General features: G+C 65.6%; 45 protein-coding genes (2 of these 45 cut by a window edge). 34 read left to right on the forward strand and 11 right to left on the reverse strand.

The features are described 5' to 3' along the window. The 3 genes from HH302_RS01040 to HH302_RS01050 all read left to right on the forward strand — a co-directional run. Positions 1-431 carry the 3' portion of a hypothetical protein gene (locus HH302_RS01040; protein WP_172196918.1) on the forward strand. It extends 313 nt beyond the left edge of the window, so only the last 431 of its 744 coding nucleotides appear in the window; the start codon falls outside the window, past its left edge; the stop codon is at positions 429-431. A gap of 92 nt (positions 432-523) precedes the next feature. Further along, entirely contained in the window at positions 524-2,806 is a 2,283-nt protein-coding gene (locus HH302_RS01045) for an ATP-binding protein (RefSeq protein ID WP_172196920.1), read from the forward strand. Between the two features lie 16 nt (positions 2,807-2,822). Continuing rightward, on the forward strand, positions 2,823-3,755 hold the full coding sequence (locus tag HH302_RS01050) for a substrate-binding domain-containing protein (protein ID WP_172196922.1): 933 nt from the start codon (positions 2,823-2,825) through the stop codon (positions 3,753-3,755). Between the two features lie 27 nt (positions 3,756-3,782). Here the strand turns inward: HH302_RS01050 and yegQ are convergent, their stop codons facing one another. Further along, positions 3,783-5,096 (reverse strand): tRNA 5-hydroxyuridine modification protein YegQ, encoded by a 1,314-nt coding sequence (yegQ, locus tag HH302_RS01055; RefSeq protein ID WP_172196924.1) that lies wholly within the window; start codon positions 5,094-5,096, stop codon positions 3,783-3,785. 264 nt (positions 5,097-5,360) lie between these two features. On the opposite strand from yegQ, the gene pta reads away from it, so the two are divergent. The 11 genes from pta to HH302_RS01110 all read left to right on the forward strand — a co-directional run bounded on the left by pta (position 5,361) and on the right by HH302_RS01110 (position 21,222). Further along, positions 5,361-7,412: a phosphate acetyltransferase gene (pta, locus tag HH302_RS01060; protein WP_172196926.1), complete on the forward strand. Its 2,052-nt coding sequence runs from the start codon at positions 5,361-5,363 to the stop codon at positions 7,410-7,412. A gap of 123 nt (positions 7,413-7,535) precedes the next feature. Next, a complete protein-coding gene (locus HH302_RS01065) occupies positions 7,536-8,072 on the forward strand; it encodes a superoxide dismutase family protein (protein WP_172196928.1) in 537 nt (178 codons plus the stop codon). A gap of 286 nt (positions 8,073-8,358) precedes the next feature. After that, a complete protein-coding gene (locus HH302_RS01070) occupies positions 8,359-8,979 on the forward strand; it encodes a DUF642 domain-containing protein (protein WP_172196930.1) in 621 nt (206 codons plus the stop codon). 266 nt (positions 8,980-9,245) lie between these two features. Continuing rightward, complete coding sequence (locus HH302_RS01075) at positions 9,246-9,884, forward strand: DUF642 domain-containing protein (RefSeq protein WP_172196932.1); 639 nt, start codon at positions 9,246-9,248, stop codon at positions 9,882-9,884. Positions 9,885-10,062: 178 nt separating this feature from the next. Continuing rightward, the gene (locus HH302_RS01080; RefSeq protein ID WP_172196934.1) at positions 10,063-11,808 is read left to right on the forward strand and encodes an ABC transporter ATP-binding protein; all 1,746 of its coding nucleotides are present in this window, start codon (positions 10,063-10,065) and stop codon (positions 11,806-11,808) included. After that, on the forward strand, positions 11,798-13,552 hold the full coding sequence (locus HH302_RS01085) for an ABC transporter ATP-binding protein (protein ID WP_172196936.1): 1,755 nt from the start codon (positions 11,798-11,800) through the stop codon (positions 13,550-13,552). The genes HH302_RS01080 and HH302_RS01085 overlap by 11 nt, the downstream gene beginning before the upstream one ends. A gap of 14 nt (positions 13,553-13,566) precedes the next feature. After that, entirely contained in the window at positions 13,567-14,616 is a 1,050-nt protein-coding gene (locus HH302_RS01090; protein WP_172196938.1) for an NADP(H)-dependent aldo-keto reductase, read from the forward strand. Between the two features lie 133 nt (positions 14,617-14,749). Further along, the gene (locus HH302_RS01095) at positions 14,750-17,545 is read left to right on the forward strand and encodes a type VI secretion system Vgr family protein (RefSeq protein WP_172196940.1); all 2,796 of its coding nucleotides are present in this window, start codon (positions 14,750-14,752) and stop codon (positions 17,543-17,545) included. Between the two features lie 39 nt (positions 17,546-17,584). Continuing rightward, complete coding sequence (locus tag HH302_RS01100; protein WP_172196942.1) at positions 17,585-19,186, forward strand: hypothetical protein; 1,602 nt, start codon at positions 17,585-17,587, stop codon at positions 19,184-19,186. Between the two features lie 5 nt (positions 19,187-19,191). Next, complete coding sequence (locus HH302_RS01105) at positions 19,192-20,166, forward strand: hypothetical protein (RefSeq protein ID WP_172196944.1); 975 nt, start codon at positions 19,192-19,194, stop codon at positions 20,164-20,166. 90 nt (positions 20,167-20,256) lie between these two features. Then, a complete protein-coding gene (locus HH302_RS01110) occupies positions 20,257-21,222 on the forward strand; it encodes a hypothetical protein (protein WP_172196946.1) in 966 nt (321 codons plus the stop codon). 625 nt (positions 21,223-21,847) lie between these two features. Here the strand turns inward: HH302_RS01110 and HH302_RS01115 are convergent. Then, positions 21,848-23,323 (reverse strand): aminoacyl-histidine dipeptidase, encoded by a 1,476-nt coding sequence (locus tag HH302_RS01115; RefSeq protein WP_172196948.1) that lies wholly within the window; start codon positions 23,321-23,323, stop codon positions 21,848-21,850. A gap of 219 nt (positions 23,324-23,542) precedes the next feature. On the opposite strand from HH302_RS01115, the gene HH302_RS01120 reads away from it, so the two are divergent. The 12 genes from HH302_RS01120 to HH302_RS01175 all read left to right on the forward strand — a co-directional run bounded on the left by HH302_RS01120 (position 23,543) and on the right by HH302_RS01175 (position 39,605). Then, the gene (locus tag HH302_RS01120) at positions 23,543-24,496 is read left to right on the forward strand and encodes an MBL fold metallo-hydrolase (protein WP_172196950.1); all 954 of its coding nucleotides are present in this window, start codon (positions 23,543-23,545) and stop codon (positions 24,494-24,496) included. Next, complete coding sequence (gene tcdA / locus HH302_RS01125; protein ID WP_206253848.1) at positions 24,493-25,287, forward strand: tRNA cyclic N6-threonylcarbamoyladenosine(37) synthase TcdA; 795 nt, start codon at positions 24,493-24,495, stop codon at positions 25,285-25,287. Before HH302_RS01120 ends, tcdA begins: the two co-directional genes overlap by 4 nt. 22 nt (positions 25,288-25,309) lie before the next feature. Continuing rightward, a complete protein-coding gene (locus tag HH302_RS01130) occupies positions 25,310-25,678 on the forward strand; it encodes a sirohydrochlorin chelatase (protein ID WP_172196954.1) in 369 nt (122 codons plus the stop codon). Positions 25,679-25,771: 93 nt separating this feature from the next. Then, positions 25,772-29,980, forward strand: a complete 4,209-nt coding sequence (locus HH302_RS01135; protein WP_172196956.1) for a PAS domain S-box protein — start codon at positions 25,772-25,774, stop codon at positions 29,978-29,980. Positions 29,981-29,982: 2 nt separating this feature from the next. After that, complete coding sequence (locus HH302_RS01140) at positions 29,983-30,891, forward strand: response regulator (RefSeq protein WP_172196958.1); 909 nt, start codon at positions 29,983-29,985, stop codon at positions 30,889-30,891. Continuing rightward, positions 30,888-32,423 carry a SpoIIE family protein phosphatase gene (locus HH302_RS01145; protein ID WP_172196960.1) on the forward strand — a complete coding sequence of 512 codons (1,536 nt, stop codon included), beginning with the start codon at positions 30,888-30,890 and terminating at the stop codon, positions 32,421-32,423. Before HH302_RS01140 ends, HH302_RS01145 begins: the two co-directional genes overlap by 4 nt. A gap of 88 nt (positions 32,424-32,511) precedes the next feature. Continuing rightward, the gene (locus tag HH302_RS01150; protein ID WP_172196962.1) at positions 32,512-34,932 is read left to right on the forward strand and encodes an ATP-binding protein; all 2,421 of its coding nucleotides are present in this window, start codon (positions 32,512-32,514) and stop codon (positions 34,930-34,932) included. 59 nt (positions 34,933-34,991) lie between these two features. After that, complete coding sequence (locus HH302_RS01155) at positions 34,992-35,570, forward strand: ANTAR domain-containing response regulator (RefSeq protein WP_172196964.1); 579 nt, start codon at positions 34,992-34,994, stop codon at positions 35,568-35,570. Positions 35,571-36,031: 461 nt separating this feature from the next. Continuing rightward, entirely contained in the window at positions 36,032-37,291 is a 1,260-nt protein-coding gene (locus HH302_RS01160) for a CmpA/NrtA family ABC transporter substrate-binding protein (RefSeq protein ID WP_206253843.1), read from the forward strand. A gap of 88 nt (positions 37,292-37,379) precedes the next feature. Continuing rightward, positions 37,380-38,315, forward strand: coding sequence for a nitrate ABC transporter permease (gene ntrB / locus HH302_RS01165; protein ID WP_253945975.1), 936 nt, complete (start codon positions 37,380-37,382; stop codon positions 38,313-38,315). A 19-nt stretch (positions 38,316-38,334) separates the two neighbouring features. After that, positions 38,335-39,129, forward strand: a complete 795-nt coding sequence (locus HH302_RS01170) for an ABC transporter ATP-binding protein (protein ID WP_172196968.1) — start codon at positions 38,335-38,337, stop codon at positions 39,127-39,129. Positions 39,130-39,287: 158 nt separating this feature from the next. Beyond that, positions 39,288-39,605 carry a PilZ domain-containing protein gene (locus HH302_RS01175; protein ID WP_172196970.1) on the forward strand — a complete coding sequence of 106 codons (318 nt, stop codon included), beginning with the start codon at positions 39,288-39,290 and terminating at the stop codon, positions 39,603-39,605. A 27-nt stretch (positions 39,606-39,632) separates the two neighbouring features. Here the strand turns inward: HH302_RS01175 and HH302_RS01180 are convergent, their stop codons facing one another. From HH302_RS01180 to HH302_RS01195, 4 genes are all read right to left on the reverse strand, one after another. Then, entirely contained in the window at positions 39,633-40,073 is a 441-nt protein-coding gene (locus HH302_RS01180; protein WP_172196972.1) for a hypothetical protein, read from the reverse strand. Then, the gene (locus tag HH302_RS01185; protein ID WP_172196974.1) at positions 40,073-41,269 is read right to left on the reverse strand and encodes a hypothetical protein; all 1,197 of its coding nucleotides are present in this window, start codon (positions 41,267-41,269) and stop codon (positions 40,073-40,075) included. Before HH302_RS01185 ends, HH302_RS01180 begins: the two co-directional genes overlap by 1 nt. A gap of 118 nt (positions 41,270-41,387) precedes the next feature. Continuing rightward, entirely contained in the window at positions 41,388-43,031 is a 1,644-nt protein-coding gene (locus HH302_RS01190; protein ID WP_172196976.1) for an alpha-glucosidase, read from the reverse strand. Between the two features lie 3 nt (positions 43,032-43,034). Then, positions 43,035-43,529, reverse strand: coding sequence for an SRPBCC family protein (locus tag HH302_RS01195; protein WP_172196978.1), 495 nt, complete (start codon positions 43,527-43,529; stop codon positions 43,035-43,037). 145 nt (positions 43,530-43,674) lie between these two features. On the opposite strand from HH302_RS01195, the gene HH302_RS01200 reads away from it, so the two are divergent. Continuing rightward, on the forward strand, positions 43,675-44,496 hold the full coding sequence (locus tag HH302_RS01200; protein ID WP_172196980.1) for a transporter substrate-binding domain-containing protein: 822 nt from the start codon (positions 43,675-43,677) through the stop codon (positions 44,494-44,496). A gap of 843 nt (positions 44,497-45,339) precedes the next feature. Here HH302_RS01200 and HH302_RS01205 read toward each other — a convergent pair. After that, on the reverse strand, positions 45,340-46,131 hold the full coding sequence (locus HH302_RS01205; protein WP_172196982.1) for a hypothetical protein: 792 nt from the start codon (positions 46,129-46,131) through the stop codon (positions 45,340-45,342). Between the two features lie 367 nt (positions 46,132-46,498). Continuing rightward, the gene (locus tag HH302_RS01210) at positions 46,499-46,945 is read right to left on the reverse strand and encodes a hypothetical protein (protein WP_172196984.1); all 447 of its coding nucleotides are present in this window, start codon (positions 46,943-46,945) and stop codon (positions 46,499-46,501) included. Between the two features lie 185 nt (positions 46,946-47,130). On the opposite strand from HH302_RS01210, the gene ahpC reads away from it, so the two are divergent. The 7 genes from ahpC to HH302_RS01245 all read left to right on the forward strand — a co-directional run bounded on the left by ahpC (position 47,131) and on the right by HH302_RS01245 (position 54,360). Further along, positions 47,131-47,700, forward strand: coding sequence for an alkyl hydroperoxide reductase subunit C (ahpC, locus tag HH302_RS01215; RefSeq protein WP_172196986.1), 570 nt, complete (start codon positions 47,131-47,133; stop codon positions 47,698-47,700). Between the two features lie 242 nt (positions 47,701-47,942). Beyond that, entirely contained in the window at positions 47,943-49,508 is a 1,566-nt protein-coding gene (ahpF, locus tag HH302_RS01220; RefSeq protein ID WP_172196988.1) for an alkyl hydroperoxide reductase subunit F, read from the forward strand. A gap of 851 nt (positions 49,509-50,359) precedes the next feature. Beyond that, positions 50,360-50,974, forward strand: coding sequence for an acetate uptake transporter (locus tag HH302_RS01225; protein WP_172196990.1), 615 nt, complete (start codon positions 50,360-50,362; stop codon positions 50,972-50,974). A 118-nt stretch (positions 50,975-51,092) separates the two neighbouring features. Beyond that, complete coding sequence (locus HH302_RS01230) at positions 51,093-51,584, forward strand: RNA methyltransferase (protein WP_172196992.1); 492 nt, start codon at positions 51,093-51,095, stop codon at positions 51,582-51,584. A gap of 80 nt (positions 51,585-51,664) precedes the next feature. Continuing rightward, positions 51,665-52,771: an MBL fold metallo-hydrolase gene (locus tag HH302_RS01235; RefSeq protein WP_172196994.1), complete on the forward strand. Its 1,107-nt coding sequence runs from the start codon at positions 51,665-51,667 to the stop codon at positions 52,769-52,771. 91 nt (positions 52,772-52,862) lie between these two features. Then, positions 52,863-53,531: a signal peptidase I gene (gene lepB, locus HH302_RS01240; RefSeq protein ID WP_172196996.1), complete on the forward strand. Its 669-nt coding sequence runs from the start codon at positions 52,863-52,865 to the stop codon at positions 53,529-53,531. Between the two features lie 190 nt (positions 53,532-53,721). Continuing rightward, a complete protein-coding gene (locus tag HH302_RS01245) occupies positions 53,722-54,360 on the forward strand; it encodes an alternative oxidase (RefSeq protein WP_172196998.1) in 639 nt (212 codons plus the stop codon). A 109-nt stretch (positions 54,361-54,469) separates the two neighbouring features. Here HH302_RS01245 and HH302_RS01250 read toward each other — a convergent pair whose 3' ends face one another. The 3 genes from HH302_RS01250 to HH302_RS01260 form a co-directional block, all read right to left on the reverse strand. Next, on the reverse strand, positions 54,470-54,754 hold the full coding sequence (locus HH302_RS01250; RefSeq protein ID WP_172197000.1) for a hypothetical protein: 285 nt from the start codon (positions 54,752-54,754) through the stop codon (positions 54,470-54,472). 181 nt (positions 54,755-54,935) lie between these two features. After that, positions 54,936-56,618: a bifunctional protein-serine/threonine kinase/phosphatase gene (locus HH302_RS01255; protein ID WP_172197002.1), complete on the reverse strand. Its 1,683-nt coding sequence runs from the start codon at positions 56,616-56,618 to the stop codon at positions 54,936-54,938. Between the two features lie 97 nt (positions 56,619-56,715). Further along, positions 56,716-57,671: the 3' portion of a NarK/NasA family nitrate transporter gene (locus tag HH302_RS01260; RefSeq protein WP_172197004.1), read on the reverse strand. It continues 259 nt past the right edge of the window; 956 of the gene's 1,215 nt are visible here — the last part of the coding sequence; the start codon falls outside the window, past its right edge; it ends in the stop codon at positions 56,716-56,718.

Below are 57,671 nucleotides of genomic sequence, written 5' to 3' on the forward strand. Positions count from 1 at the left end.
ACACGATGGATGTGGCCCAGGAAGGGCGCTGCCAAGCGTGGTTCGCGCGCCTCAACGATGAAGAGGGCTGCGGCTTTGCCTTCAAGGTCGAACTGCGGCGCGGCATCCACCTCGCGCTGTGGCACGCAATGATTGCTTCGGGCGAGCGCGAAGAAGCCTTCGCCGTCCTGCGTACGCTCGGTGGCCTGATGGTGGCCCTCACGCGGCAGATGCCGGCCGACGGCTGGCGTCTGGTGTCCGACGCGCTCGCGCATATCCAGCTGCGATGCCTGTCGCACGGCTTGGCGACCGAGGGCATCGCGCAGGAGACCACGCAGGCTTTGTTCGCGGCACTCTCGCAGGAACTGCCGAAGGATCTGCGCGACCGCATCATGGCGCACGCCACTCAGGCCGTGATTGCCTGGCAGCGCGCAGCCCGCAATCCGCAATAAGGCTGTACCGATAGCCTGCCGCCCGGCCGGCACCTACGGAAAACCTGCGCGCTGCCGTAATTGCCAGAAGCGGCAAGCATCGGACACAGCGCATGCGGGAAACCTGGCATCGACTATTCGGGGGGGATTCGACTGGGCCGGCGTTCGGCTTGGGTGACCAGCTCGTGCCGGTGCTACGCGATCTGCTGGTGGTCGTTGGCTTGCTGGTCTTTACCTTCGCGGCCTTCATGCTGCTGACTGGCTGGCATTCGAGCCCGGTCGCGATGTATTCCCTGCTCGGCGCGCTGCTTTTCTGGCCACTGTTCTTCGTGCTGATCCGGCGTCGCGTGGTGCGGCCGGTGGTCGTGATCCTGATGCTGCTGTGCTGCGCGATTGCGGTGTCGATCGCGCTGCGGCTGGGCACGATCCGGACCCTGCAGATGTCTGGCGTGTTCGTGGCGGTGGTGGTGGGCACCCTGGTACTCGGGCGCCGCACCGGGGGCATCGCGCTGCTGCTGGTGCTCGCATTGGTCTGGAGTGGTGGCCTTTTGCAGCTCGCGCACGGCAGCGCGAGCGATTCACGTGCGCTGGTGTTCAACCAGGCGGCCACCTTCAGTTTCTTCGCGATCATGCTCTACGCAATCCTCGTGATCGTGCGGCAGCACTACATCGAGGCGCTGAGCGAGCGCGACCGCAGTGCGGCGGACCGGCTGCTCGCGAGCGAGGCGCTGGCCGAGTCGGAAGACAAATTCGCGACGCTGTTCCGCGAAGGGCCGCTTGCGGCGCTGATCCTGTCGCCCGACAACGGCCGGGTGCGTGAGGCGAACCAGGCGTTCCTGCGCCTGGCCGGCATGTCGGCCGCCGAGGTTCAGGACATGCCCTTCGATGGGCTAGGGCTGATGCTCCCCGGCGAATCCTTGTTGGCAGAGTGGTCCGCGCTGGCGGCCGGCGCGCTGCCGATCGAGGGCCGCGCGATCACGCTCGCGGCACGCGATCAGCGGCGGGTGGTCTGTGAGCTGAGCGCGCGGGCGGTGAGCGTGCGCGGCCGGCCATTCGTGATCGCACAGTTTGTCGATGTGACGGCACGGCACGAGGCGGAGCAGCGGGTGCGCGAGAGTGAAGGGCGCATCGCCGCCGCCTTCGAGGTGTCGCCCGATGCTTGGACGCTCAACGATCTGGCGAGCGGGCGCTATCTCGCCGTTAACCGGATCTGGGAGATCTGGTCCGGCTATGCGCGTTCCGAGGCGATCGGCCGTACCGCGCTTGAGTTGGGCATCGTACGCAGCCAGCAGGACATGGCGCAGATACGCGATGCGCTGCAGGCCGGCGGCGGCGCAATCAACCAGCTCGATATCGTGCTGCAGCGACGTAACGGTGAGACGCGGCGCTGCGCCATGTCGGCGCGGATCTTCGCGGTTGGCGATACCCGTTACGTCATCACCAGCTCGCGCGACACGACGGATGAGTGGGCGACACGCGAAGCGCTCGCCGAGCTCAACCACGGGCTGGAGGAAAAGGTTGCCGAGCGCACGGCCGAGCTGGAGCAGGTGAACCGCGAGCTGATCCGTACCGTCGCCGAGTTGGGTAGCGCGCAGGACGAGCTGGTGCGGCAGGAGAAGCTCGCCTCGCTGGGGGCAATGGTGGCCGGGGTGGCGCACGAACTGAATACGCCGATCGGCAACAGCGTGACGCTGGCGACCACGGTGTCGCATGAGGCGGGGCTGATTCTGCGCGCTGCGCAGGGCGGCGGCTTGCGCCGCAGCGAGCTGCTCAACGCGCTGCGCACCTGCGACGAAGCGGCGAAGTTGCTGACGCGCAACCTCGCCTCGGCGCATGAGCTGATCTCCAGTTTCAAGCAAGTGGCGGTGGACCAGACCAGTGAAGCGCGGCGCGTTTTCGGCTTCGCGCACTCGCTCGAAGAAATCGTCGCAACCCTGCGGCCCTCGCTTCGAGCCACGGCCATCGCGCTGGAGCTCGAACTCGACGGCGATCTGAGGCTCGATTCCTTTCCGGGGGCGCTGGCCCGGGTGGTGACGAATCTTGTGGACAACGCGCGCATCCATGCTTTCTCGCCGGGGGCTGGCGGGCATATCACGGTGAGCGGCCGCGTCATCAACGATGATGCGGTGGAGCTGGTCGTTGCTGACAATGGATGCGGTATCCCGCCGGAGAACCAGCGTAAGGTCTTCGACCCGTTTTTCACCACGCGCCTGGGCCAGGGCGGCAGCGGGCTTGGCCTGCATATCGTGTTCACGCTGGTGACGCGCGTGCTGGGTGGGCGGATCGCACTTGAGAGCGCGGGGGCTGAGGGTACCCGGGTCCGCATCAGCCTGCCACGGGTTGCGCCGGCAGGCGGTGAGTCGGTGGAACAGCCGTTTCATGGGGTCGTGCAATGATCGAGAGGCAGCTTTGATGAAGAAGACCGTGCTGATGCTTGCGGCGCTGGTTTCATGCGCCACCGTTCATGCGGGCGATAGCCCGCGGAAACTCGACGTGGTGGGGGTCTCGGTTTCATCGCTGGCGAATCCGTACTTCAGCGCGCTGGCGCGGGGGGCGCAGGCGCGGGCGGAAGAGATCAACCCGCGTGTGCGCGTCATCGTTACCTCCGCCGAGTACGACGTGCCGGCGCAGGTCCGCGAGATCGAGCGCTTCGTCAGCGAGCGCGCAGATCTGATTCTGATCGCAGCATCCCACTCCACGGCGCTGGCGTCCGCGTTGCGTCGCGCGCGCGACGCGGGGATTCCCGTCGTTGCGGTCGACGTGGATACCGAGGGTGCGGAAGTGATGATCCAGTCCGACAATCGGAGCGCGGGTGAGTCCGTCTGCCGCTACCTGGCCGGACGCCTCAACGGCAAAGGCAATTTCATCATCCAGAATGGGCCGCAGGTCTCATCGGTCACCGATCGGGTCGCCGGCTGCAGGGCGGCCTTGAAGGATTTCCCCAACATCCGCTTGCTGACGGATACCGGCGATGGCTTGGCCTCACCCTGGGGCGGCAGCCATCTGATGGAAGAGCATGTGCAGCGCTTCCCGCAGATCGACGCGATCTTCGCGATCAACGATCGTCAGGCCCTTGGCGCGGAAACCGTCGCAGTCCGGCGCGGGATGCGCAAGCTGCTGATTGGCGGCGTCGATGGCTCGCCCGAGGTGGAAGATGCGCTGAAGCGCCCGGGCCTGATCGTCGTCAGCGCAGCGCAATCGCCCGAAGAGATCGGGCGCCGCGGTGTGGATAGCGGCCTTGCGCTGCGCGACGGGCGTGGCGCCGAGCGCGGGCGGATTCTGCTGCAGACAAACTTGGTAACGCGCGACAACGTCGCGAAGTATCAAGGCTGGAACGCGCGTTGATTGCGGCGCGGGCTCGCTCGCCCGGCGTCAGATAAAGCGGGCCAGGAAGGCGCCTTCGCAGCCGGCAGGCAGCTTCACGCGAACGTGGTGGCCACTGCCCGGCGCAACCGTGGTCGGCGTGCCGTCGGCCTTGAACATGGCTTCGATCGCGACTTCGCGGTTGCCGGCTGGGTGAATCACTTCGACGCGGTCGCCGACCGAGAACTTGTTCTTCACGACAACTTCCGCCAGCCCGTCGATGCCGTAACCGGTGAGATCGCCCACGTACTGGCTGCGGTCCGATTCGGAATGCCCGCGCAGGTAGTTCTGGTACTCCTGCGTGTGGTGGCGCTCGTAGAAGCCGTCGGTGTAGCCACGGCTGGCAAGGCCATCTAGCTCCGACAGCAGGCGCATGTCCAGCGGGCGGCCGGCAATCGCGTCCTCAATCGCTTGGCTGTAGGCCTGGCACGTGCGGGCGACGTAGTAGGGCGACTTGGTGCGGCCCTCGATCTTCAGCGAATGCACGCCGATCTCGACCAGCTTGGCCACGTGCTCGATGGCGCGCAGATCCTTCGAGTTCATCACATAGGTGCCGTGCTCGTCTTCCTCGATCGGCATCAACTGGCCGGGGCGGGTCTCTTCCTCGATCAGGTAGACCTTCGAGGCCGGGTTCTCGGCGCTGGGTGCTGGCGTGTTGCAGCAGGCGTTGCCGCTGGTGGCGTCGCCGGTGGCGTCGATCTCGGCCGGTTTCACGTCGTACTTCCAGCGGCATGAGTTCGTGCAGGTGCCCTGGTTGGGGTCGCGGTGGTTGAAGTAGCCCGAGAGCAGGCAGCGTCCGGAGTAAGCGATGCAGAGCGCGCCATGAACGAAGACCTCGATCTCCATTTCTGGGCAGGCTTCGCGGATCTCGCGGATCTCGTCGAGCGACAGCTCGCGCGACAGGATGATCCGGCGCACGCCCATCTTTCCCCAGAAGCGCACGGTGGCGTAATTGACCGTGTTGGCCTGCACCGACAGATGCACCGGCATCTCCGGCCAGGCCTCGCGCACCATGTCGATCAGGCCCGGGTCGGCCATGATCAGTGCGTCGGGCTTCAGGGCCACCACCGGCGCCATGTCGGCGAGGTAGGTGCGCACCTTGGCGTTGTGCGGGAAGACATTGCTCACCAGGTAGAACTGCTTGCCGAGCGCATGCGCGCGGTCGATACCCAGCTGCAGGTTCTCCAGGCTGCCGAACTCGTTGTTGCGCGCGCGCAGGCTGTAGCGCGGCTGGCCGGCATACACCGCGTCGGCGCCAAAGGCGAAGGCGGTGTCGAGCATGGCCAGCGAACCGGCAGGGGCGAGGAGTTCTGGGCGTTGCATGGGGACCACCTGGGTGCAGCGTGTTGCGAAGGGCGCAGATGGTACCGCAGTGCACGCGCGCGGACGGGCGCTGTGCGACGTACAGGCCGCGAGGTGCCGATCCGGCAGCGAAGCGGCCTCGGCGACCCTATGATGGTTAAAGTGTAAAAACTGCGAACAATCCCTGTCTCGTCAACAAAATAGTTAAGGCGGCCGACTATCATGCACCGCACAATTTCCCCCCGGCCTACCGGAGGGGCTGCTGACCACAAGCGGAGCTCCCCCATGCGTACGTATTTCGTTGCGCCGACGCGACCCAATGTCGGCCTTACCTCGGTTTCACTGGGCCTCGTGCGGGCCTTGCAGCGTCGCGGCCTGAAGGTTGCGTTCGTCAAACCGGTCACCAAACGCACGCCGGATACCGAGCCGTCGGTGTTGTTCGCCCGCAGCATTTGCCACGTCGAGCGTACGCCGGACCCGCTGCCGATGAGCCTGGTCACCCAGCGCATCACCAGCGGCAAGACTGACGATCTGCTCGAAGACATTGTCAGCCTGTCGATGTCCGCCACCGAAGGCGCCGACGTGCTGGTCGTCGAAGGCATCCATGCCGACCCCAGCCGTGCCTTCATCCCGCGCCTGTCGGGCGACATCGCGCGCAGCTTGCAGGCGGATGTGGTGCTGGTGGCGAGCGCTGCCGACGCCGAAGGCATCGCAGAAACCAACTATCTGATCGCACAGGTGCGCAACGCAGGACGCCGTGTGGTCGGGGTGATCTTCAACCGCGCGGTGGAGGGCTTCGATGAAGCGGCTGCCGCAGCGCAACTCGGTGGCGTGCCGGTGTGGGGCGTGATCAAGACCGATCCGGCGCTGTCGGCGCCGCGCACGATCGATGTGGCGCGCCATCTCGGCGCCGAGATCATGATCGAGGGCGACATCGGCTCGCGCCGTGTCCTCGAGACTGTGGTGGCCGCGCGTTCGGTGTCGGAAGTGATCCCGCGCCTCAAACCGGGCGCCCTGGTTGTCAGCGCGGGTGACCGCGACGACGTGATGCTGGCGACTGCGCTGGCGGCCAGCAACGGCATCCAGCTCGCCGGTCTGCTGCTGACCCACCATAGCTTCATCAGCCCGCGGATCGAGAAATTCGGCACGCTGGCCTTCCACGGTGGCCTGCCGGTGCTGCGTACCGATGGCGACAGCTATGAGACTGCAGCACGTATCAGCCGGCTGCCCAACGCGGTGCCGCAGGACGATTCGGACCGCATGAACACCGTGATCGAAAGCGTCGCCGAGCAGATCGACGGCGAGGCGATCTGCGCCGGGCTGGAGCTAGCCGTGTCCACCCGCATGTCGCCGCCGGCCTTCCGCTATCAGCTGATCCAGAAGGCGCGTGCCGCGAACAAGCGCATCGTGCTGCCGGAGGGCGACGAGCCACGTACCGTGCGGGCCGCCGTGATCTGCACCGAGAAGGGCATTGCGCGCTGCGTGTTGCTGGGCAAGCGGGCATCGATCCAGGCTGTCGCGGATGCGCAGGGCCTCGTCCTGCCGCCTGAGCTTGAAATCCTGGAGCCGGATGCGATCGCCGAACGTTACGTCGCGCCGATGGTCGAGTTGCGCAAGAGCAAGGGTCTGACGCCGGGTCAGGCGCGTGCCGGGCTGGAAGACACCGTTGTGCTCGGCACGATGATGCTGGCCGTCGACGAAGTCGATGGCCTCGTCAGCGGCGCGGTGCATACGACCGCCAACACCGTGCGCCCCGCGCTGCAGCTGATCAAGACCGCGCCGGGGTCGTCGATCGTGTCGTCCTGCTTCTTCATGCTGATGCCGGAGCAGGTACTGGTCTACGCGGACTGCGCGATCAACCCGGACCCGACCGCCGAAGAACTGGCCGATATCGCCAAGCAGAGTGCCGACAGCGCTGCCGCCTTCGGCATCGACCCGAAGGTTGCGATGATCAGCTACAGCACCGGCGCCTCGGGCAGCGGTGACGACGTCGAGAAGGTGCGCAAGGCCACCGAACTCGCCAAGACGCGTTTCCCGGAACTGGTTCTGGACGGTCCGATGCAGTACGACGCGGCCACCGTGAAGGACGTTGCGGCCCAGAAGGCACCGGGCAGCCCGGTTGCCGGCCAAGCCACGGTCTTCGTATTCCCCGACCTGAACACCGGCAACACCACCTACAAGGCGGTGCAGCGCTCGGCCAACGTGGTCTCGGTGGGCCCGATGCTGCAAGGCCTGCGCAAGCCGGTGAATGACCTCTCGCGTGGCGCCCTGGTGGACGACATCGTGTTCACGATCGCGCTGACGGCAATCCAGGCTGACGCTAAGCCCGCCGCCTGATCCCGCCCGGTTCTCCGCGCAACGGCACACCTTGGGTGTGCCGTTTTCATTTGTGGCGGCGGGCGGCGGCTGATCTACGATGCAGAAAGCGGGTCTTGCCCGCCCCAACCCCGGAGATCATCGATGCCTACAAGAAACATCGCCCTGCTAGCCACTGCCACCCTGCTTGCCGCTTGCGCCAGCACGCCACCTGCACCCCTTCGCGCCGTCGCGCAGATCCGCCCGACCGCGTCGGCAGAAGCCGCCGGCCTGAGCCCGACCGGCGCGGTGTCCTTTGTCGAACTGCCGAATGGCAAAGTACATGTCGACGCGCGGGTGTCGGGTCTCAAGCCCAATGCCGAACATGGTTTCCATGTGCACGACGTCGCGGATTGCTCGGGTGACGGCACCAAGACGGCCGGCCACCTGAACCCGGATCAACATCCGCACGGGCATCCGGGCACCCCGGCGCGCCACGCCGGTGCGATGTTCAACCTGAAAACCGACGCGAGTGGCGTCGGAGTGCTGTCGCAGGATGTCGATACGATCACCCTGACGCCGGGCAAGTACGGCATTGTCGGCAAGCCGCTGATCATTCACCGCGATGCCGACGATTACACCTCGCAGCCGCTTGGCAATGCGGGGCCGCGTGTGGGCTGCGGCATCATCACGGCAGGCTGAAGCACTTCGGAGCGGGGCGCAGCGCTGGCGGCGGCCCCCGCCAAGCTGTGGCCCTTCGATGAGGGCGCGGGCCCTGGCTACCCGGGCGCTGCGACGCTTTTGCGAGCGTCGTCGTAACGGTAATCCTGCCGAAAGGCGTGATTAATTGCGCGCCGCAACAAGAATCAACAAATACGACATCTCTATTGGAAATATCATTCGGGTGTCGATGGCCTGCATATGAGGGCGCATAACTGCCTCGCGCAGCCGCCGTCATTCGACCCGAACATTTCCCCTGGGAGCACACATGACGAAATCCCCCCTGCGTCTCGCGCTAGCTGGTCTGGCCGCTTGCGCATCGATCGGCTCCGCAAGTGCGGCGACCAACCTGATCACCAACGGCAGCTTTGAGAGTGTCAGCCAGCAGGCCGGTACATGGACGATCTACAACAAGCTCTCGGGTTGGCAGGTCGATACCAACGGGGTCGAGGTGCGCAACAACGTCTATGGCAAGGCCTACGATGGCGCCAACTTCGTTGAGCTGGATACGAAGAAGAACTCATCGATCTCGCAATCCTTCGCCACTGTCGTTGGCCAGCAATACAGCGTCTCGTTCTACTACTCGCCACGCATGCAGGTGCCGCTGAACTCGAACGACATCATCGTGTCGCTCAACGGCGTGACGAAGCTGACGGCGACTGGCAGCGGCCAGCACCAGACCGGGAACGTCTGGAAGGAATATGGCTTTGACTTCGTCGCCACCGGCACGTCGTCCACGCTGACGTTCGCCGCTGGCGGCGTCAGCAACAGCTACGGTGGTTCGCTCGACAAGGTCAGCGTGAGCGCGGTGCCCGAGCCCGCCTCGTGGGCGACCATGCTGGTCGGCTTGGTCGGCCTCGGCGCGATCACCCGCCGCCGCCTGCGCTGAAGCCCTTAGGCGCACACCAACGGAAGCGCTCCTGCGGGGGGCGCTTTTCTTTTGTGGGGCGCCCCGCGCGAGGTGCGACGTGCGCTGAGGTTCAGCGCCATCACCGTCACCGTGCGTGACGGATTGCGCGGTGCAGCGAGAATCGACAAATACGGATTGTTCGAAGGAAATATCATTTCCTTGCCTTTGATCTGTAAAAGACGGCGTGAGGCTGCCGCAGCAGATTTCTGGCAATCCGACCCCAACCAAAACCCCTGGGAGCACTCATGACGCTAACCCCCAAGCAAGTTGTCCGCGCCGCGCTCGTCGGTGTGGCGACCTTTGCACTGATCGGTTCGGCCGCTGCTGCGCCGATCAACCTGATCGAAAACGGCAGTTTCGAAGATGTCAAACAAGCCAACGGGACTTGGAGCATCTACACGAAGAACTTCGCCGGCTGGCAGGTCAACCGGACCTACGGCGTTGAGCTGCGCAACAACGTTGCCGGCACTGCGTTCGACGGCGTGAACTTCGTTGAACTGGATACCACCGCGAATTCCTGGATTTCGCAAACCTTCGATACCACCGTTGGCCAAACCTACAAGGTGTCGTTCTACTTCTCGCCGCGTACTGGTGTGGCAGCAGATTCGAATGACATCACCGCGCTGATCAACGGTGCTTCGGCACTGACCGCGTCGGGTAGCGGCGTTGGCGCCTCCGGTAACGTGTGGAAGCAATACAGCTTCAATTTCGTCGCAGCCGGCGACCTGTCCACGCTGGGTTTCAAGGCGGGCGGGATCAGCAACAGCTACGGTGGTTCGCTCGACAATGTCAGCGTGACCGCCGTGCCGGAACCTGCCTCGTGGGCAACCATGCTGGTCGGTCTCGTCGGCCTGGGCGCGATCACGCGCCGCCGCCTGAGCTGAATGAATCAGCTGCACGCAAAGGGCGCTCCGCGAGGGGCGCCCTTTTTCTTTGTGCGCTGGATTTGTGCAGGCGCTGCGCCGGCAGACACGAACCGGATACGTGAGGACCTTAGAATGATGCCCTTGGCCGCCGCGCTCACACGGCGCGACTGGCCCCTTCCTGCCCCCGGACACCCCGATGAGTCTCGCTGCCCTCGTAGCCGCCTTCGTGCGCCGCCACTGGCGCGCCTATTCCGCTTCTGCCGTGATGCTGGCCGGCATCGCGATCCTGACCGTGTGGGTGCCACGCCGCGTCGCGGCGATCATCGACCGGCTGGTGCATGGCCAGGTCACGCCGGGCGCGCTGCTGGGCGAATTCGCGATCCTCGTCGCGATGGGGCTGACGATCTACGTGCTGCGGGTGGGTTGGCGGCTGGCGCTGTTCTCGGCCGCCTACCAGCTTGGCGTCGAACTTCGCACCAAGCTCTACCGGCAGTTCACGCTGCAGGGCGCGCGCTTCTTCCAGGGCAGCCGCACCGGCGATCTGATGGCGCGGGCGACAAACGACATCGACGCGGTGGAACTTACCGTTGGTGAAGCGCTGCTCGCGGGCTTCGACGGCACGATGACGCTGATCCTGGTGGTCGCGATGATGACGCTGGGCATCGACTGGCGGCTCGGCCTTGCTGCCTTGTTGCCGTTCCCCTTCATGGCCTTCGCGTTCTGGCGCATCTCGCGCCATGTGCACCATGCATGGCGCGATTCGCTCGCCCGTTTCGGCAAACTCAACGATCACGTTCAGGAAACGCTGGCCGGGGTGCGCACGGTGCGCGCGCTGGGTCTGGAGGCGCGCAGCAGCGCGCATTTCGCCGAACTCACAGCGGCTGCTGCAAAGGCCGGCGACACCGCGCAGCGCTGGGAGGCGGCCTACGAACCGGCGGTTGGCCTCGCCTTGTCAGCCGCCAGCGCGCTGACGCTGTCGCTGGGCGGCTGGCTGGTGTGGCAGGGCGAGCTGACGATCGGCCTGCTGACCGGTTTTTCGATGTATCTCGGGCAACTGATCTGGCCGATGTTCGCGGCGGGCCATGTGCTGTCGCTGATCGAGCGGGGCCGTGCCGCCTGGGAGCGCCTGCAGCCGGTGCTCGAAGCGGCGCCGGAGATGCCGGATCACGGCACGCTGGCAGCGCCCGCCGGTGATGCGGCGCTGGAATTGGCCGAGGTGACCTACCGCTTCCCGGGGCAGACGGCTCCGGCGCTCGACGCCGTCAATCTGAGGCTTGAAGCCGGCCATACCCTCGGTCTCGTAGGCGCCACCGGCGCCGGCAAATCAACGCTGATCCGCTTGCTGCTGCGTCAGGACGTGGCCGAATCGGGTGCGTTGCGCTGGGGCGGCCGGCCGCTCGCCGACTATTCGCTCGATGCGCTGCGTGCCGCGATGGCCTGGGTGCCACAGGAGGCCTTCCTGTTCTCGGCGTCGATTGCTGACAACATCGCACTCGCCAAACCGAATGCGAGTCGCACCGAGATCGAGCGGGCCGCGCGGCTGGCGGCGATCCACGACGATATCCTGCGCCTGCCCAAGGGCTACGAAACACCGGTCGGCGAGCGTGGCGTGTCGCTCTCCGGCGGGCAGCGCCAGCGGGTGGCGATTGCGCGCGCGCTGCTGTCGGACGCGCCGATCCTGCTGCTCGATGACGCGCTTTCGGCGGTCGACACCGAAACCGAGACGCGCATCCTGAGCCACCTGCGCGACGCGCGCCGCGGCCGCACGGTGATCATCGTCAGCCACCGGCTCTCGGCGGTGATGGATGCCGAGCGCACGCTGGTGCTGCGCCATGGGCGCGTCATCGAAGCCGGCACGCATGCCGAACTGCTCGAACGCAACGGCTGGTACGCCAGCCAGTGGCGCTACCAGCAACTGGAGGCGAGCCTCGATGCAGCCTGAACACAACAACACTAGCGGCGACCTCGCCCGCGCTGCGGCGCTGCTGGCACAGGCTGCGCGACCCGAATCGCGGCGGCTGCTGATCGCACTGCTCGGGCTTGCCTGCGCGGCCGGGCTCGAAGTGCTGGGGCCGATGCTGGGCAAGGCCTTCATCGACGGTTACCTGATCCCGCGCCGCGCCGATATCGGCGGCATCGCGCTGCTGATCGGCGGCAGCCTGCTCGCCGTGTGGTGCGCCAACGGCCTGCGCTACCTGCAGCTATTGAGCTTATCCGGCGTCGCGGCCCGTTCGGTGCAGCGCTTGCGCGAGCGGGTGTACGGCCATGTGCTGCGCTTGCCGGTCGCCTACTTCGACCGTGCGATCACCGGCCAGCTTGTCAGCCGGGTGACGAACGACACCGAGGCGGTGAAGGCACTGTACGTGCAGGTGCTATTCGTGATGCTCGACAGCGTGATCGTGCTGTGCGGATCGCTCGCCGCGATGGCCTGGCTGGATCTGCGCCTGATGGGCGTGGTGACGCTGCTGATCCCGGCCGTGATCGGGATCGTCTGGTTCTACAAGCGGCTTTCCGCGCCGGCCGTGGCCCGTGCGCGTGAGCTGCGCAGCGAGATCAACGCGCAGATTGCCGAGTCGATCGCCGGCATGCCGGTGCTGCAGGCGACCGGCGCTGCCGGGCGCTTTGCCGCACGCTTCGAGCAGGCCAACCGCGCGCACTACGAAGCCCGCCGCGCTGAGTTGCGCGCCAACGCGTGGCTACTGCGCCCCGCACTCGATCTGCTCAATGTGCTGTTGCTGGTCGGTGTGCTGGCGAGTTTCGCCGGGCGCGGCAGCGTGGCCGAGGTGGGTGTGTTGTACGCCTTCGTAGGCCTGATGGCGCGCGTGATCGAGCCGCTGATCCAGATTACGCTGCAGTTCTCGCAACTGCAGCAATCGCTGATCGCCGCATCGCGCGTCGGTACCTTGCTCGCCGAACCGCTGGCCGTGCCGGCGGGCGAAAGCGGCCGCATCGGCGCCGGGGAAGTTGCGCTGCGTGAGCTCGCGTTCGGCTACGACCCGACCCATCCGGTGATCCATGATCTGTCGCTGACGATCGCCGCCGGCAGCTTCCACGGCATCGTTGGCCATACCGGCAGCGGCAAGAGCACGCTGCTCGCGCTGCTGCTGCGTTTCTACGCACCGCAGAGCGGAGCGATCGAGATCGACGGCACGCCGATCAGCGAACTGGGTGACGCCACCTTCCGCAGCGCCGTCGGCTTGGTGCCGCAAGAGCCCTTCCTGCTCGCCGCCAATGCACGCGAGAACATTGACATGGGGCGCGGGCTTAGCGATGGCGAGATCGAATCCGCAGCCCGCGCTGCCCGTGCGCACGACTTCATCCTCGCGCTGCCCGAGGGCTACGCCACGCCGCTGGGCGAGGGGGGCGCGCGCCTGTCGGTGGGGCAGAAACAGCTGATCGCGATCGCGCGTGCGCTGGCAGGGCAACCGAAGATCCTGCTGCTCGACGAAGCCACGTCGCACATCGACAGCGAAACCGAACAGGTGGTGCAAGCCGCGCTGGCGGAACTTCGCGGCCGGGTGACGATCATTGCCATCGCGCACCGGCTGTCGACGATCCGCGATGCCGACGCGATCATCGTACTCAACCACGGCCGCATCGCCGAGCGCGGCCACCATGACGATCTGATGGCGATCGACGGCGGCATCTATCGCCGCCTCTACGAGTTGCAGCAGATCGAAGACTAGTCGAAGGAGTCCCGATGGAATACCGCGAACTCGGCCGAACCGGCCTAAAGGTGAGTGCCATCTGCCTTGGCACCATGACCTGGGGCGAGCAGAACAGCGAATCCGACGCGCATGCGCAGATTGACTGCGCGCTCGATGCCGGCGTGAACTTCATCGATACCGCGGAGATGTACCCGGTGCCGCCGCGCGCCGAAACGCAGGGCCTGACCGAGACCTACATCGGCACCTGGCTGGCGAAGAGCGGCCGGCGCAAGGATGTGGTGCTCGCGACCAAGGCCGCTGGCCCGGTGCGCAAACCGCACAACCCGCGTCATATCCGCGGCGGCACCACCTTCTTCGACCGCGCCAACCTCGAAGCAGCCTTGCACGACAGCCTGCGCCGGCTGCAGACGGACTACGTCGACCTCTACCAGCTGCATTGGCCCGACCGCAGCGTGAATTGCTTCGGGCAGCTGGGCTACCAGCACATCGCCGACGAAGTCACGACGCCGATCGTCGAGACGCTTGGCGTGCTGGCGGACTTCGTCAAGGCCGGCAAGGTTCGCCATGTCGGTGTGTCGAACGAGACCCCCTGGGGCCTGATGCGATTCCTCACGCTGGCTGATGTCGCCGGGCTGCCGCGCGTGGCAAGCATCCAGAACCCTTACAGCCTGGTGAATCGCACCTTCGAGATCGGTCTGTCCGAGATCGCCATCCGCGAGCAGGCGGGGCTTCTGGCCTACTCGCCGCTCGCTTTCGGCGTGCTGAGCGGCAAGTACCTCGACGGCGCCAAGCCGGCGGGCGCGCGGCTTACGTTGTTTGAGCGTTTCCAGCGCTACACCAACCCCAACACCGCGCGTGCCGCCGCGGCTTATGTGGCGCTCGCGCGGGAGCATGGCCTTGATCCGGCCCAGATGGCGCTGGCCTTCGTCACCTCACGTGACTTCGTGACCAGCAATATCATCGGCGCGACCACGCTGGAGCAACTGCACAGCAACCTTGAAAGTGCAGCACTGAGCTTGTCGCCAGAAGTGCTGGCAGGCATCGAGGCGATCCACCAGCAGATTCCCAACCCGGCGCCCTGAGCGGGGCGCCCGCGGCGCGGTTGACCGGGCAGCGTGACAAGCTTCCCGGGTGGCTTGGTGTGTTCGGTGAAAATGCCAAGTGCGTATGCAAAACTGCTAACTTTGCGCACCCCGCAAGCCTGCAGGACTCCGCATGCTCTCGCTCGACACGCTCATTGCCGCTCTGCCCGGGCTGGACGCCTTCTACCGCGCGCTGTCGCAGCACGCCCGTCTGCTCGAACTCAAGACACCGCTTGCTGCCGATACGCTGTTGCCGGAGCGCTTCGCAGGTCGCGAAGCGCTGTCGGAGACGTTCTGTTTCGATCTGGATTGCCTGTCCCCCTCCGCGCACCTTGATCTGAAGCCGCTGATCGGCGAGTGCGTCACGCTGAGTTTGCGGCAAGCGGATGGCAGCCTGCGCCGCTGGCATGCTCATGTCACCCACGCAGCGCAGTTGGGCGCAGACGGTGGACTGGCGCGCTACCGCCTGGTGCTCGAACCCTGGCTCGCATTCCTGCGCCACCGCCGCACCAGCCGCATCTTTCAGGATCAAAGTGCGCTGGACGTCGTGCAGGCTGTATTGGGTGATTACCCGATCGCCCGCTTCGATGTGCGGGTCGCAAACGCCGGCGCCATCATGCCGCGCCCGCTGATCACCCAGTACCGCGAAACCGATTTCGATTTTGTCCAGCGACTGCTCGCGGAAGAAGGGCTGTCGTACTGGTTTGAACATGCGGAGAGTGGTGACGAACACCGCTTGGTCATCGCCGACGCCGCGGCTGATTGGCCCGCCTGCCCGCAGGCGAGCGTGCGCTTCACCCGCCTCTCCGCCACCGACAGCGCCGACGCGATCCATAGCTTTGGCGCCTGGCGCGAAGTGCGCAGCACACAGGTCACCCTTTCCGCCTGGGACGACACTGCGCTGGTCGCCACCGCCGCACAACAAACCAGCGCCTGGCCGGCTGGCGAGTTGCCGGCCCTCGAACAGTATTTCGGCGAGGGCGAGCGCCGCTACGCCGATTCTGCGGCTGCCGAACGCATGGCCGGCTTGCGCATGCAGGCGCACGAACGCGCGGTGAAGACCTGGGCAGGGGAATCGTCCGTGCGGGTGTTTGCGCCGGCGCAACGCTTCACGCTGGTCGATCACGATGCCTTTGGTGGCCTGTCGGGACGCGACCCGAAACTCACGGTGCTGTGGGTGGAACACGAAGCGGCCAACAACCTCGATTCCGACGCACGCGAATTGCTGACAGCGGTGGGCGTTGAACGCGGCACCTACCGTAACCGCTTCGCAGCCTTGCCGGCCGCCGTACCGATCGTGCCGGACATGCCCGCCCGTCCGCGCGCACCCGGCAGTCACAGCGCACGCGTCGTCGGTGTCGAGGGCGAAACCGTCAGCACCACGCGCGACCACCGCGTCAAGATCCAGTTTCCGTGGCAGCGCGGGGCCGCGCCGACGCCGGGCGGCCTCTCGCACGAAACCGAACGCGCGCCCGGCAACGAATCCTCGGGCATCTGGGTGCGCATTGCCGAATGGGCTGCTGGCCCCAACTGGGGTAGCCAGTTCACCCCGCCGATCGGCAGCGAAGTGCTGGTCGGTTTCATCGATGAAGATCCCGATTGCCCGCAAGTCATCGGCGGCACCTTCAACGGCAGCCACACCCCGCCGTTCGATGGCGGCGTGGATGCTGCCAGTGGCCAGCCGGGCGTGGTCAGCGGCATCCATCAGCCCACGCTAGACGGTGGCGGCCACGCGCAATGGCTGATCGACGATACGCCCGGCCAGCAACGTGCACGGCTCGCGACGAACCTCGCCGCCGCGCGGCTGGAGCTCGGCTGGATCACCGCGCAGCGCGGCGCAAGTGGCGCCCGCGGCAACTGGCGTGGCGAAGGCTTCGAACTCGCCACCGACGCGTGGACCACCGTGCGTGCTGGCGAGGGGCTGCTCTTCACCACGCAGGCGCGGCCGCAGGGCACATCGACCCAACTCGACGCCGCCGAGGCCCTCGCGCGCGTGAAGGGCGCCAAACAGCTCAACGAGACCCTCGCGCAACACGCCAGCACCCACACCGCCGGCACCCTGCAGGCCGCGCAAGACAAACAGCCGCTACCCGAACTGATCAAGACGTTCGAAGCGCGTCATGGCGGCCCGCAGGGCGGCCAGAGCGAAAAGATCCACGCTCCCGGTAGTCGCTCCGAGACCGAATCCGCACACAAGCTCGGGCAGCCGATCATCGCCTTCGACAGCGCCGCGAGCCTCATCGCGACCACGCCAGCCAGCCTCACCTGGATGAGCGGCGAGAGCGCCAGTCTCACTGCCCACGGCGACAGCCACCTCGCCGCAGGCCATAGTGCAAGCCTCACCGCCGCGCGCGAAGTCAGCCTCTTCACCGCCACAGAGGACCTGGCCGCCGTCGCCGCAGCCGGCCCCCTATCGCTGCGTGCCCACACCGACACCCTCGAACTCGCCGCCGACAAATCCGTAACCGTCACCAGCAGCGGCGAAGGCATCGACATCCTCGCCCAGCAGAAAATCGTGCTCAGCGCCGGCCAAAGCCAGATCGAACTCAACGGCGCCAACATCACCTTCAAATGCCCCGGCAAATTCGAGGTGAAGGGCGCGAGCCATGCGTTCGAGGGTGGGGGGAGTGCGGCAGCGCGGCTCAATGATTTGCCCGCAGGCGCTATGGGTCCGATGCAGAACTGGCTGGATCTGGAGCTTCGCGGCTGGGAAGCCGAGCCGCTCCAGAATGTGCCCTACACCGTGACCTTCGCTGACGGTTCGCAGCGGCGCGGCGTGTTGGATGCCAACGGCTACGCGCACCTGGAGAACATCCCCAAAGGCGGGCAACACAGGGTCGAGTACGAGAACCCGCCCAGCGCGGAAGATCCGCCCGCCTTCACACTCGCGGACCTCGCCAAGGCGATCAAGTCGTACGTCGGCGCCTGACTTTCGCGCTCGCTTCACAGCAATCCAGAACGGAACAGCATGTCATTTTCAATCGACGACATCGTCAAGGCCGTCCGCCGCTACCGACACGAGGCCGACGCGACGATCAAGGACACCAAAGAAAAAGCCAATTGGGTTTGGGAGGCCATACAGGGCGACTTCAATCCTAATCGTTCCATCGGGCAGGTCGGCTTTGATACCGCGGTGTGTCTTGTTCCTGGCGTCGACACAGTGATGGATATCCGTGACCTGATCGCCAACATCATCACCATCGTGCGCACGCCAGCGAGCGGCATGGCGTGGTTCTCGTTGGTGCTGACACTCGTTGGTTTCATTCCGGAGTTGGGCTCCGTTGCCAAGGGTGTCGTCAAGATTGTGTTCGTCAAGCTGCGCCCGCTTATCAAGCACGCGGACGACCTTACAAACGCGAGCAAGATGGTCAAGTACCTCGACGAGGCCTTCGACGCGGCGCTGCCCGAAATCATCCAGTACTTGCGGCACCCGAAAGTGCAGCAGTACCTCACCAAAGTTGGTCGCGTGCCTGATGTCGTAAAGTGGGCTGGCGGCACCATCAAGACCGTGGCCGGCAAGATTGACACGGCAAAGCTCAAAGCCTTGTTCAACAAGTCGGCCGACAACGTGAAGGCGATCCTCAAAACCCTTGAGCCGTTGCTTCCCGCCAGTGCAGGCAAGAAGATCAAGAGCGTGTTCGACGGCATCGTGACGATCCAGAAAAAGTTCGATGCGATGGTCGACAAATTCGTTGAGCCCATGCGCGCGATGATGCGGCGCCTGGCTGAACGGCTGGAAGAAATGCACTGGGTGGCGCACACCCAGGACGCGAACAAGGGCTGGATTGCGCCGCTCTCGGAGGCGGGGGCGCAGCGACTGATCAAGCGGCACAATCCCCCTTGGATCAAGACGGCGGAGTCGGTCAAGTTCAAACAGCTCAAGCCAAAGGACACACGAAAGCTGGCGTCGTACAAGGACGGCATCAAGAAAGGCGCCCCGGAACTCGACGACGAAGCGATCAAGAGTTTCGCGAACGGCATCAAGGCGCGCCCGCTGCGCGACGGTGAAACGCTCTACCGCGTGGTGGACCCCACCAGCGGCAGCTTGAGCACGTGCTGGATTACTGAATCAGTGTGGAAGGAAATCAACGCCAATCCGGAACTGGCGCGCGAAGTCTGGCGCGGCAAACTGGCCGTGAAGGCCGAATGGAACCAGAACGGCAGCTACGTGAAGTACACCTACGACAAGGCGAGGGACGGCGAAATCGTGGTGTGGGAAGGCACGACCGCGATGCAGTACGTGGATGACAAAGTGGGCATCGCAGCCGGCTACTACGAAGGCGGGTTTCAGCAGGTTGTCTGGCAGCCCACGCGGTGGGATCCTGTCCAGAACAAGTCAGTGCCCAACCAGCTCAAGAACGCACAGCCCGATGGCTTCACCAAAGCGCAGTTCCCCGACATGGTGGAAGGCAACGTCATCAAGGACGCAGCAGGCCAGGCCAAGAAAAGCGGCGTGCGGACCAAGATCAATGACCCACGCATCGAAGGCCCGTTTGAAACCGGTTGGGGCTACAAGGACTTCGAGGATCAGCACGACCTGATCGGCCTGCCCAACCCGATGAAGGAATGAAGACCATGGAACGCAACCTGAGCCGCGAGGCCCACCTCTGGTACACGATCACCTCGCCGGAATATATGGACCGCGCACGCGATCACCTGCAAGCCGCGGTCAACATCATGATTCCGCAGGCGAAAACCCACCCCTTCATCGTCGACTACGCGCCCGTGCCCTATTGGGGCGGGCGCATGGAGGATCTACTGCGCACCTACGCCAATGCACGGGCGCTGCTGGTGCAGGGCGAGTATGGCGAGATGATCGGCTGGGGGGGGGCGCTCATGAACATCCCGCGCGGCCTTAAGGAAGGCAACATGAACTGGATGAGCTCAGGGGTGGATGTCTTTATGGACGAGCTCAACTCTGCCTATAGCGTCTGCAGCGACTTCAACTTTGCTTTGACGATGAGCCAGATGTTCAAGGATGACGCGTACAAGGTGGGCCAGAAAGACTGGCGTGTCTGCGTTCCTGAAGACATGGGCATCGTCGGCGACCACATCACCTTCTACTACGAAGATCTGTTCGCCGAGTGCCCGGCCGAGATCCCGGAATATAGCGCAGACAAGACCGTCTCCTGCAAGACCGGAGACATTGTTCCGTGGACTGGCGTCTGGGTGCCGGCGGACGGCATGGGCAAAGCCGCTTTGGCCTTTGCTCGCAAACACATTCAGATCATGCAGCCCGCTTATCACCTGATCCGTGAAGACGAAGACACCGGCGACGAGGAGTACGACATCGTCGAATGTACCTGGCACCCGGTGAAACCGACCGGGCGAATGATTCCCTTCCCTGGGCCGTTCAGGCATGACGAGGATGAGGCGGGCACCAACGGCCCGCTGCGCTGCCCCGCCGGTCAGCCCTGCCCGCAAGCGGGCTGGTGGAGTTCCCCGGCCGAAGAGGACTCGCGTCGGCAGTTCGCGGCGGGCGAGGTGATGCCCGATTTCGGCAGCGACTACGGCGCAACGATCTGGCAGTGGGATCTGGATCAGGGCTGACAGAGGCCGGCTGGTGGGGTGGGGCTACAAGGACTTCGAAGACCGGCACGATCTGATCGGTCTGCCCAACCCGATGAAGGAATGAAGACCATGGAACGCAACCTGAGCCGCGAGGCCCACCTCTGGTACACGACCACCTCGCCGGAGTACATGGACCGCGCGCGCGATTACCTGCAAGCCGCGGTCGACATCATGATTCCGCAGGCCAAGGCTCACCCCTTCATCGCCGACTACGCGCCCGTGCCGTACTGGGGGGAACGCATGGAAGAGTTGTTGCGCACCTACGCCAACGCGCGGGCGCTGCTGGTGCAGGGCGAGTACGCCGAGATGATCGGCTGGGGTGGGGGACTGATGAACATCCCGCGCGGCCTTCAGGAAGGCAACATGAACTGGATGGGCGCGGATGTTGATGTCTTGATGAACAGACTCGATTTGGCATATGGCTGCTGCAGTGCCTTCAATCGCGCACTCACCATGAGCCAGTACTTCAAAGATACCAAAATTGTTTCAGGCGCCGTAGATTGGCGCTGCTACACCGCGGATCATGGATATGGCGGCACGGATATTCTGTTTCGCGAGGACTCGGTCTACCCGGTTCGTCCTGCGGAGATTCCCGAGTACGCGCCTGACAAATCGGTCTCGTGCAAGACGGGGGACATTGTTCCGTGGACCGGCGTGTGGGTGCCGGCGGATGGCATGGGTAAAGCGGCGCTGGCCTTTACGCGCAAACACATCCAGATCATGCAGCCAGCCTACCCGGTGATCAGCGAAGACGAGGAAACCGGCTATCAGGAGTTCGAGGTCGTCGAATGCGTCTGGCACCCGGTGAAGCCGGCGGGGCGAATGGTGCCTTTGCCCCCGCCTCGTGAAGGCGCGGAGCCTGACGAAACTGGCCCGCTTCGCTGCCCCGCCGGCCAGCCCTGCCCGCAAGCGGGCTGGTGGTTTACTGCCGCTAAGGTCGATTCACGCCGGCAGTTCGGAGCGGGAGAAGTCATGCCAGAACTGGGAGGTGACTATGGTGCGACGATCTGGCAGCGGGATTTGAATCAAAGTTGACGATAGCGCGGCTGCGACAAGCCTCGGCGGCGTTGCTGTGGTGCTCAGTTTCGCCGCGAGGGTGGAAGCGAGCAATATGGTCGGTGAGTGGGGCAATCCAATTGCATCGCTTCAATGTGAGCGTCTCGTCTCAAAATCAGGCGCTATCGCAGCGGCTACCGACTTGTTCCCGCAGAACACAGAACACCCGTTCATTCGTGTTGCACGAGCGTCTTCGTGAGTCAGAAGAAAATGAATAGAGACACTTACACGGCTCAGAATGCGACGTGGGCGCGGCCGTCCGACCGTCAGATCGAGACGTTCTTTCGTGACAGGGTTAACTTCTATGCGGGCATGCGAGTGTCCGCAATCATCTATGCCATGGGGCCCTTCGACTCGGAAGCTGATTGGGATTTTGGGCGTCGGGTTTACGAGTGGCGCCGACCGAGCATGCGGACTCGCGTTATTACGCGGTCAGCGTACGTTGAGGTCATCGAGTTTACCAATGAGCATTCCGCAGGAACAACAGCGGAAGTTCTCTGGCATATTCCCGAATGAGTCGTCGCCTGCCGTCCGCCAAACCAGTTGCGCCGTTGCAGGTGCTTTGACAACGGCGCAACCGTCAAATCGGTTAGCAGGTCTTCTCCTAGGCGTCTGCAGTCGGAATGTTTGCCACCACCGCCGTCAGCAGCTTCCAGCACTTCGCCACCGACTCGATGTTGACCCGTTCGCCCGGTGCGTGGGCGCCGCGGATATCGGGGCCGAAGGAGATGATGTCGAGGTCGGGGTATTTGGATTTGAGGATGCCGCACTCCAGCCCGGCGTGAATCACTTTGACGGCCGCGGGGCCGGTGGTGAATTCGTGCTGGTAGACCCTCTGGAATAGTTTGAGCAGGTCGGAATCGGGGTTGGGTGCCCAGCCCGGATAGCCACCTTCGGTCTGCACCGCGGCGCCGGCGAGTACGAAGAGGCTCTCGATTTCGGCGGCGAGCGCCTGAACGCCGGAATCCAGCAGCGAACGCACCATCAGGTTTGCAAAGCCCTGGCCGTCCGCGATCTTGACCACGCCGAGATTGTTCGAGGTTTCGACGACGCCGGCGACGCGCTGGCTCATGCGTCGCACGCCATGCGGCGCGGCGTGCAGTGCGGCGAGGATGCGTTGCTGGTCGGTGGCGTCGATGGCTTGTTGGGCGAGGCCGTTCGCGGGGCCGAAACGGACGCTGACGCCGTCATCCACGCCGGCGAGCTCGCCGCGTACCAGCAGATCGAAGTCTTCCACGCGGCTGGCAACGCGCTCGGCTTGGGCGATCGGCAAGGCGATCCGCGCACGGGCCTCGCGCGCGAGGGCATTGCGGGCGCTGCCGCCGTCGAGTTCGACCAGCCGGACGTCCTTGCCGAAGCGGCCTTCCAGCCCGCGTAGCAAGCGCACCAACAACTTGATCGCGTTGCCGCGCTCGAGATGGATATCGACGCCGGAATGCCCGCCACGCAGGCCGCCGACTTCGATCTCATAGCAGGCGAAGCCTTCGGGTAGCGCTTCGAAGGCGTAGGTGAAGCTCACGTTGACGTCGATGCCACCGGCACAGCCGAGGTAGAACTCGCCCCATTCCTCGGTGTCGATGTTGATCATCAGACTGCCTTGCAGCAGACCGGGCTCCAGGCCCAGCGCACCGCCCATGCCGGCCTCTTCGTCCACCGTGAGCAGGACTTCGAGCGGCGGGTGAGGCACATCGCTGGATTCGAGCAGGGCAAGTGCGAGCGCTACGCCGATGCCGTTGTCGGCGCCCAGCGTGGTGTTCGGCGCGATCAGCCAGCCGTCCTGCAGTTCGGCGCGGATCGGGTCGCGGTGGAAGTCGTGTTCGGTGGCGTGGTTCTTCTGGCACACCATGTCGAGGTGCCCTTGCAGCACGACACCGGGCCGGTCTTCCATGCCGTGTGTTGCCGGCTTTCGGATGATCAGGTTGCCGGCGGCGTCCACGTGTGTCGCCAACGCGCGTGTCTCTGCCCAGCTGCGGATCGCATCGCGCAAGGGCCCTTCGTGTTTGGAGGGGCGCGGCGTGTTGAGCAGGGTCGAGAAGTGGCGCCAGACGGCGGCGGGTTCGAGTTGGTCGAGTGCGGGCATCGCGGGTCCTGGATTCGGTCTGTGTGCCAGCGCGAACCACTCGGCGGGTAGCCGGGGAACGCGCAGCGGTGGTGCCGGCGGGCGCTGTGCGCGGCGCTTCGGCGGCCGGCCCGGTCGGGCAGGCGCTGCATGGTAGCCCGGCGGCGCACGGTCGGCGACAGTCGTTGCGACGGCTGACCGGTAGAATTGCGACATTCGGCTTTGGCGAGGGAGTAGGGGATGTCTTTCGTGACTGCGCAGGGGCGGGGGGTGTTCGCGATCGATTCGGGCTATGTGCGGCCGATGCTCGATGCGATTCACCTGGTCGTGTCCGATGACGGGCGTGCCGCGCTTGTCGACACCGGCACCGTCCATGCGGTGCCGCGCGTGCTCGATGCGCTGGCGGCGCGAGGCCTGGCGCCGGAGTCGGTCGACTGGATCTGCCTCACGCATGTGCATCTGGACCATGCGGGTGGCGCTGGTGCGCTGGCGCGTGTGCTGCCCAAGGCCAAGGTGGCGGTGCATGCGCGCGGCTCGCGCCACATGGCGGATCCGTCCAAGCTCTGGGCTGGTACCGTTGCGGTCTATGGCCAGGCCAACGCCGAGGCCTTGTATGGCGAACTGGTCGCGGTGCCCGAGGCGCGCATCGTCGAGGTGGGCGAGGGCGACTCGGTGCGTTTCGGTTCGCGGGTGTTCCACGTACTCGACACGCCGGGCCATGCGAAACACCACGTCTGCTACCACGACCCCGCGAGCCAGGGCATCTTCACCGGTGACACCTTCGGCCTGACCTATCGCGAGATGGATGGTGCCGACGGTCGCGCCAATATCTTCGCCACCACCACGCCTGTGCATTTCGACCCGGCCGCGCTGCACGACTCGATCGATCGCCTGCTCGCCTTGCAGCCCGCCTGCATCTACCCCACGCATTACAGCCGCAGCGCCGATGTGCCGCGGCTCGGTGCGACGCTGCACCGGTTGATCGATGCCCATGTACAGGCCTGCGACGGCATCGACCCAACCGCTGCCGATGCCCATGCAGTACTGGTGAAGCGGCTTGAAGCGATCGCGCTGGCCGAGGCTGCCTCGGCCGCATGGGGCGTTCAGGGCGAAGCGGCGCTGCAGTTGCTCGAAGGCGATCTCGATCTCAATGCGCAGGGGTTGCTCGTATGGCTGCAGACGCGAGCGCAATGAAGACCGATGCCCCATTGCCGCAGACCGAAGCGCCGGATCTGGACCGCCGCTTCGGCGGTGTCGCGCGCCTATATGGCGACGAGGGCCGTGCGCGCCTCGCCGCGGCCCATGTGTGCGTGATCGGCGTCGGCGGTGTGGGCACCTGGGCGGTGGAAGCGCTGGCGCGCAGCGCGGTCGGCGCGATCACGCTGATCGACCTGGATGTGATCGCCGAATCCAACACCAACCGCCAACTGCACGCGCTGGACCCGGATTGGGGGCTCGCGAAGGTCGAGGCGATGGCGCGCCGCATCCGCGCGATCAACCCGGCCTGTCGCGTGACGACCGTGGATGATTTCGTCACCACCGACAACCTCGCGCAGCTCGTGACCGGCTTCGACCATGTGATTGACGCGATCGACAGCGTGCGCGTGAAAACCGCGCTGGCCGCCCATTGCGTGGCGCAGCGGCTACCGCTGGTGATCTGCGGCGCCGCGGGCGGCCAGATCGATCCGACCCGCGTGGCGGTGGATGACCTCTCGCGCACCGTGCAGGACCCGTTGCTCGCCAAGGTGCGCGGCAACCTGCGCAAGCAGCACGGTTTTACGCGCGACCCGAAGAAGAAGTTCGGCATCCGCGCGGTGTATTCAACCGAACCGCTGCGTTACCCTGAAGCCGCATGCGCGCCCGATGCGGCCGGGCCGCAGGGGCTGAACTGCGCCGGCTTTGGCTCCAGCGTGTGCGTGACCGCGAGTTTCGGCTTCTTCGCTGCGGCGGAAGTGCTCAATGCGCTCACTGCGGCCAAACCATGAACCCCTCACCCGGAGCAAAGCCATGAGCACCGCCATCCTGCTGTTCGCCCACGGTGCCCGCGATCCCGAATGGGCTCGGCCGCTTGAAAAGCTGGCGACTGCGGTGCGCGCGCTGCGCCCGCATGTGACGGTGCAGCCCTGTTTCCTGGAATTCATGTCGCCGGACCTCGCCACCGCGATCGACAGCGCCGTGGCGGCTGGGGCCTTGCGGATCGAGGTAGTGCCTGTGTTCCTGGCTGCCGGCGGTCATGTGAAGCGCGATCTGCCGGCCATGCTGGACGCGGCCCGCGCGCGGCACCCGGGGGTGACGATCGTGCTCTCCGGCGTGCTGGGCGAGGCCGAGTCCGTGATCGCCGCGATGGCCGCCCACGTTGTCGGGCTCGCCGGCTAGCCACGCCTGCTCAAGCACTGCCGGCCCCTGCCGTAGACCCGCAAGGGAGGAGGCGCGTCGCACCGCTAGGCGGCGCCCTGGCATCGCGGCCGCGTGAACACACATCAGAGCAACGAAGGCGGTGGTTTGATCGAGGCGGGCGCGCGGCGTTCGCTGCTGCCGGCCGTGCTGATTGCCATGGCCGCATTGCTCGCTGGGCTCGCTGTGACGGCCTGGCTGTGGCGTGAGCGGGTTGAGGGCGAACGGGAGGCCTTCGAACGGAATTTCCATGCGACAGCGCAGGAGGTGATCTCCCGCATGGACACCGACGTCGGCAGCGCGCTGACGATCGCGCGTGCGATGGCGGCGTCGATTCGACTCCTGCCCGCCTTGAGCGTCGATGATTGGCGCAGCCTCCAGAAGGATGTGCAGGTCGATCGCATCGAACCGCCGATCGCTGCGCTGATGCTGGTCGATCTGGCCAGCCCTGAAGCGGCCGACATGCGCCTGCGCTTCGATTACCTGACCAACCCTTCGTCAGGCGCGTTTTCGGCGTCCGACCCGTGGTTGTTGCGACTCGCGCAGGGCGCCAGCGCACGTGCCCTGCTGGCCAACGATGCAGCGGTTGCGACAGGCGGTGACACACGCCCCGGGGGCGCCTCGCTGGCGGTGCTGGCGGTGCCGGTGACGCGCGGATCGGTGTTGCTGATGTTCATCGATGCGCAGCGCTGGCTCAACGCGCGCGGCGCGATCCTCACGCAGGATGCTGCCGTTCGGGCGGTTGAGATTGTCGGCGCCGGGCATGACCGGCCGATTGCCGAGACATCGCACTACCCGCGCGAGGCCGACACGACCGAGGTCGGGGTCTTCACGCTGGGTGAGCAGCGCTGGGCCTTTGAGGTGGCCGCACTGTCGGAGCCGCCGGGCTACCTGGCGCGCCTGGGTCTGTTGGTGCCTGGCCTGGTTGCAAGCCTGGCGCTCGCCGCGGTGCTGTTCTCGCTCGCCGCGCGAAAGGGGCTCGCGGATCGCGTGGTGGCGCGGGTGCGGCGCGATCTCGCCGACACCGAACGCCGTTTCGAGCGGGCCGTGGCCGCAAGCGAAGACGGCATCTGGGAGTACCAGCGGGCCTCCGGGCGCTGGCTGTTGTCGCCGCAAGCGTGCGCAATGCTTGGGCTCGCGCCGCGGCGCGAAGGCTTCGGCCTGGCCGCGCTGATCGCGCGGGTGCTGCGGGAGGATCGTGCTGCGCTGGTTCGCGCCTTGCGCGAGGCGGCCACCGCGCGGGGTGCGCTGGATGTTGAATGCCGTGTACAGGCGCAGGACGGCGGCATCCGCTGGATCCGCGTGCGCGGTCAGGCCAGCGCACCGGAGCGTGGCAACGAAGGTTCCGTGATTGGCGCGCTGTCGGACGTAAGCCTGCACCGCCGTCTTGCCGAGCGCCTATCGGATCAACAGGCCTTTCTGTCGCGGGTGCTCGATGTGGTGCCGGTGCCGATTGCCGTCAAGGCGCGCGACGGCGAGATCCAGCTGGTTAACAAGGCGTTCGAGCGGGCGTTGGGGCTCGCCCGCAGCCTGACCATCGGCCGTACCACGACGGAGGTTGCAACGCCTCAGATCGCATCGCAGATGGCGGCGCTGGAGGCCATGCTGCGCCGGCCGGGCGACTCGGTCGAAGCGCGCATGTGGCTGGATCTGCCGGCCGGGCATCGGCATCTGCGCGTGGCGCGCACGCTGTGCGAGGGCGCCGACGGCCGTGACATGGTGGTGGCCAGCTATGTGGACATCACGGACGAAACCCATGCCGAGGCGCGTGAGGTCGCCTTCCGCAATTACCTGCAAGGCCTCATCAACGCGATGCCGCATGCCTTCTTCGTCAAGGATGCGAACTCGCGCTTCATCATGGTCAACCCGGCCTTCTGTCGCATGTACGAGCAGGACGGGGCCGAGGTGATTGGCAAGACCCCGTTCGAGGTCTATAGCGATCCGGCGCTGGCGGCGTCACAGTTCGAGGACGATCAACTGGTACTCGCCGGCGGCGAGATCCGTGGTCGCGAACTGCGCTTCCATACCCCTGCCGGCACGTTGCGCGTGACCCGGGTACACAAGGCGCGCTGCCTCGACCCGGAAGGCAACCCGTTGATCACGGGTGTGGTGACCGACGTCAGCGACCTGGTGGCTGCGCAGGAAGGCCAACGCGAGGTGATCGAGCGGCTCGATGCCCTCTATCGCAATGCGCCGTTCGGGCTGGCCCTGGTCGACGAGACGGGCCGCTTCCTGCAGGCCAACCCGGCCTTCTGCGACATGCTTGAAACCAGCGAAGCCGCGTTGCGCGAACGTACGCTCGATAGCCTGAGCCCGCCGGAACTGCGGCGCGATCACCGAGGGCGGCTGGCGGCCTTGCTCGCGTGCGGCCGACTGGCGCCCTTCGAGACTCGCTTCCGCGGTGAGTCGCGCGAGCTTGCGGTGCGCGTCGCCGGCGCGGGCCTTGGGCATACCCGGCGCGGATTCCAGCTTGCCTGGACGATTGTCGAGGACATCAGCGAGCGCGTGGCCGCAGCGGCGGCACTGACTGCGTCCGAGCACCGCTGGCAGTTTGCGCTTGAGGGGGCGGGCGATGGCGTGTGGGACTGGGACCTCACGCGCAATCGTGTCTATTTCTCCCCCCGCTGGAAGGCGATGCTGGGCTACGCGGAACAGGAGATCGGCGACGAACTGCTCGAATGGGAGTCCCGCGTTCACCCGGATGATCTGCCGGTCGCCCTGGCGCAGATCCAGCAACACCTGCGCGGTGAGACGCGGGTGTATTCATCCGAGCATCGGATGCGCTGCCGCGATGGCAGCTGGAAGTGGATTCTCGATCGCGGCCAGATCATCGAGCGGGATGGCGAAGGGCGCGCCCTGCGTTTGATCGGCACCCATACCGACATCACCGCGCGCAAGGCGGCTGAGGATGCGCTGCGACGCAGCACCGCCATGCTCAGCGCGATCAGCGCCGCGCAAGAGTCCTTCATTCGCGCGCCCGACGCGGGGCGCGCGTTCGACGGATTGCTCGCCGACGTATTGCATTTTGCCGACAGCGAAATGGGATTCATCGGCGAGGTGGTTCAGCGTGAGGCGGGCAGCGTGCTGCGAATTCACGCTGTCGCGCATGGCGAAAAGAACCTTGATGCGCAAGCCTTCTATCGCGCTCATGCAAACGACCTGCTGGAGTTCCACAACCCCGATACCCTGATCGGGGCCGTGCTGCGCAGTGGCGACACGGTGATTGCGAATGACCCGCCGCGCGATCCGCGCGCGGGCGGGTTGCCGCCCGGGCACCCGCCGCTGACGAGCTTTCTCGGGCTGCCCGTGCGATACGGCAAACATGTGGTCGGCGTGGTCGGCGTTGCCAACCGGCCCGGCGGCTATCGTCCCGAGGACTGCGCTGCGCTCGAACCGCTGCTGCGTACCTTCGGCGAGATCATCAATGCGCGTACCACCGAACTCGCCCGTCGTGCGGCGGAGGCGGAGCTGGCCCAGCACCGCGATCGCCTCGCCGAGCTGGTGCGCGAGCAGACCGCAGACCTCGTCGCCGCCAAGGAGAGCGCTGAAGCGGCGAACGAGGCCAAGAGCGCCTTCCTGGCCAACATGAGCCACGAACTTCGCACGCCGCTGCATGCGATCCTGTCCTTCGCGCGGCTGGGCGACTCCAAGGTCGGGCGTGCGGCGGAAGATCGGCTGCGGGAATACTTCCAGCGCATCGCAACCAGCGGTGAGCGCCTGCTCAACCTGCTCAACGATCTGCTCGATCTGGCCAAGCTGGAGTCCGGCCACATGCGTATCGAGATCTCGGCCGTGCAGCTCGAGGCGCTGGTTCGCGACACGATCGCCGAGTACGAAGCCTGGTTTGCCGCCAAGCACCTGCAGGTGGACGTCCGTCTTGCCTCAGGCGCGCTTGTCGCCTGGGCGGACCCGGTGCGCTTCGGCCAGGTGCTGCGCAACCTGCTTTCCAACGCGGTGAAGTTCTCGCCCGACGGCGGCTCGGTCCGGCTGGCGCTTGAGCCGGCGATGCTGCATGGCCCGGGCGGTGTCGAAATTGATGCGGTCGAACTGAGCGTGCGCGACGACGGCATCGGTATTCCGGAATCCGAACTCGAAACCGTGTTCGACAAGTTCGTCCAGAGCAGCAAGACGCACACCGGCGCAGGTGGCACTGGTCTGGGTCTCGCAATTTCCAGAGAGATTGTCGCCGCCCATGGCGGCGTGATCTTCGCTCGCAACAATCCTGATGGCGGCGCGACCTTCGTCGTGCGCCTGCCCGCCGTCAGGGATCTGCCGAAGGAGTAAGCATGTCCCGCTCGCGCATCCTGGTCGTCGACGATGAGCCCTTCAACCTGGAGATCATCTGCGACTACCTTGAAGACTGCGACTACGACCTGGTGACGGCGCAGGACGGTGCCAGTGCCCTGGCGCATCTCGAGGACCCGGCGCAGCGCTTCGACGTGCTGGTGCTGGACCGCATGATGCCGGGCATCAGCGGCATGGAGGTCCTGCGGCGCGTAAAGCAGCACGAGCGCCTCAAGGCGATCCCGGTGATCATGCAAACCGCCGCAGCGACGCCCGATCAGGTGCGCGAAGGCCTGGCCGCCGGCGCCCACTACTACCTGACCAAGCCTTTCGAATGCGATTCGTTGCGCGCGGTGATCCGCACCGCACTGGACGACCAGCGGCGGCGCGCCGAACTTGCGGATCGCATCCACGAGCATGTGGTCGCGATGCAGATGATCGACCGGGCGGAGTTCTCGGTACGCACACTGGAGGAAGCGGCCGCGGTGGCGACCACGGCAGCCCTGGTCTGCTCACGCCCCGAGGCGGTGGCGATGGGCCTTGCCGAGCTGCTGGTCAACGGGGTTGAGCATGGCAACCTCGGAATCGACTTCGAGGCCAAGGGCGCACTGAAGGAATCCGGTACCTGGGCGGACGAGGTGCGAAAACGGCTCAGCGCGCCGCAGAACCTCGCCAAGCGGGTGCGGCTCACGGTGCAGCGCGATGGTGCCCGCTGGCACTTTCATGTGCGCGACGATGGGCCGGGTTTCGACTGGCAGCGTTTCATCGAACTGGACCCGTCACGGGCGTTTGCGCCGAACGGCCGCGGCATCGTGCTGGCGCGGCAGATCGCGTTTGACGAGGTGCGCTACGACGGCTGCGGCAACGAAGTGCATGCCTGGTGCAGCGACGGCATGGAGGTGGGCGAATGAGTGCCAGCAACGAAATCCCCGCGGGGGCATGTCGCGTTCTGGTTGCCGATGACACCGCTGCCAACCGTACCCTGGTCCGCGCCTACCTGAGCCGGCTCGGCTTTGAAGTGCTGCTTGCCGAGAACGGCGAGCAAGCGCTGGAGACCTTTGCGCGCGAGCGCCCGGACATCATCCTGATGGACGTCATGATGCCGATCATGGATGGCCTGGAAGCCACGCGGCGGCTGCGCGCGGGCGACGGCGCCTCGGTGCCGATCGTGATGCTCTCGGCACTCGGCTCGGAAGGTGATGTGGTCGGCGGTCTGGACGCCGGTGCGGACGATTACCTCGTCAAGCCGCTGTCCTATCAGATCTTTGCCGCGAAGATGCGCACGGTGTACCGGGCGCTCAGTCTTCAGCGCCAGCGCGATGCCGCGGCCGAAGAGGTGCGCGCGATTTCGCTCGCAATGAGCGATGGTCTGGTGGTGTTCGACGCGGGCGGGCGGATGCGAACCGTCAACCCCGCGCTCTGTGCCATGCTCGGTCAGAGCGAAGCGACGATGATCGGCGCGCCGGTCTTCGGGCTCTTCGTGCCGCCAGGTGACCGCGAGTTGCTTCGCGCGATCGAACAATGCCAGTCGGGCGAGCAGCAACCGGCTCGCGAAGTCGCCGCGCTGGGGGTCGATGGCCAGGTGGTGCCGCTTGAACTGGCACTTTCCACGATGAGCGCCGCGCATGGAACGATGTATCTCGCGGTGCTGCGCAACATCTCCGAGCGCAAGCGGGCCGAGCGCGAGCTTGCGGCGTACACGCTCGAACTCAAGCACTACCACGATGAGGCTGAGCGCGAGAACGAACTCGCGCTCGAAATCCTGGAGCGGCAGATCCGTCGCGGTGGCCTGCAGGAACCCGGCATCGCGCACCGTGTGTTGCCTGCGCAGCGCTTTTCGGGCGACATCGTGCTTGCCCAGCGGGCACCGGACGGGCGTCTGTTCGCCTTGCTCGCTGACGCCACCGGCCATGGTCTCGGCGCCGCCGTCAGTGTGTTGCCGGCCGTGGCGGAGTTCTACCGCGCGGTCGCCACGTCGCCAACGCCGGGCGAACTGGTGGCATCGCTCAACAACGTACTGCAGGAATCGCTGCCGATCGGCCGCTTCGTCGCGGCTGCGCTGGTTTGCGTCGATAGTGCTGCCGGGCGTGTTCACGTGTGGGTGGGCGGCACGCCCGATGTGCTGCGGCTGGGGCCGACAGGCGAGGTACTTGAGCGCTACGCCTCGAGCGCGCTGCCCTTGGGTATCGACACGCTGACGCCGGAAGCCGCCGCCTGCGCAAGTAGCCCGGTCACACCCGGCGAACAGGTGCTGATCTTCTCCGACGGTTTGCTCGAAGCCGTCGGCGACGGCGGGGCGCAGTTCGGTTATGCCGGCGTCGAGGCCGCGCTGCGCGGCGGTGTGGCCGACGACCGTCTGGCTCAGCTGGAGCGCGAGGTGGCGCGGCACTGTGGCAACGCGGCGCCACACGACGATGTGTCCCTGCTGTTGATCAACGCCTGAGCCGCGTCCGCCACACTTGCTGCGGGCCGCGCCGCGCGGCCCGCGGCGCTTTTCACTATCATCGCGGCATGGCTCCCCCCAAGCTCCCATGTCGGGTCTGATCGAACCCTTGTCGCGCCGGCTCGACCGCTGGACCTCGACGCGCGTCGAGGCCCTCGTCGGCCTCGGCGGCCTTGCCGTCGTGGTTGTCGCATTGTTCGCCGCAATGGCACCGTTTCAGGAAGCGCGCGAGGCGCGCGAACGCGAAGCGCTGGCTCTGACCGGCCGCGCAGCGACCGATGTGCAGCGCGATCTGCTGCGCATGCTCGACGTCACCGACTTCGTGCTCGACCGTGCCGCGCGGCGTGTTTCGAACGGGGTGCGCGGGCCCAAGGCAGTGCAGGACGATCTGGCGAGCGACCTGAAGGACCTGCTCGGTGGGCTGGTCGTGTTCGACCAGCGCTTCCGTTTGATGGATGCAGCCCGCGGCGGCCCGCGCGACGCCAGCCTGCTTGCCGAGATCGCCGGCAAGGCCGCGCCGGATGTGCTCGACCTGCTGCCCGCCACCGACGACCGCCTGTATGCGGTGCGCGTGTGGAGTGGCGATGCGATGGTCGACGAGACGGCGCCAGCGGGTGTCGTTGCGGAGATTTCGAAGACTGCGCTGCGCGAGATCCTGAGTGTCCACACCTTGCGTGGCGGTGGCGAAGCCTTTCTCTTGCGGCGCGGTGGTGAAGTGCTCGCACACAGCGGCGCCAGCGGGCCGGATCTGCCCGTGCGTTTGTCAGACAGTGTGCGCAAGGCGATCGAGCTGGGCCGGGAAACCGAGTTCTCAAGCGCTGACGACCGGCACCTGTTCGCGCTGCGGCGGCTCGCCGAATATCCGCTGCTCGTGGTGGTTGCCTTGGATGGTGCGGGCGTGCGGGCTGCGGTGGGTACGCCCGGCCGCATCCAGGGCTGGGGCTTCCTGTTGCTGGCGGGCTTCGCCTTCGGTACCACGCTGATGCTGATGGGCGCCACGCGTTCGATGCGACGCGCACGCCTGCGCGGCGAGCAGGAGTCGGCGCTGTTCGAGGCTTCACCCGACCCGATGCTGCTGGTGCGTCGCGACACGAGCGGCGACTTCCTGTGCGAGCGGATCAACCCGGTCGCACGCCGGCTGTTCCGCGCACAAGGTCGTACCGGCGATGTGCCGATCGGCGAGCTGTCGGCCGGGGAGACGCTGCGGCGAGCGTTGGAGCACATCGCGAGCCAGACGCGGCACAGCATCGGCGCCTTTGACCTGAGCGTGCCGCTGGACCGCGACAGTGCGCAGGTCGAGATCTCGGTGGTGGCGTTGCCCGCGTCGGAAGATCGCTTGCCGCGCTTCGCGATCATCGGCCGCGAACTGACCGCGCAGCGGCAGGCGGAGCGCGCGCTGCGCGAGCGATCGCTGCAGCTTGAAGCGATCATCGATTCCGCAATGGACGCGGTGCTGATCACCGATGCCTCGCGCCGCATCGTCATGTACAACAAGGCGGCCGAGAACATGTTCGGCTACCGCGCCGAGGAGACGATCGGCGAAGACGTGCTGATGCTGCTGCCGGAGCGCTATCGCAGCCTGCCGGCCGAGAAGATCCTGCTGCAGGCGCGGCGGCGCGCCAGTTGGCGGTTGCGCGGCGGCGCGCGGCCCTTGCTCGGGCGGCGTCGTAATGGCGAGGAGTTCCCGCTCGAACTCGCGCTGTCGCGCGTCGAACTGGGTGATGCCACGCTGTTCACGCTGATCCTTCGCGATATCACCGAACAGGTCGGCGCCGAGCTTGAGATCAGCGTGCTCAACGATTCGCTGGAGCAGCGCGTGATCGAACGTACCGCCGAGTTGCAGCGCGCCTACAAGGAAATGGAAGCCTTCTCGTATTCGGTGTCGCACGACTTGCGCGCGCCCTTGCGTGCGATTCACGGCTACACCTTTCTGCTGATCGACAGCGAGGGCGAGCGGCTGACGCAGGAGGGCCGCGGCCTGCTCGATCGCGTGATGAAGGCTTCGGTGCGGATGGGGGAGTTGATCGACGACTTCCTCGATTTCTCACGCGTGGGCCGTGCCGAGCTGACGCGGCAGAAGGTGGACATGGGGCGCCTGGTCGCCGAGGTGGTGTCCGATCTGCGCGTGCCGTACCCGGATACCCGCATCTCGGTCGGCCTCTTGCCCGCCGCCTACGGTGACCCGCGGCTGCTGCGGCAGGTATGGGTGAACCTGATCGGCAATGCGTTGAAATTTTCGTCGCACACCAATGAGCCCCGGGTGGATATCGGCGTCACGCAGGTGCGCGGGCAGGTGTACTACTACGTGTCCGACAACGGCATCGGCTTCGACATGAATTACGCCGACAAGCTGTTCGGCGTGTTCCAGCGATTGCATGCGTCGCGCGAATTCGAGGGCACCGGTATCGGGCTGGCGATCGTCAAGCGGATTGTCGAGCGGCACATGGGCGAGGTGGCTGCCGAAGGGGCGCCGGGGCAGGGCGCGACGATCTCGTTCACGATTCCCTGACCAGACAGGCTGGCACGCCGATTGCATTGTTTTGCGGCCAAACCCCCTGAGCCCAATCAATGCTGAGAGTCCTGATCGTCGACGAGTCCAAGGAGCGCGCACTGGATCTATGCCAGGGTGTCGCTGCTGCCGGCCACCTTGTGGCGGCAGTGCTGGCCGACGCGGCCGAGCTGGCAAAGCGGGTGCAGGAGATTCAGCCTGATGCGGTATTGATCAGCACCGAATCGCCCAGCCGCGACACACTCGAACACCTTGCCACGCTCGATCGCGATTACCCGCGACCGGTGATCGTGTTCTCGGGTGACGACGACGAATCCATCATCCGCCGCGCGATGCGCGCGGGTGTTGCGGCCTATGTGGTGGATGGCTTGGTGCCGGAGCGCGTCGAGTCGCTGATGAAAGTGGCGGTGGCGCGCTTCGAGGAATTCCAGGCCCTGCGCCGCGAGCGCGACGACGCCGAGCGCAAGCTATCGGACCGTATCGCGGTTGACCGGGCGAAGGGCATCCTGATGCAGGCGCGTGGTTTGTCAGAGGACGACGCCTACCATGCGCTGCGCAAGCTCGCGATGGAGCGCGGGCGGCGCATCGGCGAAGTGGCGCAGGACGTGATCGAGTCCGCCAAGCTGCTGATCGGCTAGAGGGCCTGCGCGCGAGCGCTTCCTGCACCGAGAACCGACACCCGGCAAAGGCCGGGTGTTTTCGTTTCTGGGGTGCCCCAGTGTGGTGCGCGCGGATGGTCGTGAGGTGCATGTTCGCACTGGCGCAGTGCAGCATTGATCCGGTGCGCCTTCATCGCGGTTTGCACCGCACAAGTGCCGAAAACCGAAGTCTCGCGATCGCGGCGCATACGAATTCCCGGGTTTCCCTGTTTTTTCTGTGGAAAATCCTTTAAAAACAATCGCATGAAATCGCTGGCACGTCGGTTGCAAAGGGCTGAGCAAGGCAGGCGCCAATGGCGGCGACTGCAGCGGTCCGAGGCCTGCCAATGACGGCAGCCCGGGCGGCAACGGACAAGGGCGTCCTCCGAGCGTGTTGTGCACGCACGGTGGGCGCCTTTTTGTTTTGCGGAAATCCTGACCCTTGCTGCGGAGAGACAACCATGATCGATCGCCCCTCGGACAATGAACTGAGCCGTCGCGGCTTCCTGCGCCAAACGCTCGCCCTCGGTGGTGCTGCGGCCGCCTCCAGCGTGATGCCGTTCTCCGGCGCCTGGGCCGCGGGCTCGGATGCCCCGGAGAAAAAGGAAGTCCGCATCGGCTTCATTCCGCTGACCGACTGCGCATCGGTCGTGATGGCTGCGGTGCAGAAGTTCGACGAGAAGTACGGCATCAAGATCATCGCCACGAAGGAAGCTTCCTGGGCCTCGATCCGCGACAAGCTCGTGAATGGCGAGCTCGACGCCGCGCATGTGTTGTACGGCCTGGTCTACGGCGTGCATATGGGCATCGGTGGCCCGAAGAAGGATATGGCGGTGCTCGCCACGTTGAACAACAACGGTCAGGCGATCACGCTGGGCAACAAGTTCCGCGACATGGGCGTGACCGATGGCGCTGCGCTGCAGAAGGCGGTTGCCGCGAAGCCGGGCGAATACACCTTCGCACAGACCTTCCCGACCGGTACGCACGCGATGTGGCTGTACTACTGGCTGGCCGCAAACGGCATCGATCCGATGAAGGATGTGAAGGTCATCACTGTGCCGCCGCCGCAGATGGTGGCCAACATGCGTGTCGGCAACATGGACGGTTTCTGTGTCGGTGAGCCGTGGAACAACCGCGCGATCATGGACAAGATCGGCTTCACCGCGGTCACCACGCAGGACATCTGGACCGACCACCCCGAGAAGGTGTTGGGCACCACCGCGGAGTTCGCGCAAAAGAACCCGAACACCGCGCGCGCAATGACCGCCGCGATCCTCGAAGCCGGCCGCTGGATCGATGCCTCGCTCGCCAATCGCCGCAAGACGGCCGAGACGATCGCACAGAAGTCCTACGTCAACACCGACATGGACGTGATCCTCGAACGCATGCTGGGCCGCTACCAGAACGGGCTGGGCAAGAGCTGGGACGACAAGAACCACATGAAGTTTTTCAACGACGGCGCGGTGAATTTCCCCTACCTGTCCGATGGCATGTGGTTCCTCACGCAGCACAAGCGCTGGGGTTTGCTCAAGGGCGAGGTGGACTACGCAGCTGTGGCCAAGTCGATCAACCGCATCGATATCTACAAGCAGGCGGCCGCCGCCGCGGGCGTGTCGCTGCCCAAGTCGGACATGCGCAGCAGCAAGCTGATCGACGGCGTGGTGTGGGACGGCAAGGACGCGAAGAAGTACGCCGGCAGCTTCAAGATCAAAGTTGCCTGACCTCGCCATCGACGCGGGCCGCGGTTTTCTGCGGCCCTGGGACCCCCTTACTGGCGCGGCCGCTGTGAGCCGCGCAGAGGAGCACAACATGAGCGCTGTTTCGATGACTGCCTCCAACCTCGCGGCCGAGCCGCTGGCCGTCGAGCCCCGCACGCACGCCCAAGCCGCCGCGACTTCCGAAACCTCCGCCGCGCCACAGGCGAAAGTGAGGCCAGCGCCAGCGCCGCGTTACCGCGCACCGCTGGGGCCGCGGGTGAACGCCGTGCTCAAGAAAGTGTTGCCGCCTTTGTTCGGCATCGGCCTGCTGCTGGGCGTATGGGCGATCGTGGCGATGAAGACGCAAGGTTTTCCTGGCCCGCTGCAGACTTGGGCCGCGGCGGTCGAGATCTTTGCTGACCCCTTCTATCGCAACGGCCCGAACGACCAGGGCATCGGTTGGAACATCCTGTCGTCGCTGCAGCGCGTCGGCATCGGCTTCGGCATCGCCGCGCTGGTTGGTATCCCGATGGGCTTCCTGATCGGCCGCTTCAACTTCCTCAACAGCATGCTCGATCCGCTGATCTCGCTGCTGCGCCCGGTCAGCCCGCTGGCATGGCTGCCGATCGGCCTGCTGGTGTTCAAGAAGGCCGACCCGGCGGCGACCTGGACGATCTTCATCTGCTCGATCTGGCCGATGATCCTGAACACCGCGCAGGGGGTGCAGCGCGTACCGCAGGACTACATGAACGTCGCACGGGTGCTGAACCTGTCGGAGTTCAAGATCATCACCAAGATCCTGTTCCCGGCCGTGCTGCCCTACATGCTGACCGGCATCCGGCTGTCGATCGGCACCGCGTGGCTGGTGATCGTGGCGGCCGAAATGCTCACCGGTGGCGTGGGTATCGGCTTCTGGGTGTGGGACGAGTGGAACAACCTGAAGGTCGAGCACATCGTGATCGCGATCTTCGTGATCGGCATCGTCGGCCTGATGCTGGAACAGGCGCTGCTGCTGATCGCCAAGCGCTTCTCCTACGGCAACAACTGATTCGCACCGGAGCCCCGTCATGAGCAAACCCATGGTGAAAGTCGAAAACGTCGGCATGGCTTTCGACACCAAGAGCGGGCGCTTCACCGCGCTGCGCGATATCGACCTGGCGATCGGCGAAGGCGAGTTCGTTTCGCTGATCGGCCACTCGGGCTGCGGCAAGAGCACGCTGCTCAACCTGATCGCCGGCCTTACGCTGCCGACCTCGGGCAACGTGATCTGCGCCGGGCGCGAAGTGGCCGGCCCGGGGCCGGAGCGCGCGGTGGTGTTTCAGAACCATTCGCTGCTGCCCTGGCTGACCTGCTTCGAGAACGTCTATCTGGCGGTCGAGCGCGTCTTTGGCACTCGCGAGCGCAAGGTGAAGCTCAAGCTGCGTGCCGAGGCCGCGCTGGAGATGGTGCACATGGAACATGCGATGCATAAGTACCCGCACGAAATCTCCGGCGGCATGAAGCAACGCGTGGGCATCGCGCGTGCCTTCGCGATGGAGCCCAAGGTGCTACTGATGGACGAGCCCTTCGGCGCGCTCGACGCCCTGACACGCGCAAGCCTGCAGGACGAGCTGATCGGGGTGATGGCGAAAACCGGCGCCACGGTGGTGATGGTGACTCACGATGTCGACGAGGCGGTGCTGCTGTCGGATCGCGTGGTGATGATGACCAACGGCCCGGCCGCGACGATCGGCGAGATCCTCGACGTGAACATCCCCAAACCGCGCAACCGGCTCGAACTCGCGCATGATCCGCAGTACGTCAGCTGCCGTGCCGCGATTCTGGAGTTCCTCTACCAGAAGCAGATGAAGAAGGCCGCCTGATCGGCCGGTCTTTCCGAGAGCAACGGCCCGCCCAGCGCGGGCCGTTTTCGTTGCAAGGGATCAGCCCCCGCACGGCGCGGGCGCTTCGGGTAACCTAGCGGCACAACAAATGCCGCAGGCCACCAGCTGGCGGCAATAGTCCAGGGAGCAGACCCGCAATGAACAACGGACACGGGGATCGCGAACGCCGCACCGCGGTGCGCATCCCGCTCGGCACCGAAGCCTTCATCCAGCCGGCCGCCTCGCAACACCCGCCGCGCAAGGCGCGTTGCGTGGATCTGAGCGTAGACGGCATGACGCTGCATACGGTGTATGTGCCGCGCCCCGACGAAATCTTCGAAGTGATCGTGCGCCCGCACGACGGCCCGCTCGCCGGTCCGCCGATGCATGTGCGCGCACAGGTGAAGCGTTGCCACCCGGTGAACGGCTCCGCGATCTACGAAGTCGGCGTGAAGATCGTTGAAGTGCTGAAGTAGCGCGGGCCCAGCGGCCGCACTGTCCGCCTACGGGAAGGTGAACAGCACCCGCGCGCCCGCTGGCACGTTGGCCAGATTCACGTAACCCAGCGTGCCCGGTTGCTCCAATACGCGCCGGCTCACATCGGCTGGCGAGAGTTCGGGCGGCGGCCGCCCCTGCGCCGAGAAGACGACCCGCGCCCAGTAGGCACGCACGCGCGTGCCGCTCATGCCAGCCACGCCGCTGTAGAACAGATCGCGCGCCTGCTTGTCGGCGTTGTCGACGGGCTGCAATGCAACCTCGCCTGCCTGTACTTGCTTGCGCCCGAGGAACAGCTCGCGCAGATCCGCAGCGCTGAGCTGATTGATCGCGACCGAGGCGCTGATGATCACCGCGACCCGGTCTTCACCCGCAGCCGCAAGCGCCGCCGGCTGCAGCATGGCCGACAGCCACATCGCCGAGAGCAGGGTGCCAAGTGCCGCGCGCATCAGAAGACGAAGTCCAGGTTAAGGGTGAGCAGGCGCTCGGACTTGGGCGCCTCACGTGAATAGCCGGGGCCGATGTTGCCCTGGAGGCCGGTTCCCCCTGAATCCGGTTTCACCCACTCCACTGCGCTTTTGAGCATCAGGCGCTCGCGCAGTTCGAGATTCATGCCCAGCGTGAGCGAGCGTTGATCGCTGTGCTGGTTGCGGTAGAGCACGCGCAGCAGCGATTCGGCCGCTGGGTTGGCGGAATGGATCTTCTGGCCGTGCGTCCAGCGTTCGGCAACCATCAGGTAGGGCAGTGCGGGGCCGAAGCGATGGCCGGCTTGCAGATAGGCGCCGCTGCGATCGATCAGGATGCTTTCGTTCCAGGCCCGAGCCCATTCGGCCTGCACGACCCAGGTGTCGCTGTCGTAAGCCAGCCCCAGCGCGAGCGCGCTGTTCGGCTTGTCTTCCACAAACGCCGCCTCGCCAGCGGCCGGATCGAGCTTCGCCAGCAATTGCAGCGCCTGCCCGACCACGCCGCTGGGCGCGAAGCTGACACGGTCATGCGTGAAGGAGGCGGATGCCAGCCAGCCGCCGGACTCCCATTGGGCGCGCAGGAAGCCGCCGCGATAGACGATTTCGTCGGCCTTGCCTGCGGTCGACGCCACGGCGCCGCTGCTCACTTCGCCGCCGCCCGCCCGCAGCTGAAGGCGCCCGCCGTTGAGCGGCATCTGCCAGCTCAAGTCAGCGCCATCGAGCCGCGTGGTCGGCTGCACGCCATACACCTCGCGCGGCGGGCGCGGCCACGGGTTGGCGAAGCGCACGTAGCGGTAGTCGGTGGCGAGGAAGGTGGAGGACTGAAAGCGCCCGATGCGCAGTGCAAGCTGATCGGTGGCCTCCCAGCGCAGGCTCCCGACGCTCAGGCGCGGCGTCCAGGTGCCTTCCGGCAGGTATTCGGACAGCACTTGCAGCGTCGCGCCGAGACTGCCGGTGATCCGCGCATCGAGCTGTAGCCCCAGGTTTGAATCGAGACTTCCGCTGGACTGGTCGGTGCGGCCCGGGCCGTCCGGCTGTTGCGTGCCGACGTAGTCGGCGTCGGTTGAGCTGTACCACGAGTAACCGGCGGTACCGAAGCCGGACAAGCGCAGGCGATCCTGCAGCCAGTCGCTGGTGGGCGCAGCTTCGTCTGCCGCACGCGCAGAGACGCCGGCCAACATTGCCACGATGCAAAAGAGGCGGATCGGCGCTGCTGAGACCATCAAGCCATGTCGCTTTTGTGCTGCGGATTGTTCGTCCGATAACGGCAGCGCGGAGCACCGGGTTGAGCGCGGAACGTCACGCCGGCCCCAGGATTCTTGCCCCCCACGCGGCCAGCGTGTCGGCTGCCGGATTGCGGTGGTTTGTCATCAGGCAGGGAAGCTCCGCAAGTGCCGGGGGGAGCGGCTGTGTGGTGTCGGAGAAATTCAGCGCGACGACGCAGCGCCCCATTTCACTCGTGCGCTCATAGAGCCAAAGCGCGGGGTGCTCGGCGTCGAGCAGGCGGTAGCGGCCGCTACGCAGCGCCGGTGTGCCTTGGCGCAGCGCGATCAGCCTGCGGGTGTAGTGCAGCACCGAATCCGGGTCGGCCTCGGCGGCGGCGACGTTGTGCCCGGTGTAGTCCGGGTTCGGCGCGATCCAGGGCGCTGCGGCACTGAAGCCGGCGTTCGGCGCTGCCGACCACTGCATTGGCGTGCGCGCGTTATCGCGGCTTTTCTTGCGGATCATCGCCAGGGCGCTTGCCGTATCAAGCCCGCGTGTGTCGGTCAGCCAGCGCCAGGCGTTGAGCGTTTCGATGTCGCGGTAGTCGTCGATCGAATCGAAGGCGACATCGGCCATGCCGATTTCGTCGCCCTGGTAGATGAACGGCGTTCCCTTCAGCGTCAGCAGCAGCGTCATCAGCAGCGTGGCGGATTCGCGCCGGTAGCGGCCGTCGTCGCCATAGCGCGATACCGCGCGCGGCTGGTCGTGGTTACCCAGGTACAGGCTGTTCCAGCCGTGCGGCTCCATTCCGTCCTGCCAGCGCGAAAGTGTGGCGCGCAGCGCGGGCATCCTCATCGGGGTGCTGTCCCACTTGCTGGCACCGGGGGCGTGGTCGAGATCGACATGCTCGAAGTGGAACTGCATGTCGAGCAGCGCGGCGCGTTCGTCCGTGATCTCGCGTGCGAGTTCGAGTGGCATACCGGGCGTTTCGCCGATGGTGACGAGGTCCGTGCCGGCGAAGACTTCGCGTCGCATCTCGGCGAGGTAGTCGCGCATCCGTGGGCCGTTGAGGGCGCGATCCATGCCGCCCTCGTTACCGCCCGCCCCAAGGCCATCGGGCTTTGAGATCAGGTTGATCACGTCCATGCGGAAGCCGTCGATGCCCAGCGCCACCCAGCGCCGCATCATTGCGAACAGTGCGTCGCGAAATTGCGGGTTCGCCCAGTTGAGATCCGGCTGCTTCTTCGAGAACAGGTGCAGGTAGTACTCGCCGGTGGCTCCGTCGAATTCCCAGGCCGGGCCGCCGAAGACCGATTGCCAGTCGTTGGGCGGGCCGCCGTCCGCTGCCGGCGGGCGCCAGATGTACCAGTCGCGCTTGTCCGAATCCTTGGTCGTGCGAGATTCGACGAACCATGTGTGTTCGTCCGAACTGTGGTTGGCGACCAGATCCATCACCAGCCGGATGCCCCGCGCGTGCAGCCCGTCGCGCAGCGCGATCCAGTCCTCCAGCGTGCCGAAATCCGGCTGGATCGCCTCGTAGTCCGAGATGTCGTAGCCGTTGTCGTCGTTCGGCGAGGCGTACACCGGGCACAGCCACACCATGCCGATACCGAGGCTGGCGAGGTAATCGAGCTTGGAAGTGATGCCGCGCAGGTCGCCCACGCCGTCGCCGTTGCTGTCGCAAAAACTGCGCGGGTAGATCTGGTAGGCGACGCAGCGCTTCCACCAGGGCTGGTCCATGGGTCAGCCCTGCTGGCGTTTCATCAGTGCCACGAGCTGGTCGAGCGCCTTGCCCCAGCCTTCCTCAAAGCCCATCGCTGCGTGGGCCTGGCAGTCGGCCTCGGTGGCGTGGCGGGCGAGGGCGTGGTAACGGGTGCCGTTAGCCTCCGGCGTGAGCGTGATTTCGGCCGTGATGATCGGGCCTCCGGCCGAGGTGTTGGCCGGGCGGAAGTCGGGCCCCAGCGCGTTGGTCCACACCAGTCGGCGGCAGGGTTCCACTGCAAGGTAGCAGCCCTCGTGCGGGAAGCTCTGGCCCTCGGGCGAGCGCATCACGGTGTAGAAGCGCCCACCGGGCCGCAGATCGATCTCGCTGGCGATGGTCTCCCACGGGGCGGGGGTGAACCATTGGGTGATCAGCGCCGGGGTGGTCCAGGCCTGCCAGATTGCCTCGGGGGGCAGGTCGACGATGCGTTCGAACACCAGATCGAGATTGCGCGTGTCAGGGGTATTGTTGGGCATTGGGGGCTCCTCGATCCGGGTTGGGGTATGCGTAACTGTCAGCGCCGCCCGGGGCTCAGTCAAGGCGTTTGCGCGCCTTGTCGGGCGACAGGCCGCGGCTTGAGCCATACTGGATCACCACCCCCGACCGCTGCCCGATCGTACCGTGACCCGCATTCATCGGATCCTGCTGCTCGCGCTTGCTTTCCTGCTGCCGTTGGCGAGGCCGGCGCTCGCCGGGGCGAACCCCGAATCACGCTGCGCGAGGCCACTGCATCTGGCGTACTCGATGCTGCCGCCCTTGTACTACCAGGACGCCAATGGCGACGGCCGCGGCATCGAGGTGGATCTGGCGCAGGAGCTGGCCCGCCGCACCGGCTGTGTGCTGCAGCCAACTTATGAATCGCGGATTCGCCTGTGGGCGGCCTTCGATGCATCACAAGTCGATATTTCGATGTCCGGCGTTGCAACCGCCGAGCGCGAGCGATTCGCGGTGTTCCTGCCCTACCTGCATTTCCGCAACGTGCTGCTGATGCGAAATGAGGCCCATGCGACGCCTCCCGCCAGCGCAAATCCAATGAATGATCCCGAGACCTCGCTCGCCCTGACGCGTGGTTTTCACTACGGCCCATCGTGGGAGCCGTGGATCAGTCAGGTGCAGTCGCGCGGGCTCGTGAACCTCGTGGCGGAGGAAGGCGACGCAGTTCGCCTGGTCGCGATCGGCCGTGCCGATGCGACGATCGTGCGCGAGATCGCCTGGCCCTACTACGCGGGCCAGTACAGCGACCGGCCCTTGCGCAAGGTCGACGTGGGTGCGAGCGCTGGCGCGATGTCGGTGGTGTTGTCGCGCAAGACGCTCGATCCGGCTGTCCACAAGGCCTTCGCCAAGGCCCTGTCCGACATGCGGGCGGATGGCAGCCTGCGGCGCATTTTGCAGAAGCATTTGCCGGCGGATCTGACGGACAGGGTGATTGAGACCGGGCGTTGAGTTTGTTGAAGGCCGACGGTTTGCCCGTTTTCGCCTTGCGATTCGCCGTGTCGCGTTGCGATTGTGTGTCCGCTGAAGCCGGGTCCCGCCCCGGCGGGCGGGTTCCTTTCTTGTGCCGACAAGAAAGGAACCAAAGAAGCGGCCCCCGCTTCAACGCCCCGCCTGCGGCAGGGTGCCCTGCGCTGCTCGAATCATCGGGTGGCTGCGCAACTCGCCCTCGCTACGCTCGGAGCTCAAACAGTGCTCGCCACCGCCCCGCTACGCGCGTCGGAACCCAATGCTTCTGCGCTGCTCGGCGTTTCAGAGGGGGAGGGAAAGGCGTCGTCGTTTAACCGTTGCGGTGCTTCCGCAGCGTGGATGCAGGCCGCAGGCCGGAGTTTGGGAAGTGCTCTTGAACTTTCCCCAGCGGCAGCCGGGGATTTCGCTTCGCTCCATTCAGGCTTTGAATGTGCAAGGCGCGGTGAACTCACGACGGTTTTGACCTTGGGCCCCGTCGAGAGCGCCGAGCAGCGCAGCGGGGTCGGGGGATCGGCGCAGAGGACTGTTTGAGGCCCGCAGGGCCGAGTTCCGCAGCCGCACGACTTCGCGAGCAGCGCAGGGGAGTCAGTTGCGCAGCACCTGACCGCGAACGCCGGGTCTTCTTTTCTTGGTTACTTCTTTTGACGAAGCAAAAGAAGTAACACGCCCGCCGGGTGCGGGAACCCGGCCAACGCACGGTTGTTCACCGGGCTACATAGGCTCACCGTGTTGGGCTTCGCTGCGCTCAACCCAACCTACCAGGCTTGTTGGGCATTGGGCTTCATTGGGTTCAGCCCAAGCCACGCGACTGCGCCGGTCAAGTTATTAGGATGCGCGGCACATCATCAAGAGCCACTGCGGGTCAATTTGTCGGTAAAGGCAGCGGCCTTTTTCCCAGCCGGATGGATAGCCGTTCAGGCTGTCCAATACTCGCATCGGCCAAACGCCGTAATTCGGCTTGGGCTCACCGGGCTCCCAAGGAAGTTCAATCATCCCGTTGCTGACGCGAACCGGCACTGGGACGTGGAACAACGCCTTCGAGATCATGGCGTCACCCGGAAACCTCAAGGCCAAAGATTCCGTTCGATCTTTGAATATGACGATTTCCAACCCCTCTTGTTGCCGAGAGGCGAACTTCCCTTCTGCAGTGGTCTGATCGATCCCCATAATTCGTGCATACGCGTCGGGGGAATACGGGTCGCGAGGCCAGAATCCCCGGTGATTAGTGACCCAATCCCATCCAACCGCAGCTTTCATCTGCTGGATTTCTTCTGTCTTGTCCCACAGCACTCGGTGCTGCCCCGGCTGCGGCTCAGGCGCGGAGTAGTAGGCCCGCACGAGGAATTCGAATTGTTCCCGGTGCGCTTTGAAGTGTGCGATCAGCTCTTCGTCGCGCGGAAGCGGATTGAAGAAATAGGTGCGCGTGACCGACCCGACTGCGAGGAACAGAGCGGCACTTGAGACCACTTCCATCACCAGCCATGCACGAAACGCTTGGCTACGCCACCCCTGACCTACGGCGCTGCGGCCATTGCTTCGCCATATCGAACGCGTGATTTGCCACCACACCCCAAGCGTGGCAGCGATGATCAGATATCCAATGGCGTCACGAATCATTCGGTGGTGCTCCTGTTGTTGCTCGTGGGCCGCAGGCTTGGGGTGATCACCGCTCTCTCTGGATCTCATTCTTCGTCCCAAGCACGGGACTCAAGAAATACTCAATCACCCGCCGCGGCCCGGTTTTGATTTCAGCGCTCACCGCCATACCGAGTGAGGGCGGCACCTTGCGCTAACCCAGGCGGCGCCGTTTCGACTGGGCGGCGCTGTCGCCTTCGGTGCGCGCCAGTTTGCGTGCGATTCGGCGAGCGGGTGTCTTCCTGCGAAGGGGCGCGCAAGGGCATGGCGGATTCTCGCCAATTCGACTCGAGCCGGCGTGAGGCGATATCACGCTGCGCGGCACATTCTTGGGGCGTGCGCGGCAGTCTTACTCCTCAGTTGCAGGTACGAAGCGCCCGCTCCACCCCTGGGTGGCGATGTGCAGTTGCTCGCGGGTGCGGCGCTGCAGGGTGAAGGCGGCGCCGTCGGCTAGCGCCATCCGCACCAGCCAGTTGGCGGCGGGGCCAAGGCGCAGTTGATCCTTGCTCAGGCGGGCTTCAAGCGTGGCGCCGCTGCGGCAGATGCGCCCGGCGCCTTCGGCCCACAGGCTCTCACCGGTCTTCACGAAGGCGAGCTTCAGCGCGCCATTGTGTTCGGTGATGCTGACACGCATTGGTTTGCCGTCGTCCATCGAGGTTTCTTCCCAGCGCAGAGGGAACGCTGGGTCGCCGGCCAGTTGCCGTAGTTCGTGGATGCTCGATGCGCAGCGCGGCGCTTCCTGCGCGAGCGCGCAACTGGCGATCGGCAGGGCAAGCAGGGCGACAAGGGGACGCATCGGATTCCACATTCCGCCAAGTTTGCGGGGGCGATGTGTCGGTGCCACGACAGTGACGGCAGACGATAGGGAGCGGCTATTCAATGGATCGGAATGATCAATTGGATTGATGTTGGCCAAATCCCTAATCTGCATCCCGTCGCACAACACTTTGTCCTTACCCCGAACAGCACAGGAGAAACACCATGAGCGCTTCCCTTATCAACACCGAAATCAAGCCTTTCAAGGCCACCGCCTTCCACAACGGCAAGTTCGTCGAGGTGTCGGATGCCGATACCAAGGGCAAGTGGTCGGTCTTCTTCTTCTACCCGGCCGACTTCACCTTCGTGTGCCCGACCGAACTGGGCGACCTCGCCGACAACTACGCCGAGTTCCAGAAGCTGGGTGTGGAGATCTACGGCGTGTCGACCGACACGCACTTCACGCACAAGGCCTGGCACGACACGTCGGAGACCATCGGCAAGATCAAGTACCCGCTGATCGGTGACCCGACCCACCTGCTGTCGCGCAACTTCGGCGTGCTGATCGAAGAGGCCGGCCTCGCCGAGCGTGGCACCTTCGTGGTCGACCCGGCCGGCAAGATCCAGATCATCGAAGTGAACGCCGGCGGTATCGGCCGCAACGCCGAAGAGCTGCTGCGCAAGGTCAAGGCTGCGCAGTACGTCGCCAGCCACCCGGGTGAAGTGTGCCCGGCGAAGTGGAAGGAAGGCGAAGCCACGCTTGCACCGTCGCTCGACCTCGTCGGCAAGATTTAAACCGCGGTTCTTTCTGCTGCGCGGTCAGATCTCGAGGCTGCGATGCTCGCCGTACCGCATGTACGGCTGCGCTTCTCCCCTCGACCTCTGACCGCTCGCGACGAAAGCACCACGGTTTAAGCCGAAAGAGCCGCCCCGGCGGCTCGCAGTGCAAAGCGGGTTGGAATGCGCGCTTTGCACTGCGATCCACAGAACCCCCCGGCCCTTGCCCGACGCAAGGGCTCGCAAAAAGGAGTGCCTCCATGCTTGAAGCGAACATCAAGGCCCAGTTGAAGGCTTATCTCGAACGACTCGTGCAGCCGATAGAGCTGGTCGCCTCGCTCGACGACGGCGCCAAGTCGCGCGAGCTGCACGGCCTGCTCGAAGAAGTCGCCACCTTGTCGGACAAAGTCACCCTGCGGGTGGATGGCAGCAACGCGCGCCGGCCCTCGTTTGGCATCAGCCTAAAGGGCGAAACGCCGCGCGTGCATTTCGCTGGAATCCCGATGGGCCACGAGTTCACCTCGCTGGTGCTCGCACTGCTGCAGGTGAGCGGCTATGCGCCGAAGCTGGAAGAGGGCGTGATTGCGCAGATCAAGGCGATCGAAGGCAAGTTCAGCTTCGAGACCTTCATCTCGCTGTCGTGCCACAACTGCCCGGACGTTGTGCAGGCGCTCAACACGATGGCAGTTCTGAACCCGAATTTTGAAGCGGTGATGATCGACGGCGCGTTGTTCCAGGCCGAGGTCGATGCGCGCCAGATCATGGGCGTGCCCTCGATCTACCTGAACGGCGAGCTGTTCGGCCAGGGCCGCATGGGCGTCGAGGAGATCCTCGCCAAGGTCGATACCGGCGCCGCTGCACGCGAAGCCGAGAAGCTCAACCAGAAAGGCGTGTTCGATGTGCTGGTGGTGGGCGGTGGCCCGGCCGGCGCATCGGCCGCGATCTACGCTGCCCGCAAGGGCATCCGCACCGGTGTGGTGGCCGAACGTTTCGGTGGTCAGGTGATGGACACGATGGCGATCGAGAACTTCATCTCGGTCAAAGCCACCGATGGCCCCAAGCTCGCGGCAGGGCTGGAGCAGCATGTGCGCGACTACGACGTCGATGTGATGAACCTGCAGCGTGCCGTCGGGCTGGAGCCTGCCGCCACGCCGGGTGGCCTGCACACGGTGAAGCTCGCTTCGGGCGCGACGCTGCAGAGCCGTAGCGTGATCCTCTCGACCGGTGCGCGGTGGCGCGAGATGGGCGTGCCGGGCGAGCAGCAGTACAAGACCAAGGGCGTGGCCTTCTGCCCGCACTGCGACGGCCCGCTCTTCAAGGGCAAGCGCGTCGCGGTGATCGGCGGCGGCAACTCCGGCGTCGAGGCGGCGATTGACCTCGCAGGCATCGTCGCCCATGTCACCCTGCTCGAATTCGCCGACACCCTGCGTGCCGACGCGGTGCTGCAGAAGAAGCTGCACAGCCTGCCGAACGTGAAGGTCATCACCTCGGCGCAGACCACCGAAGTGACCGGCGACGGCAGCAAGGTCAACGGCCTTTCGTACAAGGACCGCGTCAGCGGCGCAGCGCACCACATCGAACTCGAAGGCATCTTCGTGCAGATCGGCCTGCTGCCGAACACCGACTTCCTCAAGGACGTCGTCAAGCTCTCGCCGCGCGGCGAGATCGAAGTCGACGCCCGCGGCGAGACCTCGGTGCCAGGCGTGTTCGCGGCCGGCGATGCGACGACGGTGCCGTACAAGCAGATCATCATCGCGATGGGTGAGGGGGCCAAGGCAAGTCTGGGGGCTTTCGACCACCTGATCAGGACTTCGGCGCCGGCCTGATTGGCGGCGGAGGTTGAATGGAACAGCCCGCCCGGTGTGAGCCGCGGCGGGCTGTTTGTATTTCTGCGCCACTTCGACGCCCAAGGCTCTGTTGATTCCGGCTCGCGACTGGGTGTCTTTCATCGCAACGGTGTGTCCGTTCAAGCCGAGACCCGCCCCGGCGGGCGGGTTCCCTTCTTGTGCCGACAAGAAAGGAACCAAAGAAGCAGCCCCGCTTCAACGCCCCGCCTGCGGCAGGGTGCCCTGCGCTGCTCGAAACATCGGGTGTCTGCGCAACTCGGCCCTGCGTGCCGCAGACAGTCCTCGCCACCGCCGCTTCGCGTCGGGACCCGAAACTTCTGCGCTGCTCGGCGTTTCAGAGGGGGGTGGAAATGTGTCGACGAGCAACCGCAGCGGGGCTACGAATACGTGACGCGCGGTTAAGGCTCGACGTTTTTGACTTTGGGTCCCGTCGAGAGCGCCGAACGGAGGAGTCGGCCGGCGGGGGTGTCCGGACTCGCTGTTTGAGGCGCGCAGCGCCGAGTTCGCGAGGCCGGCCGACGGGCGAAGCCGCAGTGAGGGCAGCCCGAAGGGCCGCGAACGCCGGGTCGTCTTTTCTTGGTTACTTCTTTTGACGAAGCAAAAGAAGTAACACGCCCGCCGGGGCGGAACCCGGCTTAAGCGGCAAGGCCGCACTAAACCCGTCTCGAGAATCGTAAGCCGTGTGCTCGGCTGCGCATCGCGCCGCTGTCGGGCGATCCGCATTCGCCGACGCCCTCGCCCTTGATCTGCGTGAAAGCAAATCATGCTGCGTTGCAGCACCCTTGCGGTCCGCCGCGAAGCGGCACCCAATAAAACCAAGGAGCAGTTTGATGAAGGACCATGCAGCGCACGACCACACCGCCAATCCCGCCCCGCTCGGGCTGTTGGGATTCGGCATGACGACGGTCTTGCTCAACCTCCACAACGCGGGCGTGTTTGAGCTCGGATCGATGATCCTCGCGATGGGCATCTTCTACGGTGGTATCTGCCAGGTGTGCGCCGGGCTGATGGAGTGGAAGAAGGGCAACACCTTCGGCACCGTGGCCTTCACATCCTACGGCTTCTTCTGGCTGTCGCTGGTGGCGCTGGTCGTGCTGCCGAAGACCGGGCTTGCGACGGCGACCTCGTCGGGCGGCATGGCGGCCTATCTGGCCATGTGGGGCGTGCTTACCCTGGTGCTGTTCATCGGCACGCTGCGCCTCAACCGTGTGACGCAACTGGTGTTCGCGTCGCTTACGGTGCTGTTTGCGCTGCTCGCAGTGGCGGACGCTACCGGCAACGAAACCCTGAAGCTGGTGGCGGGTTGGGAAGGCATCTTGTGCGGGGCATCGGCGATCTATGCGGCCGCTGCGCAAGTGCTCAACGAAGTGTATGGCCGCACGGTGCTGCCGTTGGGCGACCTAGCCCAGCACAAGGTTGTGCCGCTGCACTGCAAGGCCGCCTGACAGCAGGCGCGATGCAGGTGCCGGACGCTGCACGGCCGCGGCGTCCGGCTTGAGGTGTCGGCGGCGGGCCAGCGCACGGTCGGCGCTAAAATGGCGGCCCGCCGCTACGTAGCCATCCATGTCCAAAATCGAAACCCTCACCCGCAAGCAGGCCGTCCGCGATTACGAAGGCTATGCCTGCATCGGTCTGTCGAATCCGAAGAACCCGTCCAACGTGGGTGAGGTGATGCGCGCGGCCGGTTGCTACGGCGTGCACTCGGTCTTCTACACCGGCAAGCGCTACGAGCATGCGCGCGAGTTCCGCACCGACACCAAGCAGGTGCATCTGCAGATCCCGCTGATCGGCGTGGAGGATCTGCAGGGCATCATTCCGCTCGGTTGTGTGCCGGTCGCGATCGAGATTCACGCCAACGCGCAGCCGCTGACGCAGTACAAGCACCCGGAGCGGGCCTTCTACATCTTCGGGCCGGAGGACGGCAGCCTGAAGGACAACGTCACCTCATGGTGCCGCGACATCGTCTATGTGCCGACCAACGGTTGCATGAACCTCGCCGCGACGGTGAACGTGGTGCTCTACGACCGCATGCTGAAGCGCTCCCTGGCGGATTGAGCACGGCACTGCTTGCGTGCTGGTTGTCGGCCGGCGTGGCGTGAGCTAGCGTGAGATGACTGCGCCAGTGGGGGTTCGCTATGTTCGGCAGACTGATCTTCCGGCAACTCTTCGACGCCGCGTCGTCGACCTACACCTATCTGTTGGCGGATCCGCAGACGCGTGAAGCGGTCTTGATCGACACCGTCTTCGAGCAGCATCTGCGCGACCTCGCCTTGGTCGAGGAACTCGGCCTCAAGCTCGTTGCGGTACTCGATACGCACTGCCATGCCGACCATGTCACCGGCGCGTGGCTGATGCAGGCGGCGACGGGCTGCCGCATCGGGGTGTCGAAGCGTTACGGCGATGCGATGCAGGGGGCGGACCTGCTGCTCGACCACGGCGACCGCGTCGCCTTCGGGCAGCGCCACCTCGATGTTCGCGCCACACCGGGGCACACCGACGGTTGCCTGTGTTTCGTCAGCGACGACCAAGGCATGGCGTTCACCGGCGACAGTCTGCTGATTCGCGGCGCCGGGCGTTGCGACTTCCAGCAGGGCAGCGCGCACACCCTGTTCCGCTCGATCACCGAGCAGATCTTCAGCCTGCCCGACGAATGCCTGATCTACCCTGCGCATGATTACAACGGCCGAACCATGTCCTCGGTGGCCGAGGAGCGGCGCCACAATCCGCGCATTGGTGGGCAGGCGGACGAGCGCGACTTCGTCGGTTTCATGGAAAACCTCAACCTGCCGCATCCGAAACAGCTTGCTGTGGCCGTGCCGGCCAACCTGCGATCGGGTCGGCCCGAAGATGGGCGGGTACCACGGCCGGCGGACTGGGGCCCGGTGCGCCAGAGCTATGCGGGCTTGCTCGAGATCGAGCCCGAATGGGTGGCTGAGCATCTGGACGAGGTGCAGGTGCTCGATGTGCGGCTGCGCGACGAAATGGACGAGCGGCTGGGGCGCATCGCCGGTGCGCGGCTGATCCCCCTCAACGAATTGCGCGACCGTCTGGCCGAGGTGGCGACCGATCGCCCGGTGATCGCGGTGTGCCATGCGGGCATGCGGTCCGGCCAGGCCAGCGTGATCCTGCGTCAGGCGGGCCTCACCCGCGTCGCGAACATGCGCGGCGGCATGCTGCAGTGGCATCAGCTGGGCTTGCCGGTGGAACGTGGTGCGCTGCGAGCGAGCCAGCCAACATCTTGATGCAATTCCCGGTGTCCTGACACCTTCCGCGCAGGGTGATGGCGGCAGACTTGGCGCTGCCGATTCACCCGATCCATGCCGAGAGGACACCATGAAGAACTGGCTGAAGCAGAACCGCGGTTTCGTGATCTTCCTTGTTTGCCTGGGCCTGTTCCGAACCGCGATGGCGGACTGGAACCCGGTGCCGACCGGCTCGATGCGCCCGACCATTCTGGAAGGCGATGTCGTGCTGGTGAACCGGCTTGCCTACGATGTGAAACTGCCGCTGACCGGCATCACCTTGGGCCGCCTTGGCGACCCGCAGCGCGGCGACATCGTCACCTTCAACTCGCCGAAGGACGGCTCGCGCCTCATCAAGCGGCTGGTGGCCTTACCCGGCGACATCGTCGCGATGCGCGACGATGTGCTCTACATCAACGGCCAGGCCGCCCGTTACAGCGATCTGACGCCGGCTGCCGAGCAACTCGGCACGGGCTTCACGGTGCCGGCCTTGCGCGCCACTGAAACCGTCGCCGGCCAGCAGCGCACCGTGCAATTTCTCGATCGTGTCGGCGCGAAACGCAGTTTCGGGCCACTCGTCGTGCCGCCCGAGCACTACTTCATGCTGGGCGATAACCGCGACAACAGTGAGGATTCCCGCTACATCGGCGTCGTGCCGCGAGATCGCATCATCGGCCGCGCCAACCACATCCTGGTGTCGGCCGATATCACCGACCATTGGCAGCCGCGGCTGGGGCGATTCGCCAGCGCGCTCAACTAAGCGGCGCCCGCTGTAGGCACGGAACCATCTGCATGGTCGATGCGTCTATCTGATCGTTAGCCGGGCAAACCAGCCGCCAGCGACGCTGGCTGGTATGCCCACTTCGTCGCCGCGTTCTGCGGCGCGGAGCCAGGCTGGGGGCAGGCCCACAAGGCAGGCCCCGTGGTTTCCCCATCAGGAGTGCATCACCATGATTGCCCCAGAGCCAACTGTCACCCACCGTACCCCCGTCGGTCTGCAGGATCGCATCGCCTACGGCATCTGCAAGTTCCTGCGATTCTTCGCCGACCTCTTCTTCGCCAACCGCTATGGCCATCGCGCGGTCGTGCTGGAAACCGTGGCCGCAGTGCCGGGCATGGTGGGCGGCACCTTGCAGCACCTGCGCGCGCTGCGACATATGTCTGACGACCACGGCTGGATCCGCACGCTGCTCGACGAGGCCGAGAACGAGCGGATGCACCTGATGACCTTCATCCAGATCGCGAAGCCCTCCGGCTTCGAGCGTTTCCTGATCCTGCTGGCGCAGGGCGCCTTCTACAACTTCTTCTTCGTGCTCTATCTCGTTTCGCCGAAGACCGCGCATCGCATGGTCGGCTACTTCGAGGAAGAGGCGGTCTATAGCTACACCGAGTATCTGGCGGGCGTGGATAGCGGCCGCTACGAGAATGTCGCTGCGCCGCAGATCGCGATCGACTACTGGAAGTTGCCGGCCAACGCGCGCCTTCGCGACGTGATCCTGGCGGTGCGTCAGGATGAAGCGGGCCACCGCGATGTGAACCACGACTTCGCCGACGCACTGCGCACGCCGCAAACGCAAGTCGTAGGCTGAGCCCCCGCGTTCCGGTCACACAAAGCAGAACGGCCGGCGTGGAACCTGGGTTCCATGCCGGCCGTCTTTCTTTTGTCGCCCTCGCGGGTAGGCGCGGGCTGCTGGTGCTTTACAGCTGCGACCTGAAGTAGCGGAATGAATGGACGAAGGCGTCGCGCACCTTCTCCATTTCAGTGACAATGTTGTCCCAGGATTCTTCGCCTGCCGTCTTCAGCTCATCCAGCTTGGCGACGGCCAGCTTGGACTGTTGGCGCATCTTGACCAGCTCTTCCTTGTATTTGTCGCGCGCGTCTTCGCGGGCGGCCTGTGCCTTCGCTTCCAACTGATTCATGTTGGCATTCATTTCGTCGAGCTGGTGCTTCACTGTTTCGATGTATTCGTCGCGTTTGGACATGACACGTTTTCCTTGCCGAGTGGAAAGGCCTTGCGGCCGGGGCGCCGGTGTCGCGCAGGGCATCCGCCGCCAGATTGTTCTGACGCAGGCATCGTAGGCCGAGGAGGCGGCACGGGTCTGTTCGCTGGCGTACGCAGACGGCTACCGCGCGGTCGTGCAAGCGCCGAGCGCAGCCTGCGGGTCAACGCCCGAACAGCAGCGCAAGCAGCACGACGTTGGCGAGCAGCGATGCGGCCGCCAGCAGTTTGAGCGCGAGTTGCGGATCGCGTTGTGCGAGCGGGCGGCGACGTGGCACCTGCAGCGGGCGGTGAGCGCCGCGTTCGAGCGCGAGCAGGCATTCCTCGGCGGTTTCGAAGCGCTGCGCCGGGTCGCGCGCGCAGGCCTTGAGCAGGATCGATTCGAGCCACTCCGGGGTGTCCGGCCGGTAGCGCGTGGCGGGGACCGGGTCGCCGAATCGGGGGCGCTGGAAGGGTTCGACTTCCCCGTAGGGGTACTTGCGCGTCAACAATTCGTACAAGGTCACGCCGGCGGCGTAGAGGTCGGTGGCCTCGCTCGCTCGGCCGTCGCCGAACAGCTCCGGCGCCATGTAGGAGGGCGTGCCGGGATTGTTGATCTCGTTGAACAGTTCGTCGTGCCCATCGGATGCTGCAACGCCCAGGTCCAGCAGCCGCAGGCGGCCGTCGTGACCCAGGTGCAGGTTGGCGGGCTTCACATCGCGATGGATGACCGCCAGCCGGTGCAGCGCGCCGAGCGCCTTCATCAAGCGCTGGCCGAGATCGGCGACTTCCACCGCCGTGAAGCGGTGCCCGCGCGCCAGCCGTTGCGCGAGCGTTTCGCCCTCGTGCCAGCTCATCAGGTAGTACAGGTGGCTGCGTTGCGGCCACTCGAGCACCTGCGGGAAGGCGGCGTCGGTCACGCGCCGTGCGAGCCATTCCTCATGCGCCAGCGCGGCGGTGTCCTGTGCGTCGGCATCCGGCCTCAGTGTCTTGAGCACCGCGAGCGTGCCGTCGGCGGCGCGCACGCGGTAGAGCATCGTGATGCGCGATTCGTGCAGCACGTCTTCCACCGTCAGGCCGTCGATCTGCTGACCCGGTTTCATCACCGCGGGCAGTGGCAAGGCGCGGATACGCGACAGCGCGTCGCGCAGTGTGTCGCGCGGCAGCACATCCACCTGCAGTACCAACGCACTGCAGTTGTCCTGGCTGCCACTGTCGACCGCGCTGTCGGCCAGGGCGAAGGCGGCCTCCTGCGGGTCGTCGTATTTCTCCAGGGTCGCCAGCAGGCGGGCCTCGTTGAGCGTGCCCCACACGCCGTCGCAACAGATCAGGAAGCGGTCGCCCGGTGCGAGTTCGCCTTCGGCGTAGTCCACCGCCAGGTGCCGGTCGAGCCCCACCGCGCGCGACAGCACGGTGGAGAGCTCCGGGTGTTCCCATACATGGTCGACCGTCAGCCGCTTCAGCGCGCCGTCGCGCAGCAGGTACAGCCGCGTGTCGCCCACATGTGCGCTGATCCAGCGGCGGCCGCGCAGGACCACGGCCGTGAGTGTGGTGGCCATGCCGGCGGCCTCGCCACGCTTGGCGGACTGCGATACCAGCCAGCGGTTGGCGGCGCCGATCACCTTGTCGAGCGCCTTGGGTACCGCCCAGGTATCGGGTGTCGCGTAGTAGTCGCAGAGCAGGCTGCGCACGGTGAATTCCGCGGCTTCCCGCCCGTCCGCATGGCCGCCGACGCCGTCCGCCAGTGCGGCGAGCAGGCCCTTGTTGTCGAGCTCGGCGCCTTCCGGCGTGACCGCGCCGACAAAGTCCTCGTTGCGGGCACGCGGGCCGGTGAGCGAAGCATGACCCAGGCGGACAGACAGGCTCACGGCTGCTCCACAGATGAAAAATGGGGTGCCACGATCGTAGCACCCCCAAAAACCGGCCCTGTTAGGGCCGGGGCAGTTTTGGGCATGACCCTTGCGCTCAGATCCGCGCTGCGGTGAGGTGCGCCGCACCCCAAGTGGTACGCCAGCGGGTCTTCACGCCGGTGAGGCCGGCCAGGGCGAGCAGCGCGAGGCCGGCGAAGATCAGGAAACCCATCTGATAGGAGCCGGTGATCTGCTTGGCGTAGCCGAGGCTGGAGGCAAGGTAGAAGCCGCCGACACCGCCGGCCATGCCGACGAGGCCGGTCATCACGCCGATCTCCTTGCGGAAGCGCTGCGGCACCAGCTGGAACACTGCGCCGTTGCCCATGCCCAGCGCCAGCATTGCACCGACGAACACCGCTGCAGCACTCCAGACCGTCGGCATGCCGAAGCTGACGATGGTGAGGAACAGCGCCGCGAGCGCGTACATCACCGTAAGGCTCTTGATGCCGCCGATGCGGTCCGCCACGTTGCCGCCGATCGGCCGCACCAGCGAGCCCGCGAATACGCAGCCTGCGGTGAAGAAGCCCGCCATCTTCGGGTCCAGCCCGTACTGTGCGTTGAAGTAGATCGTCAGCGACGAGGCAAGGCCGGAGAATCCGCCAAAGGTGACCGAGTAGAAGAACATGAACCACCAGGCGTCACGATCCTTCAGCACGGCGAGGTAGTCCGTCAGCGGTTTCGGCGGCGGGCAGTTCGGCGCGTCCTTCGCCACCGCGAGGTAGAACAGGAACACGATTGACAGCGGGATCAGCACCAGCCCGAACACGTTGGTCCAACCGTAGGCCATCGCGAGGCTGGGCGCGAAAAGCGCGGCCAGCACGGTGCCGGAGTTGCCGGCGCCCGCGATGCCCAACGCGGTGCCCTGGTGCTCCGGTGGATACCAGCGCGAGGCGAGCGGCAGCGCTACGGCGAAGGAGGCACCGGCGACACCGAGGAAGCCGGCGAGGATCAGTACTTCGTGGTAGCTCGTGATGCCGTGCTGCCATGCGAAGAACAGTGCGCCCATCACGA

The sequence above is a fragment of the Niveibacterium sp. COAC-50 genome (assembly GCF_013184235.1).
Taxonomy (GTDB): domain Bacteria; phylum Pseudomonadota; class Gammaproteobacteria; order Burkholderiales; family Rhodocyclaceae; genus Niveibacterium; species Niveibacterium microcysteis.

Excerpts from the sequence above, each read along its gene's own strand:
- HH302_RS01090 (WP_172196938.1), top strand. The coding sequence starts at position 13,567 with ATGGAATACCGCGAACTCGGCCGAACCGGCCTAAAGGTGAGTGCCATC.
- HH302_RS01150 (WP_172196962.1), top strand. The coding sequence starts at position 32,512 with ATGTCGGGTCTGATCGAACCCTTGTCGCGCCGGCTCGACCGCTGGACC.
- HH302_RS01250 (WP_172197000.1), bottom strand. The coding sequence starts at position 54,754 with ATGTCCAAACGCGACGAATACATCGAAACAGTGAAGCACCAGCTCGAC.
- HH302_RS01175 (WP_172196970.1), top strand. The coding sequence starts at position 39,288 with ATGAACAACGGACACGGGGATCGCGAACGCCGCACCGCGGTGCGCATC.
- HH302_RS01100 (WP_172196942.1), top strand. The coding sequence starts at position 17,585 with ATGTCATTTTCAATCGACGACATCGTCAAGGCCGTCCGCCGCTACCGA.
- HH302_RS01050 (WP_172196922.1), top strand. The coding sequence starts at position 2,823 with ATGAAGAAGACCGTGCTGATGCTTGCGGCGCTGGTTTCATGCGCCACC.
- yegQ (WP_172196924.1), bottom strand. The coding sequence starts at position 5,096 with ATGCAACGCCCAGAACTCCTCGCCCCTGCCGGTTCGCTGGCCATGCTC.
- HH302_RS01080 (WP_172196934.1), top strand. The coding sequence starts at position 10,063 with ATGAGTCTCGCTGCCCTCGTAGCCGCCTTCGTGCGCCGCCACTGGCGC.
- ahpC (WP_172196986.1), top strand. The coding sequence starts at position 47,131 with ATGAGCGCTTCCCTTATCAACACCGAAATCAAGCCTTTCAAGGCCACC.
- HH302_RS01245 (WP_172196998.1), top strand. The coding sequence starts at position 53,722 with ATGATTGCCCCAGAGCCAACTGTCACCCACCGTACCCCCGTCGGTCTG.
- ntrB (WP_253945975.1), top strand. The coding sequence starts at position 37,380 with ATGAGCGCTGTTTCGATGACTGCCTCCAACCTCGCGGCCGAGCCGCTG.
- HH302_RS01085 (WP_172196936.1), top strand. The coding sequence starts at position 11,798 with ATGCAGCCTGAACACAACAACACTAGCGGCGACCTCGCCCGCGCTGCG.
- pta (WP_172196926.1), top strand. The coding sequence starts at position 5,361 with ATGCGTACGTATTTCGTTGCGCCGACGCGACCCAATGTCGGCCTTACC.
- HH302_RS01160 (WP_206253843.1), top strand. The coding sequence starts at position 36,032 with ATGATCGATCGCCCCTCGGACAATGAACTGAGCCGTCGCGGCTTCCTG.
- HH302_RS01095 (WP_172196940.1), top strand. The coding sequence starts at position 14,750 with ATGCTCTCGCTCGACACGCTCATTGCCGCTCTGCCCGGGCTGGACGCC.
- HH302_RS01115 (WP_172196948.1), bottom strand. The coding sequence starts at position 23,323 with ATGCCCGCACTCGACCAACTCGAACCCGCCGCCGTCTGGCGCCACTTC.
- HH302_RS01155 (WP_172196964.1), top strand. The coding sequence starts at position 34,992 with ATGCTGAGAGTCCTGATCGTCGACGAGTCCAAGGAGCGCGCACTGGAT.
- HH302_RS01210 (WP_172196984.1), bottom strand. The coding sequence starts at position 46,945 with ATGCGTCCCCTTGTCGCCCTGCTTGCCCTGCCGATCGCCAGTTGCGCG.
- ahpF (WP_172196988.1), top strand. The coding sequence starts at position 47,943 with ATGCTTGAAGCGAACATCAAGGCCCAGTTGAAGGCTTATCTCGAACGA.
- HH302_RS01170 (WP_172196968.1), top strand. The coding sequence starts at position 38,335 with ATGAGCAAACCCATGGTGAAAGTCGAAAACGTCGGCATGGCTTTCGAC.
- HH302_RS01145 (WP_172196960.1), top strand. The coding sequence starts at position 30,888 with ATGAGTGCCAGCAACGAAATCCCCGCGGGGGCATGTCGCGTTCTGGTT.
- HH302_RS01185 (WP_172196974.1), bottom strand. The coding sequence starts at position 41,269 with ATGTTGGCCGGCGTCTCTGCGCGTGCGGCAGACGAAGCTGCGCCCACC.
- HH302_RS01070 (WP_172196930.1), top strand. The coding sequence starts at position 8,359 with ATGACGAAATCCCCCCTGCGTCTCGCGCTAGCTGGTCTGGCCGCTTGC.
- HH302_RS01235 (WP_172196994.1), top strand. The coding sequence starts at position 51,665 with ATGTTCGGCAGACTGATCTTCCGGCAACTCTTCGACGCCGCGTCGTCG.
- HH302_RS01045 (WP_172196920.1), top strand. The coding sequence starts at position 524 with ATGCGGGAAACCTGGCATCGACTATTCGGGGGGGATTCGACTGGGCCG.
- HH302_RS01140 (WP_172196958.1), top strand. The coding sequence starts at position 29,983 with ATGTCCCGCTCGCGCATCCTGGTCGTCGACGATGAGCCCTTCAACCTG.
- tcdA (WP_206253848.1), top strand. The coding sequence starts at position 24,493 with ATGAAGACCGATGCCCCATTGCCGCAGACCGAAGCGCCGGATCTGGAC.
- lepB (WP_172196996.1), top strand. The coding sequence starts at position 52,863 with ATGAAGAACTGGCTGAAGCAGAACCGCGGTTTCGTGATCTTCCTTGTT.
- HH302_RS01110 (WP_172196946.1), top strand. The coding sequence starts at position 20,257 with ATGGAACGCAACCTGAGCCGCGAGGCCCACCTCTGGTACACGACCACC.
- HH302_RS01190 (WP_172196976.1), bottom strand. The coding sequence starts at position 43,031 with ATGGACCAGCCCTGGTGGAAGCGCTGCGTCGCCTACCAGATCTACCCG.
- HH302_RS01130 (WP_172196954.1), top strand. The coding sequence starts at position 25,310 with ATGAGCACCGCCATCCTGCTGTTCGCCCACGGTGCCCGCGATCCCGAA.
- HH302_RS01105 (WP_172196944.1), top strand. The coding sequence starts at position 19,192 with ATGGAACGCAACCTGAGCCGCGAGGCCCACCTCTGGTACACGATCACC.
- HH302_RS01075 (WP_172196932.1), top strand. The coding sequence starts at position 9,246 with ATGACGCTAACCCCCAAGCAAGTTGTCCGCGCCGCGCTCGTCGGTGTG.
- HH302_RS01230 (WP_172196992.1), top strand. The coding sequence starts at position 51,093 with ATGTCCAAAATCGAAACCCTCACCCGCAAGCAGGCCGTCCGCGATTAC.
- HH302_RS01225 (WP_172196990.1), top strand. The coding sequence starts at position 50,360 with ATGAAGGACCATGCAGCGCACGACCACACCGCCAATCCCGCCCCGCTC.
- HH302_RS01065 (WP_172196928.1), top strand. The coding sequence starts at position 7,536 with ATGCCTACAAGAAACATCGCCCTGCTAGCCACTGCCACCCTGCTTGCC.
- HH302_RS01205 (WP_172196982.1), bottom strand. The coding sequence starts at position 46,131 with ATGATTCGTGACGCCATTGGATATCTGATCATCGCTGCCACGCTTGGG.
- HH302_RS01195 (WP_172196978.1), bottom strand. The coding sequence starts at position 43,529 with ATGCCCAACAATACCCCTGACACGCGCAATCTCGATCTGGTGTTCGAA.
- HH302_RS01180 (WP_172196972.1), bottom strand. The coding sequence starts at position 40,073 with ATGCGCGCGGCACTTGGCACCCTGCTCTCGGCGATGTGGCTGTCGGCC.
- HH302_RS01120 (WP_172196950.1), top strand. The coding sequence starts at position 23,543 with ATGTCTTTCGTGACTGCGCAGGGGCGGGGGGTGTTCGCGATCGATTCG.